Annotated in this window: 53 protein-coding genes, 1 tRNA gene and 1 pseudogene (2 of these 55 cut by a window edge); 25 read left to right on the forward strand and 30 right to left on the reverse strand. The window is 56.7% G+C overall.

What is annotated here, in order from left to right:
* Together dut and slmA are read left to right on the forward strand one after the other, a co-directional pair.
* On the forward strand, positions 1-34 hold the end of the coding sequence (gene dut / locus IYV58_RS26655) for a dUTP diphosphatase (RefSeq protein WP_004126662.1). 425 nt of this gene lie to the left of the window's left edge; 34 of the gene's 459 nt are visible here — the last part of the coding sequence; its start codon lies beyond the left edge, outside the window; its stop codon occupies positions 32-34.
* 177 nt (positions 35-211) lie between these two features.
* The gene (gene slmA / locus IYV58_RS26660; RefSeq protein WP_004137709.1) at positions 212-808 is read left to right on the forward strand and encodes a nucleoid occlusion factor SlmA; all 597 of its coding nucleotides are present in this window, start codon (positions 212-214) and stop codon (positions 806-808) included.
* Positions 809-932: 124 nt separating this feature from the next.
* Here slmA and pyrE read toward each other — a convergent pair whose 3' ends face one another.
* Both pyrE and rph read right to left on the reverse strand, forming a co-directional pair.
* Entirely contained in the window at positions 933-1574 is a 642-nt protein-coding gene (gene pyrE, locus IYV58_RS26665) for an orotate phosphoribosyltransferase (protein WP_004126666.1), read from the reverse strand.
* A gap of 65 nt (positions 1575-1639) precedes the next feature.
* On the reverse strand, positions 1640-2356 hold the full coding sequence (rph, locus tag IYV58_RS26670) for a ribonuclease PH (protein ID WP_004106921.1): 717 nt from the start codon (positions 2354-2356) through the stop codon (positions 1640-1642).
* 123 nt (positions 2357-2479) lie between these two features.
* Between rph and IYV58_RS26675 the strand changes: the two genes are divergently transcribed.
* On the forward strand, positions 2480-3343 hold the full coding sequence (locus IYV58_RS26675; protein ID WP_142474042.1) for a YicC/YloC family endoribonuclease: 864 nt from the start codon (positions 2480-2482) through the stop codon (positions 3341-3343).
* 73 nt (positions 3344-3416) lie between these two features.
* Here IYV58_RS26675 and IYV58_RS26680 read toward each other — a convergent pair whose 3' ends face one another.
* Complete coding sequence (locus IYV58_RS26680) at positions 3417-4676, reverse strand: chloride channel protein (RefSeq protein WP_195729342.1); 1260 nt, start codon at positions 4674-4676, stop codon at positions 3417-3419.
* Positions 4677-4950: 274 nt separating this feature from the next.
* Between IYV58_RS26680 and IYV58_RS26685 the strand changes: the two genes are divergently transcribed.
* Positions 4951-5568 carry a trimeric intracellular cation channel family protein gene (locus IYV58_RS26685; protein WP_004126674.1) on the forward strand — a complete coding sequence of 206 codons (618 nt, stop codon included), beginning with the start codon at positions 4951-4953 and terminating at the stop codon, positions 5566-5568.
* Positions 5569-5573: 5 nt separating this feature from the next.
* On the opposite strand, the gene ligB is transcribed toward IYV58_RS26685, so the two are convergent.
* Complete coding sequence (gene ligB, locus IYV58_RS26690; RefSeq protein WP_195729343.1) at positions 5574-7250, reverse strand: NAD-dependent DNA ligase LigB; 1677 nt, start codon at positions 7248-7250, stop codon at positions 5574-5576.
* A gap of 257 nt (positions 7251-7507) precedes the next feature.
* Here ligB and gmk point away from each other — a divergent pair, with 257 nt between their 5' ends.
* The 7 genes from gmk (at position 7508) to fpr (ending at position 15443) form a co-directional block, all read left to right on the forward strand.
* Positions 7508-8131 (forward strand): guanylate kinase, encoded by a 624-nt coding sequence (gene gmk / locus IYV58_RS26695; RefSeq protein WP_004126677.1) that lies wholly within the window; start codon positions 7508-7510, stop codon positions 8129-8131.
* A gap of 54 nt (positions 8132-8185) precedes the next feature.
* Positions 8186-8461 (forward strand): DNA-directed RNA polymerase subunit omega, encoded by a 276-nt coding sequence (rpoZ, locus tag IYV58_RS26700; RefSeq protein ID WP_004106927.1) that lies wholly within the window; start codon positions 8186-8188, stop codon positions 8459-8461.
* 18 nt (positions 8462-8479) lie between these two features.
* On the forward strand, positions 8480-10600 hold the full coding sequence (gene spoT, locus IYV58_RS26705) for a bifunctional GTP diphosphokinase/guanosine-3',5'-bis pyrophosphate 3'-pyrophosphohydrolase (protein ID WP_004126679.1): 2121 nt from the start codon (positions 8480-8482) through the stop codon (positions 10598-10600).
* Positions 10601-10763: 163 nt separating this feature from the next.
* Positions 10764-11453 (forward strand): tRNA (guanosine(18)-2'-O)-methyltransferase TrmH, encoded by a 690-nt coding sequence (gene trmH, locus IYV58_RS26710; protein WP_004126682.1) that lies wholly within the window; start codon positions 10764-10766, stop codon positions 11451-11453.
* A 2-nt stretch (positions 11454-11455) separates the two neighbouring features.
* Complete coding sequence (recG, locus tag IYV58_RS26715; protein WP_112166051.1) at positions 11456-13537, forward strand: ATP-dependent DNA helicase RecG; 2082 nt, start codon at positions 11456-11458, stop codon at positions 13535-13537.
* 53 nt (positions 13538-13590) lie between these two features.
* Complete coding sequence (gene glpX / locus IYV58_RS26720; RefSeq protein ID WP_195729344.1) at positions 13591-14601, forward strand: class II fructose-bisphosphatase; 1011 nt, start codon at positions 13591-13593, stop codon at positions 14599-14601.
* A 95-nt stretch (positions 14602-14696) separates the two neighbouring features.
* A complete protein-coding gene (fpr, locus tag IYV58_RS26725; RefSeq protein WP_004126692.1) occupies positions 14697-15443 on the forward strand; it encodes a ferredoxin--NADP(+) reductase in 747 nt (248 codons plus the stop codon).
* Here fpr and IYV58_RS26730 read toward each other — a convergent pair whose 3' ends face one another.
* Positions 15444-15872 carry a DUF805 domain-containing protein gene (locus IYV58_RS26730; RefSeq protein ID WP_004126694.1) on the reverse strand — a complete coding sequence of 143 codons (429 nt, stop codon included), beginning with the start codon at positions 15870-15872 and terminating at the stop codon, positions 15444-15446. It lies immediately after the preceding gene.
* A gap of 112 nt (positions 15873-15984) precedes the next feature.
* Between IYV58_RS26730 and IYV58_RS26735 the strand changes: the two genes are divergently transcribed.
* Positions 15985-16584: a DUF1454 family protein gene (locus tag IYV58_RS26735; protein ID WP_004126697.1), complete on the forward strand. Its 600-nt coding sequence runs from the start codon at positions 15985-15987 to the stop codon at positions 16582-16584.
* A gap of 108 nt (positions 16585-16692) precedes the next feature.
* Complete coding sequence (gene tpiA, locus IYV58_RS26740) at positions 16693-17460, forward strand: triose-phosphate isomerase (RefSeq protein ID WP_004126701.1); 768 nt, start codon at positions 16693-16695, stop codon at positions 17458-17460.
* Between the two features lie 109 nt (positions 17461-17569).
* Here the strand turns inward: tpiA and IYV58_RS26745 are convergent, their stop codons facing one another.
* The 8 genes from IYV58_RS26745 to zapB all read right to left on the reverse strand — a co-directional run bounded on the left by IYV58_RS26745 (position 17570) and on the right by zapB (position 25727).
* Positions 17570-18874 carry an SLC13 family permease gene (locus IYV58_RS26745; RefSeq protein ID WP_142469264.1) on the reverse strand — a complete coding sequence of 435 codons (1305 nt, stop codon included), beginning with the start codon at positions 18872-18874 and terminating at the stop codon, positions 17570-17572.
* Between the two features lie 98 nt (positions 18875-18972).
* Positions 18973-19695 (reverse strand): GntR family transcriptional regulator, encoded by a 723-nt coding sequence (locus IYV58_RS26750; RefSeq protein ID WP_004126705.1) that lies wholly within the window; start codon positions 19693-19695, stop codon positions 18973-18975.
* A 62-nt stretch (positions 19696-19757) separates the two neighbouring features.
* Positions 19758-20798, reverse strand: a complete 1041-nt coding sequence (locus IYV58_RS26755; protein ID WP_142445868.1) for an ADP-ribosylglycohydrolase family protein — start codon at positions 20796-20798, stop codon at positions 19758-19760.
* Positions 20799-20807: 9 nt separating this feature from the next.
* Entirely contained in the window at positions 20808-21767 is a 960-nt protein-coding gene (locus IYV58_RS26760; RefSeq protein ID WP_195729345.1) for an aminoimidazole riboside kinase, read from the reverse strand.
* Between the two features lie 10 nt (positions 21768-21777).
* Positions 21778-23112 (reverse strand): MFS transporter, encoded by a 1335-nt coding sequence (locus tag IYV58_RS26765; RefSeq protein WP_195729346.1) that lies wholly within the window; start codon positions 23110-23112, stop codon positions 21778-21780.
* Between the two features lie 264 nt (positions 23113-23376).
* The gene (locus tag IYV58_RS26770; RefSeq protein ID WP_142474045.1) at positions 23377-24138 is read right to left on the reverse strand and encodes a CDP-diacylglycerol diphosphatase; all 762 of its coding nucleotides are present in this window, start codon (positions 24136-24138) and stop codon (positions 23377-23379) included.
* A gap of 202 nt (positions 24139-24340) precedes the next feature.
* On the reverse strand, positions 24341-25330 hold the full coding sequence (locus IYV58_RS26775; protein WP_004126718.1) for a sulfate ABC transporter substrate-binding protein: 990 nt from the start codon (positions 25328-25330) through the stop codon (positions 24341-24343).
* A 151-nt stretch (positions 25331-25481) separates the two neighbouring features.
* On the reverse strand, positions 25482-25727 hold the full coding sequence (gene zapB / locus IYV58_RS26780; RefSeq protein ID WP_009652751.1) for a septal ring assembly protein ZapB: 246 nt from the start codon (positions 25725-25727) through the stop codon (positions 25482-25484).
* Positions 25728-26169: 442 nt separating this feature from the next.
* On the opposite strand from zapB, the gene IYV58_RS26785 reads away from it, so the two are divergent.
* Positions 26170-27021, forward strand: coding sequence for an MIP/aquaporin family protein (locus IYV58_RS26785; protein WP_004106970.1), 852 nt, complete (start codon positions 26170-26172; stop codon positions 27019-27021).
* Between the two features lie 21 nt (positions 27022-27042).
* Positions 27043-28554, forward strand: coding sequence for a glycerol kinase GlpK (glpK, locus tag IYV58_RS26790; RefSeq protein ID WP_004126722.1), 1512 nt, complete (start codon positions 27043-27045; stop codon positions 28552-28554).
* A gap of 216 nt (positions 28555-28770) precedes the next feature.
* Here the strand turns inward: glpK and gltS are convergent, their stop codons facing one another.
* On the reverse strand, positions 28771-29973 hold the full coding sequence (gene gltS, locus IYV58_RS26795) for a sodium/glutamate symporter (protein WP_004126725.1): 1203 nt from the start codon (positions 29971-29973) through the stop codon (positions 28771-28773).
* Positions 29974-30259: 286 nt separating this feature from the next.
* On the opposite strand from gltS, the gene IYV58_RS26800 reads away from it, so the two are divergent.
* From IYV58_RS26800 to IYV58_RS26815, 4 genes are all read left to right on the forward strand, one after another.
* Complete coding sequence (locus IYV58_RS26800; protein ID WP_004126728.1) at positions 30260-31651, forward strand: nucleobase:cation symporter-2 family protein; 1392 nt, start codon at positions 30260-30262, stop codon at positions 31649-31651.
* Between the two features lie 145 nt (positions 31652-31796).
* On the forward strand, positions 31797-33512 hold the full coding sequence (locus IYV58_RS26805) for an AsmA family protein (RefSeq protein ID WP_049113011.1): 1716 nt from the start codon (positions 31797-31799) through the stop codon (positions 33510-33512).
* A 194-nt stretch (positions 33513-33706) separates the two neighbouring features.
* Positions 33707-35266, forward strand: a complete 1560-nt coding sequence (locus IYV58_RS26810) for a PTS transporter subunit EIIC (RefSeq protein ID WP_087828389.1) — start codon at positions 33707-33709, stop codon at positions 35264-35266.
* Positions 35267-35279: 13 nt separating this feature from the next.
* Complete coding sequence (locus IYV58_RS26815; protein ID WP_004126731.1) at positions 35280-36659, forward strand: family 4 glycosyl hydrolase; 1380 nt, start codon at positions 35280-35282, stop codon at positions 36657-36659.
* A gap of 91 nt (positions 36660-36750) precedes the next feature.
* Here IYV58_RS26815 and IYV58_RS26820 read toward each other — a convergent pair whose 3' ends face one another.
* The 11 genes from IYV58_RS26820 to IYV58_RS26870 form a co-directional block, all read right to left on the reverse strand.
* Positions 36751-37482 (reverse strand): MurR/RpiR family transcriptional regulator, encoded by a 732-nt coding sequence (locus IYV58_RS26820; RefSeq protein WP_004126732.1) that lies wholly within the window; start codon positions 37480-37482, stop codon positions 36751-36753.
* Positions 37483-37641: 159 nt separating this feature from the next.
* A complete protein-coding gene (locus tag IYV58_RS26825; RefSeq protein ID WP_087828388.1) occupies positions 37642-38316 on the reverse strand; it encodes a D-lyxose/D-mannose family sugar isomerase in 675 nt (224 codons plus the stop codon).
* Positions 38297-39229 carry an ROK family protein gene (locus IYV58_RS26830; protein ID WP_123828643.1) on the reverse strand — a complete coding sequence of 311 codons (933 nt, stop codon included), beginning with the start codon at positions 39227-39229 and terminating at the stop codon, positions 38297-38299. The genes IYV58_RS26825 and IYV58_RS26830 overlap by 20 nt, the downstream gene beginning before the upstream one ends.
* A 50-nt stretch (positions 39230-39279) precedes the next feature.
* Positions 39280-40140, reverse strand: coding sequence for a ketose-bisphosphate aldolase (locus IYV58_RS26835; RefSeq protein WP_004126736.1), 861 nt, complete (start codon positions 40138-40140; stop codon positions 39280-39282).
* Between the two features lie 80 nt (positions 40141-40220).
* Complete coding sequence (locus IYV58_RS26840; protein ID WP_004126737.1) at positions 40221-41072, reverse strand: class II fructose-bisphosphate aldolase; 852 nt, start codon at positions 41070-41072, stop codon at positions 40221-40223.
* A gap of 11 nt (positions 41073-41083) precedes the next feature.
* The gene (locus tag IYV58_RS26845; protein WP_004126739.1) at positions 41084-42175 is read right to left on the reverse strand and encodes a PTS fructose transporter subunit IIC; all 1092 of its coding nucleotides are present in this window, start codon (positions 42173-42175) and stop codon (positions 41084-41086) included.
* A 23-nt stretch (positions 42176-42198) separates the two neighbouring features.
* Positions 42199-42513 (reverse strand): PTS fructose transporter subunit IIB, encoded by a 315-nt coding sequence (locus tag IYV58_RS26850; RefSeq protein ID WP_004126741.1) that lies wholly within the window; start codon positions 42511-42513, stop codon positions 42199-42201.
* 21 nt (positions 42514-42534) lie between these two features.
* Positions 42535-43005 (reverse strand): PTS sugar transporter subunit IIA, encoded by a 471-nt coding sequence (locus tag IYV58_RS26855; protein ID WP_049113013.1) that lies wholly within the window; start codon positions 43003-43005, stop codon positions 42535-42537.
* Between the two features lie 10 nt (positions 43006-43015).
* Positions 43016-44587, reverse strand: coding sequence for a BglG family transcription antiterminator (locus tag IYV58_RS26860; protein WP_049113015.1), 1572 nt, complete (start codon positions 44585-44587; stop codon positions 43016-43018).
* A 917-nt stretch (positions 44588-45504) separates the two neighbouring features.
* Complete coding sequence (gene yicI / locus IYV58_RS26865; RefSeq protein WP_049113155.1) at positions 45505-47823, reverse strand: alpha-xylosidase; 2319 nt, start codon at positions 47821-47823, stop codon at positions 45505-45507.
* Between the two features lie 13 nt (positions 47824-47836).
* Positions 47837-49231, reverse strand: a complete 1395-nt coding sequence (locus tag IYV58_RS26870) for a glycoside-pentoside-hexuronide family transporter (protein WP_004126747.1) — start codon at positions 49229-49231, stop codon at positions 47837-47839.
* Positions 49232-49522: 291 nt separating this feature from the next.
* Here IYV58_RS26870 and IYV58_RS26875 point away from each other — a divergent pair.
* Positions 49523-49617 (forward strand) — tRNA-Sec (locus IYV58_RS26875).
* A gap of 406 nt (positions 49618-50023) precedes the next feature.
* Here IYV58_RS26875 and IYV58_RS26880 read toward each other — a convergent pair.
* A complete protein-coding gene (locus tag IYV58_RS26880) occupies positions 50024-50629 on the reverse strand; it encodes a shikimate kinase (RefSeq protein ID WP_123828639.1) in 606 nt (201 codons plus the stop codon).
* A 57-nt stretch (positions 50630-50686) separates the two neighbouring features.
* On the opposite strand from IYV58_RS26880, the pseudogene IYV58_RS26885 reads away from it, so the two are divergent.
* From IYV58_RS26885 to IYV58_RS26900, 4 genes and pseudogenes are all read left to right on the forward strand, one after another.
* Positions 50687-50773: pseudogene (locus IYV58_RS26885) on the forward strand (DUF3237 domain-containing protein); the annotation flags it as partial.
* 112 nt (positions 50774-50885) lie between these two features.
* Positions 50886-51893, forward strand: a complete 1008-nt coding sequence (locus tag IYV58_RS26890; RefSeq protein ID WP_142469257.1) for a zinc-binding alcohol dehydrogenase family protein — start codon at positions 50886-50888, stop codon at positions 51891-51893.
* Between the two features lies 1 nt (position 51894).
* Positions 51895-52197, forward strand: coding sequence for a putative quinol monooxygenase (locus IYV58_RS26895; protein ID WP_004126750.1), 303 nt, complete (start codon positions 51895-51897; stop codon positions 52195-52197).
* 160 nt (positions 52198-52357) lie between these two features.
* Complete coding sequence (locus IYV58_RS26900; RefSeq protein WP_195729347.1) at positions 52358-53407, forward strand: NAD(P)-dependent alcohol dehydrogenase; 1050 nt, start codon at positions 52358-52360, stop codon at positions 53405-53407.
* On the opposite strand, the gene IYV58_RS26905 is transcribed toward IYV58_RS26900, so the two are convergent.
* Positions 53404-54357: a GlxA family transcriptional regulator gene (locus tag IYV58_RS26905; protein WP_004126752.1), complete on the reverse strand. Its 954-nt coding sequence runs from the start codon at positions 54355-54357 to the stop codon at positions 53404-53406. The genes IYV58_RS26900 and IYV58_RS26905 overlap by 4 nt on opposite strands.
* A 14-nt stretch (positions 54358-54371) precedes the next feature.
* Positions 54372-55151 (reverse strand): MBL fold metallo-hydrolase, encoded by a 780-nt coding sequence (locus IYV58_RS26910; RefSeq protein WP_049113161.1) that lies wholly within the window; start codon positions 55149-55151, stop codon positions 54372-54374.
* Positions 55152-55320: 169 nt separating this feature from the next.
* Here IYV58_RS26910 and IYV58_RS26915 point away from each other — a divergent pair, with 169 nt between their 5' ends.
* The gene (locus IYV58_RS26915; RefSeq protein WP_112166073.1) at positions 55321-55875 is read left to right on the forward strand and encodes an NUDIX hydrolase; all 555 of its coding nucleotides are present in this window, start codon (positions 55321-55323) and stop codon (positions 55873-55875) included.
* Here the strand turns inward: IYV58_RS26915 and IYV58_RS26920 are convergent.
* Together IYV58_RS26920 and nlpA are read right to left on the reverse strand one after the other, a co-directional pair.
* Positions 55867-56727: a DMT family transporter gene (locus IYV58_RS26920; protein ID WP_142481836.1), complete on the reverse strand. Its 861-nt coding sequence runs from the start codon at positions 56725-56727 to the stop codon at positions 55867-55869. The genes IYV58_RS26915 and IYV58_RS26920 overlap by 9 nt on opposite strands.
* Before the next feature lie 24 nt (positions 56728-56751).
* On the reverse strand, positions 56752-57376 hold the 3' portion of the coding sequence (nlpA, locus tag IYV58_RS26925) for a lipoprotein NlpA (RefSeq protein ID WP_142481837.1). The gene runs 185 nt beyond the window's last position; the window shows 625 of its 810 coding nt (coding positions 186-810); the start codon falls outside the window, past its right edge — the gene reads right to left on this strand; its stop codon occupies positions 56752-56754.

Consider the following 57376-nt stretch of genomic DNA (forward strand, 5'->3'; position numbering starts at 1 on the left):
CGAAGGCGGCTTCGGCCACTCAGGGCGTCAATAAGCCCGGCGTTAGACAAAAACCTTTCGGGGCGTCGCCGGCAAAAAGGCAGCCTGAAGGATGAAGTGGAACCAGCATCGCAAAGCGCACTAATGCAATAACATCACCGCAGGCCACAGCTTGCGGTCGCTTTGTGGGTGCCTGCCTGACAAGTGCTTTTTTTCAGGGGTATTTTAAAACATGGCAGAAAAACAAACTGCGAAAAGGAATCGTCGCGAAGAAATACTTCAATCTCTGGCGCTAATGCTTGAATCCAGCGATGGAAGTCAGCGCATTACCACAGCGAAACTGGCGGCGTCCGTTGGCGTATCCGAAGCGGCTCTGTATCGGCATTTCCCGAGCAAGACCCGCATGTTTGATAGCCTGATTGAATTTATTGAAGACAGCCTGATTACGCGCATCAATTTGATTTTAAAAGATGAAAAAGACACTTCAGCGCGCCTGCGGCTGATTGTTCTGTTGATTCTTGGGTTTGGCGAGCGTAATCCTGGGCTGACACGAATTCTGACCGGCCATGCGCTGATGTTTGAACAGGACCGGCTTCAGGGCCGTATCAATCAGCTGTTCGAGCGTATTGAAGTTCAGCTGCGTCAGGTGATGCGGGAAAAGAAAATGCGCGAAGGCGAAGGCTTTACCGTCGATGAGGCCCTGCTGGCCAGCCAGCTATTGGCCTTCTGCGAAGGGATGCTGTCGCGCTTTGTGCGCAGCGAATTTAAATATCGCCCGACGGACGATTTTGACGCCCGCTGGCCGCTGGTCGCCGCCCAGCTGAAGTAATTATCGCCTGTCTCTATGCAGCCAGAAAGGCTGCATCTCTTCCCACAGGAACGTGATCCGCGTTGATATCCTGCAGCTCTCAGCGTAGCGGCTTGAATCAGCCCGGCGCCTGCCGGGCTGCGGTTTATACGCCGTACGCTTCGCGATAGGCGCGAACGGACGCCAGGTGTTCAGCCATTTCCGGTTTCTCTTCCAGATAGCTAATCAGGTCTTTCAGCGTCACGATGGAAATCACTTTACAGCCGTAGTCGCGCTCAACTTCCTGAATCGCGGAGATTTCGCCGCGTCCGCGTTCCTGACGATCCAGAGAGATCAGTACGCCGGCCAGCTCAGCACCGTTGGCCTGAATAATTTCCATCGATTCCCGAATCGCGGTGCCTGCGGTAATCACATCATCCACCAGCATCACGCGGCCCTGCAGCGCGCTCCCCACCAGGTTTCCACCCTCGCCGTGAGTCTTCGCCTCTTTGCGGTTAAAGCAGTAAGGCAGATCGCGGTCATGGTGTTCCGCCAGCGCGACCGCCGTGGTCGTGGCAATCGGAATGCCTTTATAGGCCGGGCCAAACAGCAGGTCAAAATCAATCCCGGAATCCACCAGCGCTTCGGCATAAAAACGGCCTAACAGAGCCAGATCGCGCCCGGTATTAAACAGGCCGGCGTTGAAGAAATAGGGGCTCTTGCGCCCGGATTTCAGCGTAAATTCGCCAAACTTAAGTACCTGCTTGTTAAGCGCAAACTCAATAAACTGGCGCTGATACGGTTTCATGGATTCGCTCCTCATCTTACTTTTCTACGGACAAAAAAAAGGCGACTTCTCAGTCGCCTTAAAAACTAGTTTTGCAACGCCGCTTTCTGCGTCGTGACAATGGATTCGATACCCCCCCGGGCCAATGCCAGCAGGGTGAGGAGTTCTTCATGGGTGAACGGCTCGCCTTCCGCCGTTCCCTGCACCTCAATGATGCGGCCATCTTCGGTCATCACCACGTTCATATCGGTTTCCGCCGCGGAATCTTCAACGTATTCCAGATCGCAAATCGCTTCGCCATTCACGATACCCACGGAGACCGCCGCCACCATTCCCTTCATCGGGTTGGTTTTCAGCTTACCGGCCGCGACCAGCTTATTCAGCGCATCGGCCAGCGCCACGCAGGCTCCGGTGATAGACGCGGTACGGGTGCCGCCGTCTGCCTGCAGCACGTCGCAGTCCAGCGTGATGGTGAACTCACCCAGCGCTTTCAGGTCAACTGCAGCGCGTAGCGCACGCGCGATCAGGCGCTGGATTTCCATGGTGCGTCCGCCCTGCTTACCTTTTGCGGCTTCACGCGCGTTACGCGTGTGGGTAGAACGCGGCAGCATGCCGTATTCAGCGGTGATCCACCCCTGGCCCTGGCCTTTCAGAAAGCGCGGCACGCCTTCGTCAATAGAAGCGGTGCACAATACTTTCGTGTCACCAAATTCGACCAGCACGGAGCCTTCTGCGTGTTTTGTGTAGTTACGGGTCAGGGTTACTGGGCGCACTTGATTAGCGCTACGGCCTGCTGGACGCATGGTGTTCTCCGGCTTGAAACGAATGTGGCTGCGCATTATACGGATAATGCGCGCTTATTCCTATCCTGATAAGGCCTCGAAAGCTATAATCCACCCCACTCTCCTTTAAAAACAGGAACGTCTATGATCCGCAGTATGACCGCCTACGCCCGGCGTGAAATCAAGGGTGAATGGGGTAGCGCCGCGTGGGAACTGCGCTCGGTAAACCAACGATATCTGGAAACCTACTTCCGCCTGCCGGAGCAGTTCCGTAGCCTGGAGCCCGTGGTGCGTGAACGTATTCGTTCCCGTCTGACCCGCGGTAAAGTCGAATGTACCCTGCGTTTTGAGCAGGACCCGAGCGCGCAGGGCGAGCTGATCCTCAACGAGAAACTGGCAAAGCAGCTGGTTAACGCCGCCAACTGGGTCAAAATGCAGAGCGACGAAGGCGAAATCAATCCAGTCGATATTCTGCGCTGGCCGGGCGTAATGTCAGCTCATGAGCAGGATCTGGACGCCATTGCCGCCGAAATCCTGGGCGCGTTAAACGGCGCGCTGGATGACTTTATCGTCGCCCGCGAAACCGAAGGCCAGGCGCTGAAAGCGCTGATCGAACAGCGTCTCGACGGCGTGACGGCCGAAGTGGCTAAAGTTCGCGCCCATATGCCGGAAATTTTACAGTGGCAACGCGACCGTCTGGTTGCCAAGCTGGAAGATGCGGAAGTGCAGCTGGAAAACAACCGCCTCGAGCAGGAACTGGTGCTGATGGCGCAGCGTATAGACGTCGCCGAAGAGCTGGATCGTCTGGAAGCACACGTGAAAGAAACGTGGAATATCCTGAAGAAGAAAGAAGCGGTCGGTCGCCGTCTCGACTTTATGATGCAAGAGTTCAACCGCGAGTCGAACACCCTGGCGTCTAAATCAATCAATGCCGAAGTGACGAACTCCGCCATTGAGCTGAAAGTGCTGATCGAACAAATGCGCGAGCAGATCCAGAACATCGAGTAACGGTTCCCCGCCCGCCACATCACGCTCAGACAAAAGGCCATGGTAAATCATGGCCTTTTATTTTCGCTGCGTTTCAGAAGCCGTAGTTTTTGTCCAATATCCGGCAGGTTAAAAATGCCCCTGCGGCGCACAGCAGCGTAGGTGCCAGATAGCTGTGATCCATGTGGGTGAACTCCATCACCAGCGCGACCGCTGTGAGCGGCATCTGCATGGATGCGGCGAGAAACGCCGCCGCGCCGACGAGAGCAAAACTGCCGTAATCTCCGCCGGGAAGCAGCTGTTGCCAGAGCATACACAGCAGCAGGCTGGTCAGGCCGCCGACCGCCAGCCCCGGCGTCAGCAGGCCGCCTTCCGCGCCGCCGCGCAGCACCGCCAGAATCACCACCATTTTTAGCGCCAGCAGCATCGCCGCCCCGGGGAAACCCAGCTCATCGTTGAGAGCCAGCTGCATAGGTCCTTTACCGTTTCCCGGAAGCTGGGGGAAATAGAGGCTGAGGACGGCGAGCAGAGAAAACGCCAGTAGACAGAAAACCGGCATCTGCCAGTTGCTTCGGACCCGCGAGCGCGCCGTGCTGGTCGCTTTGCGGAAGAGCCAGGCCCCGGCGCCAAGAATGGGGCCGGCGATAATTGCCCACCAGAGAAATGAATGCGGCAGGATGTCGGAAGCAAAATGGTATTGCGATTCCTCGCCTAACCCGAGCGTTGCCGTCCACGCGGCAATCGCCGAGGTAATCATCGCCGCCAGCGTTTTTTCCCAGCTAAACGACAGCAGCATGACCTCAAGGCTGAATAACGCACCGGCCAGCGGGACGTTATACACCGCCGCCAGGCCCGCACCGGCGCCGCAGGCAACCAGCGTTCGGGTTTCATCCGCCGTCAGCCCCAGCTTACGCGCCACCATCCCCGCTCCCAGCGCGCCCATTTCCCGGGGAGCCACTTCGCGACCAAGCGGAGAACCCAGCGCCACGGTGACAATCTGCAACAGGGCATGAATCGTTGTGGTACCCGCAGGCATTGGCACGGAAGGATTCGCCACCGCTGACGCTATTGAGACTCGCTTCTGCCCATAGCGCCCAAGGAGCCACCAGCCAAATCCTGCGATGGCTCCCCCCGCCACAATGGCCGAGATGCGACGAGGCCAGGATGAATCCGTGACGCCCTCTAAAAATGACTCCGCGCTCACGATCTGCCCGGGGCTGTAGCCAAAGGCCAGGTGCTGAATCGCGTGTAAAATCAGCGCCAGAACCATGCCTGATAGACCGGCAAGCAGCCCCGTCAGCACAACAGCAATCAGGCGGGTGAGATAGTTTTTATTGCCAGCTGCTACAGTCATTTTCTCAGGCCTTGAAGGAGGAAAATAAAAGGATAAAGGTTGGGAGTTAAACAACAGGTATTCATCGCGTTTTCAATACCGATACGCATCGACGGCTTTCACATTACTTTTTATAATCAATAAAAATGAATAAATGACAAATAAACCGTTAAATTCAGCCAATTTAAACCTATCGTGCATTAGTTTAATCAGGTTAAATGCATTCACTTTAGAAAATCTCAATCGTGATCCTGAGCACAAATCGTTAACCTTCCGCCATCACCGTGGGGGATTTATGCTGCTTCATATTCTTTATCTGATTGGGATTACGGCGGAAGCCATGACCGGCGCGCTGGCTGCCGGACGCCGCCGTATGGATACGTTTGGCGTCATTATTATTGCCACCGCGACGGCTCTCGGAGGCGGTTCAGTGCGCGATATTTTGCTTGGCCACTACCCGCTGGGCTGGGTGCAGCACCCTGAATACGTGATTATTGTCGCCGTCGCCGCGGTCCTGACCACGATTGCCGCGCCGGTGATGCCGCATCTGCGCCGTCTGTTTCTGGTGCTTGATGCGCTCGGCCTGATCGTGTTTTCTATCATTGGCGCCCAGATCGCGCTGGATATGGGCCAGGGCCCGGTCATCGCCTCCATTGCCGCCGTGATCACCGGCGTCTTTGGCGGCGTGCTGCGCGATATGTTCTGCAAGCGCATCCCGCTGGTGTTCCAGAAAGAGCTGTACGCTGGGGTATCATTCGCCGCCGCGGTGCTTTATATCGCGCTCCAGCATTACGTCAGCAATCACGATGTGGTGGTTATCTCCACCCTGCTGTTCGGCTTTACCGCCCGCATGCTGGCGCTGCGCTGGAAGCTGGGCCTGCCGGTGTTTAATTACAACCATAGCGCACATTAGTGCTTTCAGAATCCCGGAACGTGTTGCCCGCTTAGCCACTTCGCTAGCGCGGCGACATCCGGATGATGCAAGAACGTCACCAGCTGCCGCGCCCGTTCTTCCCCGATGCCCGGCAGGCGTCGCCACTGCTCTTCGTTGCGATCCTGCATCTGTCGCCAGTCATCCTCCTTCAGCCCGGCAAATGCCGTCTTCGGTATGGGCACGCCGATTGCCTGTATCCAGCGCAGGAAAGGCCGTTCGCGCGCAAGATTGAACTGATGCCACAGCCGCTGCCCGCGCTGCGCAGAGATGCCCGGGATGGATTGCAGCCGCTCCGGCGTAAACGCCAGCCATGAGAAGAGATGCTCCATGCCGCGCGCATCATGCAGGGACCGCCACAGCGTTTCCCCCGCGCCGTCAATATCGAGAACCGATCGGGATGAGAGCCAGACCAGCCGCGAGAGAAACTGCTCCGCGCACTCTGGGGTGGCGAAATAGCAGGTTAAGGCATTGAAACGCGCCGCCGGTGGCTGGGGTTTATTACGCTGAGCCGTGCGCCAGACGACCGAATCGATGCGCGGTATCCCCTGCCCGGCAAGGCTGATTAGCAGCTGATCGCCAATACCGATGTCCAGATTGTGCCAGCGGGATACCGAGCCGATGTTCACCCGCTGCACGCGCTTATCGTCCAGCAGCTGCGGCTCCAGGAGCGCCACCACGGCTATTTTACCGCTACGACCGGTGCTGAAGCTGATACCGCGAACCTCCATAACCCGCGAGGCAGGCGGATATTTCCAGGCGATAACCCAATCGCCCTGACCCGGCGCCCAGAAACGCCCGGAGGACTCTTTCGCCCGCCGCACCACAACGCCATCGGTGGCAAAAGGCAGCGGTGAAGTGAACCAACGCTGGCGCCACCGTTCAACCTGCTGCGCATCCGCGACAGGATGCGAAAAAAGCGCGCTGTAAAGAAAGCCGCCCTGCCGCAGCAGCGCCAGCCGCTGTTCCATATCCTCTGGACCATCTGGCCACGCCCAGATAAAGATGCCCAGCCTATCAAGCTCCGCTTGCGCCTCCTGTCGCATCATCATGCCGGCTACTTTTGCCCGCGCGTTCATGCCGCCCATTCGCTTTTGCACATGCCCCTCGCGGAGCAGGAACAGCTCGCCTTGCAGCACGCTATTCGCGAGTAAGCCATCAGAAGTTTTAGGAACGGAGGGGATCTGCAAGACCCTGGCCGTCCAGTCTTCTCCGGTCAAGCCGTTACCCCGGCTTATCGCCTGCGTCAAACGCCCTTGCCGATATACGAGCGTGACCGCGACGCCATCGACTTTCGGCTGTACCCACAGGCTGGACTGGCCGCGCATCCAGCGCGCCACGTCGGCTTGATTCGCCAGTTTACGCACGCCGGTGTGCGCTACCGGATGTCTGATATCTCCCCTTAGCGACGGAAGCGCAAAGCGAGCGGGGGTCTCGCTGGCGAAGCAGCGCTGCCAGTATGCCAGCCGCGCCGCAAGCTGGTCATAGACTTCATCGCTTACCGTACTGCTCCCCTGCTGCCAGTAGGCGTTATTCCATTCCGTTATCCGCTGACCAAGACGTTCGATTTCCTGTTCAGCCCTGGCCTGCGGCCACGCGGGGCAGGCTGCCTGCCCGTATCCCACCAGCATCCACAGCACCAGCGCCCAGACTCCTTTTTGCATCGCGATGCCCTCCTGTTTTCTCACCGGGGATTGTGCCGCAGGCTTATTTTCATCGGCGAGAGGGGATTTTTAACGCTGCGAGCATGCTTCCGGCTTTTCTGCGTTGTTTCTGCAACGCACGGAGAAATCAGGAAAACAGCAAGCAAAATGAAAGAAAGAACGCAAAAAGTGTGACAGGGACTGCGTCACGCTGCGCCGCCGTGTATAATAGGCTCGTATGTAAGCTCTATTTCGACCATCACATACAAAAGACACTCATGGCTCAAGGCACGCTTTATATTGTTTCCGCCCCTAGCGGCGCGGGTAAATCCAGCCTGATTCAGGCTTTATTAAAAACCCAACCGTTGTACGACTCTCAGGTTTCTGTTTCGCATACCACACGCGCTCCGCGTCCGGGTGAAGTGCACGGTGAACACTATTTCTTTGTGAATCACGACGAATTCAGAACGATGATTGGCAGAGACGCTTTTCTTGAACATGCAGAAGTCTTTGGCAACTATTACGGCACCTCGCGCGAAGCTATCGAGCAGGTACTGGCGACCGGCGTCGACGTCTTCCTTGATATCGACTGGCAGGGCGCGCAGCAAATCCGCAACAGAATGCCCGGCGCGCGCAGTATTTTTATTCTGCCGCCGTCAAAAGATGAGCTTGATCGTCGCCTGCGCGGCCGCGGTCAGGATAGCGAAGAGGTTATCGCGAAACGTATGGCGCAGGCAGTTGCAGAAATGAGCCATTACGCGGAATATGATTACCTGATTGTGAATGATGATTTTGATACCGCGCTGAGCGATCTGAAAATTATTATTCGCGCCGAACGTCTGCGCATGAGCCGCCAAAAGCAGCGACATGGCGCTTTAATCACCAAACTGTTGGCAGACTGAACCCACATTCAGTATTATGCCCAGTCATTTCTTCACCTGTGGAGCATTTTAAGTATGGCACGCGTAACTGTTCAGGACGCTGTAGAGAAAATTGGTAACCGTTTTGACCTGGTGCTGGTCGCCGCGCGTCGCGCTCGTCAGATGCAGGTAGGCGGAAAGGATCCGCTGGTACCGGAAGAAAACGATAAAACTACCGTTATCGCACTGCGCGAAATCGAAGAGGGTTTGATCAACAATAAGATCCTCGACGTTCGTGAGCGCCAGGAACAGCAAGAGCAGGAAGCCGCTGAATTACAAGCCGTTACCGCTATTGCTGAAGGTCGTCGTTAATCACACTGCGGGTCGCCCTTGTATCTGTTTGAAAGCCTGAATCAGCTGATTCAAAACTACCTGCCCGAAGAGCAAATTAAACGTCTTCGGCAGGCTTATCTCGTTGCACGTGACGCTCACGAGGGCCAGACACGTTCAAGCGGTGAACCCTATATCACGCACCCGGTAGCGGTAGCCTGTATCCTGGCCGAGATGAAACTCGACCACGAAACGCTGATGGCCGCTCTGCTGCACGACGTGATAGAAGATACCCCCGCCACCTACCAGGACATGGAACAGCTTTTTGGTAAAAGCGTTGCTGAACTGGTAGAGGGGGTATCAAAACTTGATAAGCTTAAGTTTCGCGACAAAAAAGAGGCCCAGGCCGAAAACTTTCGCAAAATGATTATGGCGATGGTGCAGGATATCCGCGTCATCCTTATCAAGCTTGCTGACCGCACCCATAACATGCGTACGCTGGGCTCATTGCGCCCGGATAAGCGTCGCCGCATCGCCCGCGAAACGCTGGAAATCTACAGCCCTCTGGCGCACCGTTTAGGTATTCATCACATCAAAACCGAGCTCGAAGAGCTGGGCTTTGAGGCGCTGTATCCTAACCGCTACCGCGTCATTAAAGAGGTGGTCAAAGCGGCGCGCGGTAACCGTAAAGAGATGATTCAAAAGATCCTCTCCGAAATCGAAGGGCGCCTGCAGGAAGCGGGAATTCCCTGTCGCGTAAGCGGTCGTGAAAAGCATTTGTACTCCATCTACTGCAAGATGGTGCTCAAAGAGCAGCGTTTTCACTCGATTATGGATATCTACGCCTTCCGCGTGATTGTCCATGATTCTGACACCTGCTATCGCGTGCTAGGCCAGATGCACAGCCTTTACAAGCCGCGTCCGGGTCGCGTCAAAGACTACATTGCCATTCCAAAGGCGAACGGCTATCAATCTTTGCACACCTCGATGATCGGCCCGCACGGCGTCCCGGTTGAGGTACAAATTCGTACCGAAGACATGGACCAGATGGCGGAAATGGGGGTTGCGGCGCACTGGGCTTATAAAGAGCACGGCGGCGAGAGCAGCACCACGGCGCAAATCCGCGCCCAGCGCTGGATGCAGAGCCTGCTGGAGCTTCAGCAGAGCGCCGGTAGTTCATTTGAATTCATTGAGAGCGTGAAATCCGATCTGTTCCCGGATGAGATTTACGTTTTCACCCCGGAAGGGCGCATTGTCGAACTGCCCGCTGGCGCGACGCCGGTGGACTTCGCCTACGCGGTGCATACCGATATCGGCCATGCCTGCGTCGGCGCGCGCGTCGACCGCCAGCCCTATCCGCTATCGCAGTCGCTCTCCAGCGGCCAAACGGTGGAAATCATCACCGCGCCGGGCGCACGCCCGAACGCCGCGTGGCTGAACTTTGTCGTCAGCTCGAAAGCGCGCGCCAAAATTCGCCAGCTGCTGAAAAACCTCAAGCGCGACGATTCCGTTAGCCTCGGACGCCGCCTGCTCAACCACGCCCTCGGCGGTAGCCGTAAGCTGGCGGAGATTCCGCCAGAGAATATTCAGCGTGAAATTGAGCGCATGAAGCTGACCACGCTTGACGATCTGCTGGCCGAAATCGGCCTCGGCAACGCCATGAGCGTCGTGGTGGCCAAAAACCTACAGCAGGGTGAAACTACCGCCGTGCCTGTACAGCCGGCGCCTGTCGGCCATAACCATCTGCCGATTAAAGGCGCGGATGGCGTGCTGATCACCTTTGCCAAATGCTGCCGTCCGATCCCCGGCGACCCGATTATTGCGCACGTTAGTCCGGGCAAAGGCCTGGTCATCCACCATGAGTCCTGTCGTAACATTCGCGGCTATCAGAAAGAGCCGGAGAAATTTATGGCGGTCGAGTGGGACAAAGAGACGGCGCAGGAATTTATCACCGAAATCAAGGTGGACATGTTCAACCATCAGGGTGCCCTGGCGAATCTTACCGCCGCGATCAACACCGCCTCTTCCAATATCCAAAGCCTGAATACGGAAGAGAAAGATGGCCGCGTTTACAGCGCCTTTATTCGCCTCACCGCGCGCGACCGCGTGCATCTGGCGAATATTATGCGCAAAATTCGCGTCATGCCGGATGTGATAAAAGTCACCCGTAACCGAAACTAGCTCTGACACAAAATCATTCGAATTGCATCAAGGCGGCAAGCGAATGACAAATCTGCCGGGAGCGGATTTGAACGCTGCTTACAGCAGCCCCGCAAGGGGCGAGGCCCAGGGATGGGCCGAGTAATCTGCGGCGATTAAAGAGTCATTCGAAGGATGAAGTGTAATGAATTTACAGCGTTATGCGCGTATCTGCGAGATGCTCGCCAGGCGTCAGCCTGACCTGACGGTCTGCATGGAGCAGGTCCACAAACCTCATAACGTCTCTGCGGTCATTCGTACGGCTGACGCCGTTGGCGTGCATGAAGTGCACGCCATCTGGCCGGGCAGCCGTATGCGTACCATGGCCTCTGCGGCGGCCGGCAGCAATAGCTGGGTGCAGGTTAAAACCCACCGTACTATTGGCGAGGCCGTCACGCATTTAAAAGGCCAGGGAATGCAGATCCTGGCGACCCATCTCTCTGATAAAGCCGTTGATTTCCGTGAAATCGACTATACCCGCCCTACCTGTATCCTGATGGGGCAGGAGAAAACCGGCATTACGCAGGAAGCGTTAGACCTGGCGGACCAGGACATCATCATTCCAATGATTGGCATGGTGCAGTCGCTGAACGTTTCCGTCGCCTCAGCGCTTATCCTCTATGAAGCCCAGCGCCAGCGGCAGAACGCCGGCATGTACCAGCGCGAGAACAGCATGCTGCCGGAAGAAGACCAGCAGCGCCTGCTGTTTGAGGGCGGCTATCCGGTGCTGGCGAGGGTCGCAAAACGCAAAGGTCTCCCCTACCCCCACATCAACGAGCAGGGTGAAGTCGAAGCCGATGCCGCGTGGTGGGCCACCATGCAGGCGGCGAAGTAATCATGCAGGGCCGTCTGCTGGATGCGGTGCCGCTCAACTCCCTGACGGGCGTTGGCGCGGCCCAGAGTAGTAAACTGGCAAAGATTGGCCTGCATACGGTACAGGATCTGCTCCTGCACCTGCCGCTACGCTACGAAGACCGCACCCATCTGTATCAAATCGGCGAACTGCTGCCCGGCGTTTACGCCACCGTTGAAGGCGAAGTTCTCAACTGCAATATCACTTTCGGCGGCCGCCGGATGATGACCTGCCAGATAAGCGACGGTTCCGGCATCCTCACCATGCGCTTTTTTAACTTCAGCGCGGCAATGAAAAACAGCCTGGCAACCGGGCGCCGCGTACTGGCCTACGGCGAAGCGAAGCGCGGTAAGCACGGAGCGGAGATGATCCACCCGGAATATCGGGTTCAGGGCGACATGAGTACGCCTGATTTACAGGAAACGCTGACCCCGGTTTATCCCACCACCGAAGGCATCAAGCAGGCTACGCTGCGCAAGCTCACTGACCAGGCGCTTGAGCTGCTTGAAACCTGCGCTATCGCCGAGCTGCTGCCGCCGGAGTTGGCCCAGGGGATGATGAGCCTGCCGGACGCCTTACGCACCCTGCATCGCCCGCCGCCCACGTTACAGCTTGGCGAGCTGGAAAGCGGTAAACATCCAGCCCAGCGGCGCTTAATTCTGGAAGAGCTGCTGGCGCATAACCTCAGCATGCTGGCGCTGCGGGCAGGCGCCCAGCGCTATCACGCCCTCGCGCTTAGCGCTAACGACACGTTAAAAGACAAGCTGCTGGCCTCCCTCCCCTTTACGCCGACCGGCGCGCAGGCGCGCGTGACGGCTGAAATCGAGCGCGATATGGCGCTGGACGTGCCGATGATGCGTCTGGTGCAGGGTGACGTGGGTTCCGGTAAAACCCTGGTTGCCGCGCTTGCCGCCCTGCGCGCCATCGCCCACGGCAAACAGGTGGCGCTGATGGCACCGACCGAGCTGCTGGCTGAACAGCACGCCAATAATTTCCGCAACTGGTTCGAACCGCTGGGCGTTGAGGTTGGCTGGCTGGCGGGCAAACAAAAAGGTAAAGCGCGCCTGGCGCAGCAGGAGGCTATCGCCAGCGGACAGGTGCAGATGATTGTCGGGACCCACGCTATCTTTCAGGAGCAGGTCCAGTTTAACGGCCTCGCGTTGGTGATTATCGACGAACAGCACCGTTTTGGCGTCCATCAGCGGCTGGCGCTGTGGGAAAAAGGCCAACAGCAGGGTTTTCACCCGCACCAGCTGATTATGACCGCCACGCCGATTCCACGAACCCTGGCGATGACCGCTTATGCCGATCTCGACACCTCGGTCATCGATGAACTGCCGCCGGGCCGTACGCCGGTCACTACGGTGGCTATTCCGGATACCCGCCGCAGCGATATTATTGACCGCGTGCGCAACGCCTGCACCCACGAAGGTCGTCAGGCCTACTGGGTCTGTACGCTGATTGAAGAGTCGGATCTGCTGGAAGCCCAGGCGGCGGAAGCCACCTGGGAAGAGCTGAAGCTCGCGCTGCCGGAGCTGAATATCGGCCTGGTGCACGGGCGCATGAAGTCCGCCGAGAAGCAGGCGGTGATGAGCGCGTTCAAGCAGGGCGAGCTGCATCTGCTGGTCGCCACCACGGTGATTGAAGTCGGTGTGGACGTGCCCAACTCCAGTCTGATGATCATCGAAAACCCGGAGCGTCTGGGCCTGGCTCAACTGCACCAGCTCAGAGGCCGCGTCGGGCGCGGCGCGGTAGCTTCCCACTGCGTGCTACTCTACAAATCGCCGCTTTCAAAAACCGCCCAGAAGCGCCTGCAGGTTCTGCGCGATAGCAACGACGGTTTCGTCATCGCCCAAAAAGACCTGGAAATTCGCGGTCCCGGCGAGCTGCTTGGCACCCGTCAGACCGGCAATGCTGAATTTAAAGTTGCGGACTTATTGCGCGATCAGGCCATGATCCCGGAAGTTCAGCGCATCGCCCGCCATATTCACGAACGCTATCCCCAGCAGGCCCAGGCCCTGATTGAGCGCTGGATGCCGGAAACCGAACGCTATTCCAACGCGTAGCGCGAACGTCATCTCGCCACGCTGCGCATAATTTTTATTCAGATGAGTGGATTATGAAACGAGAACTGGCCATCGAATTTTCGCGCGTCACCGAAGCCGCCGCGCTGGCAGGCTACAAGTGGTTAGGCCGTGGTGATAAAAACACCGCCGACGGCGCCGCCGTCAACGCCATGCGTATTATGCTCAACCTGATCAACATCGACGGCACCATCGTGATTGGCGAAGGCGAAATCGACGAAGCGCCGATGCTGTACATCGGCGAGCGCGTCGGTACCGGCCACGGCGATGCGGTAGATATCGCTGTCGATCCCATCGAAGGCACCCGCATGACGGCGATGGGCCAGGCGAACGCGTTGGCGGTTATGGCGGTAGGCGATAAGGGCTGCTTCCTGAACGCGCCGGATATGTACATGGAAAAGCTGATCGTCGGCCCAGGGGCGAAAGGCACCATCGATATGAACCTGCCGCTGGCGGAGAACCTGCATAATATCACCCGCGCGCTGAATAAGCCGCTGAGCGAATTAACGGTCACCATCTTAGCCAAGCCGCGCCATGATAAGGTCATTGTTGAGCTGCAAAAGTTGGGCGTGCGCGTGTTTGCTATCCCCGACGGCGACGTTGCCGCCTCTATTCTGACCTGTATGCCGGACAGCGAAGTTGACGTTATGTACGGTATCGGCGGCGCGCCGGAGGGCGTCGTTTCCGCAGCGGTGATCCGCGCGCTGGACGGCGATATGAACGGCCGTCTGCTGGCGCGTCACCACGTGAAGGGCGACAGCGAAGAGAACCGCCACATCGGCGAAAACGAGCTGGAACGCTGCAAAGCAATGGGCATTGAAGCAGGCAAAGTGCTGCGCCTGGACGATATGGCGCGCAGCGACAACGTCGTTTTCTCAGCGACCGGCATCACCAAAGGCGATCTGCTGGACGGTATCACCCGTAAAGGCAATATGGCCACCACCGAAACTCTGCTGATCCGCGGCAAATCCCGCACAATTCGCCGTATTCAGTCGATTCATTATCTCGATCGCAAAGATCCGGATATCCAGCTGCACATCCTGTAAAACATTTGATCAATAGAGCTTTCCAGCCTTTTCGGGCTGGAAATCTGCTCTCGTCGCGGTGAAGATACGCTAACAGGATTGAGAGGAGAGACGCTATGGCCAACTGGGTTACAGGTAAAGTGGTAAAAGTACAAAACTGGACTGATGCACTGTTTAGCCTCACCGTTCACGCACCGGTTGCGCCGTTTACCGCAGGTCAGTTTGCCAAGCTAGGCCTGGACATTGACGGTGAACGCGTGCAGCGCGCCTATTCCTACGTCAACGCCCCCGGTAATCCCGATCTTGAGTTCTACCTGGTGACGGTTCCGGAGGGCAAGCTCAGCCCGCGGCTGGCGGCACTGAAGCCGGGCGACGAAGTGCAGATTGTCAGCGAAGCCGCTGGTTTCTTTGTCCTGGAAGAGGTACCCGATTGCGACACGCTATGGATGCTCGCCACCGGCACAGCCATTGGCCCGTACCTGTCGATTCTCGAAGAAGGGAAAGACCTGGATCGTTTTAAAAACCTGGTACTGGTGCACGCCGCGCGTTATGCCGCCGATCTCAGCTATCTGCCGCAGATGCAGGCGCTGGAAGCGCGCTATGCGGGCAAGCTGCGCATCCAGTCAGTCGTCAGCCGGGAAACCGCGCCGGGCATGCTCACGGGGCGCATCCCGTTCCTGATTGAGACCGGCGCGCTGGAAGAGGCCGTCGGCCTGCCGATGAACGCCGAGAGCAGCCACGTTATGCTGTGCGGTAACCCGCAGATGGTGCGCGACACCCAGCAGCTACTGAAAGAGACCCGGCAGATGAGCAAGCACCTGCGTCGCCGACCGGGTCATATGACAGCCGAACACTATTGGTAATCAGGATTCCGCTTTCCAGCGTACGTCCAGCGTCTCTTTACCAAACTTATTCGCGCCCTGGGTGCCGACAAACGCGCCCAGGTCGATCAGCATCATGACGATAATCAGCGTCGGTATAAACCGCCCGACGCCCCACTGCCAGACCCCAGGCAGCATTGACCAGTTGCCCGCCAGCAGCATCCACGCCAGAATCATTAGCAGCGCCCAGAGACCGGATTTACCCCGATCGTGCAGGCGTTTAATGGTCACCGCCGCCGTCGGCCACAGCAAGCACACCAGAATAAAAGCCGCCGTCTGTAAATTAAGAAGATTACTGCCAGCCAGCGTGAACAGCGCGCTCATGGTCATTATCCAGATAGCGATCCAGATCCAGAAGTCGCGACGTCCAATCCGCCCTTTAATTGAGAATAGCCACTGCTGTAGGGTCATATTTTATTCCTTATCATCATCACCGACGTAGTTTACCCTGAAGGCGTGACTTTTTGACAAGCGTGACGGTTCTCGTTTTAATCGTCAGCAGATAAAAAAAGGGAAGATGGGCATGAAGAAGTGGGCAACCTTATGTTTGATTGGGCTGGCGGCGTTATCCGTTGGCCAAAAGGCGTTGTCCGCCGAGTCAGACGCCGGTGCTACGGCACCCTATCTTCTCTCCGGCGCGCCGGTCTTTGATATTTCCATCAGCGAGTTTCGGGAAAAATTCAATCGCGATAACCCGAAGCTAACGCTCAATGAATTTCGCGCCGTCGCCGCCAGCAAAGACCAGGCGAACCTGACCCGCGCCGCCACCAAGATCAATGAGAACCTCTACGCGTCGACCGCGCTTGAACGTGGAACCCTCAAAATTAAATCGATGCAAATAACCTGGCTACCGATTCAGGGGCCGCAGCAGAAAGCGGCGAAAGCCAGGGCTCAGGAGTATATGAGCGCCGTGATGCGCGCTTTTGTGCCCACCCTGAGCCAGACGCAAAGCCAGCAAAAATTGCAAAAATTGCTGACCGCCGGAAAAGGTAAACGTTACTTCAGCGAAACCGAAGGCGCGGTACGCTATGTGGTGGCGGACAACGGCGAAAAGGGGCTGACCTTCGCTGTTGAACCGATTAAGCTGGCGCTATCTGAAACGCTGGAAAACAACAATAAATGACAAAAAGCAAAGCCTTTCCAGTGATGAATCTCTATACTGTTTCACAGACCATGCTGCCCTCGGGGGCGGCTATATTCCTTAATTCGCTTTGAAGCGTGGAGAATAAAAATGCGACATCCTTTAGTGATGGGTAACTGGAAACTGAACGGCAGCCGCCACATGGTAAACGAACTGGTCGCGAACCTGCGTACCGAACTGGCTGGCGTGACCGGCTGTGCAGTTGCAATTGCTCCGCCTGAAATGTACATCGACCTGGCGAAACAAGCCGCTGCCGGCAGCCACATTCACCTGGGCGCGCAGAACGTTGACCTGAACCTGTCCGGCGCATTCACCGGCGAAACCTCTGCTGAAATGCTGAAAGACATCGGCGCTCAGTACATCATCATCGGCCACTCCGAGCGTCGTACCTACCATAAAGAGTCCGACGAGCTCATCGCTAAAAAATTCGCGGTACTGAAAGAGCAGGGTCTGATCCCGGTTCTGTGCATCGGTGAAACCGAAGCGGAAAACGAAGCGGGCAAAACGGAAGAAGTGTGCGCCCGTCAAATCGACGCCGTTCTGAAAACTCAGGGCGCGGCGGCCTTCGAAGGCGTGGTTATCGCTTACGAACCCGTATGGGCGATCGGTACCGGCAAATCCGCTACCCCGGCTCAGGCTCAGGCAGTACACAAATTTATTCGCGACCACATCGCGAAAGCCGATGCGAAAGTGGCTGAACAAGTGATCATCCAGTACGGCGGTTCCGTTAACGCGGGCAACGCAGCAGAGCTGTTTACCCAGCCGGACATCGACGGCGCGCTGGTTGGCGGCGCATCCCTGAAAGCTGACGCTTTCGCGGTGATCGTTAAAGCAGCAGAAGCCGCGAAAAAAGCGTAATTCGCTTTAAAGGCTATCCCGGTCGCGCTTCGCAACCGGGGCTACTGACCAGAAATCTGCAATATTTGTAGCCCGGCTCAGCGCAGCGCAAGCCGGGTTTTTTACACCGCTACAGTTTCCCCAGCGCCTGATACCACAGATAGTCCAGCGGCAGCAGAATCAAATAGCTCACCGCCGCTAGCGCGATACACAGCAGCATTCCCGCCCGCGCAGGCACTTTCCCTAGCCCCATCGCCACGACAATCGGTGACGCCTGATACGGCAGCAGCGGCGTGGAGTACCCCAGCACCTGAATCATAATCACGCTCAGCAGCGGGAAGCCGGTGGCATCGGAGAAGCTCTGCGCGAAGGTGGTATACAGCGCCGGTACGCCGTTAGCGGTCATGATAAAGTTCAGCGCGCTGGTAATGCCGGTCAATGCGAGAAAGCTGGTAAACGGGCTCTCTTTATCCAGCGGCATAATCTGCAGCAGGGCATTCCCCACCACGCCGCCGATACCGGTTTGCGTCACGGTGATAGCCAGTCCCAAAATTCCGGCGACGTAAATACAGGTGCGGATATTCACGCCGCTGGAAAACTCCTCGCCGCTGATAAAACCGACCCGCGGCAGCAGCGTTATCACCGCCGCCGCCAGCCCCGTCCAGGCTGGCCCCACGCCGTGCCAGCTCTCCGTCACCCAGAGCGTCAGCACCACCACCAGCAGCCACGCCAGGCGCTTCTCATCGCGGCTCATCGGCGGCAGCGGCGTCATGTCGCGCGGCGGGTGCGGTTTTCCGGGAAATAGCCAGCATATCAAGGCGATCAGCACAGCCCCTTTGAGCCAGCCGAGTACCGGCGTATGCAGCAGTAAATAGGGAAGATAATTCAAATGGATACCATACGATCCCTCCGCCGCGCCGCTCATCACCAGATTCGGGACGTTAGCGGGCAGGATGGTGGCAGACAGCTGGAAGGTCCCGAACCCTACCGCCAGCGCCAGGCCAAACCACGGGCGCGTCCCCTCTTCAATACCGGCACACCTGGCCATTGCCGCCACAATCGGCATCAGCAGCGCGATACGTCCCATATTGGACGGCATCACAAACGCCAGCGCATAGCTGAGCAGCACCACGCTGCCGACCATCAGCGGCCAGGAGTCGGTTAGCCGCGACGAGAGCGACCGGGCCGCCCTGTCCGCCAGCCCGGTTTTGCGTATAGCGATCCCCAGCACAAAGCCGCTGAACACCAGCCAGAACGCCGATGAGGCAAAGCCGCCGAAAATCACCTCCGGCGGCGCGATTTTGGCGATCATCGCCGCGGCAAAAAACAGCAGCGCGGTCATAAACTCCGGCAGTAGCGAGGTCGCCCAGAGGAGAATAGTGATGCCGACGATGATAGAGGGAAGGAACAGAGGGTGGGAAAACCAGAGCGACATACCTGTCTCCTGTCGTTTTTTTCAGCAAGAATACGACGGACAACAAGACAGGTAAACGCCAGATATGGTGGGGTTATTACGGGATGGATACAGGCAGTTTAGTGATAATGGATCTCACCAAAGTATTCAGACAGCACGTAATAACGGCAATATTCAAAAGGACTATCGTGTCCGGCCTGAAACGTCTGTCTGGCGACGGATAGCAGCGGTTTATTCTCAGCAATCTGCAGTTTTTCACATAACTCGGGGGAAGGTAAAATCGCCTCAACTTTTTCAATCGCCGAGTCGCTTGTAACGTTTAATAACGAATAAAGCGACGTATGTTCCAGCGACCGCGGGGTCAATTCCAGGCCGGGAAAGAAGCTAAGATCGAGATATATTTTTTCATGGTTGAACGGGCGGTTATTCAGGCAACGAATACGCGAGATATAAAGATAATGATGATGGGCAGGAAGGCTCAAGCCATCTGCCTGAGCATCGCGCGCGCGGCGCGGAGCGATTTCCAGAATACGGTTCTCTATCTCGACGCTGGCATCCTGAAGATCGCTGGTAATTCCGCGAAAGGTATGGCCATAGCTCACGCCTTCCGGCACGGAACATACTACCGAGCCGCTTCCGCGCTGGGACGAAATAATGCCGGCATTGATTAATTCGCTCCAGGCCTGCTTAACCACAATCAACGAGACGTTGTAGGCTCTGGCGACCTCTTTTTGCGTCGGCAGCTGGCTGCCTAAAGGCAAAGACCCGTTTTGGATCTGCTGACAGATGATAAAAAATAGTTGCTTATAAAGCGGAGTAAAGCTCGTTTTATCAACCTGCAAACTGCGCACCTCACGTCTTCGCCAGCAGGGGACGTTTCACCGTCCCCGGCAGGGTGAATTCGCTACCCTGCGATTTGCCTGGCCAGTTCTGCCAAATCGAAATGATTCATACGATCCACGGTCGTTAAATAATCGGCGGGGAAAGCATCCGCACCATGAAATGCGCCGGAGATCGCCCCAACCATGGTGGCGACAGTATCAGTATCATTGCCGATATTAACGCCGGAGATAATAGCATCTACGGCAGAATTCGGACAACACGCGAACAGACCGAAGGCCGCAGGCACTGCTTCACTTACGTGCAGCCCGGAACCAATAATATCGGCGATTTCCACTACCGCGGTTTCCCAATGGCGATGACGTTTACCGATCTCCACCGCCAGCTCAATGCGCCGGGCAACGGAAGGGCCTGCAACCATCATCGCTCCTTGCTCCTGCGCCAGCAGATAGCCCTTTTGAGCGCCGTAAACACCGGCGGCAATAATGCTGTCTGCATTGGTCTGCGATCTTAACGCCTCGCTGGTTGCCGCGGCCATCGCCGCCGCGCCGGACATCGCCAGCACATTGTTGTGCGTAAAGCGGCAAATCTGCAGCGCACATTCAATTGCCGCGTCGATATTGCCGGGGTGCAGCACCGCCGCTGGCCAAATCTTCATCGCCGCGCCGTTCGTGGCTTCCGCGTTTCCTTTATTAATAATCTGTACCGACTGTTTTTCACCTTCCAGCTCGCCCTGCAAAGAGGCGCGGTTGTCATTGAAGATCGCTTTCATCGCCGCGCGCGTCGTCGGACCGGTAAAGTTGGCGTAGTAAGGATAATCCAGCCACTGCTGGAACGCCTCGCGCATCGCTTCGTCGCTGACCTGGCGCTGATGGCGCAGCAGCGCGTCCATAATGTACTTAGCCTGAATAAAATCATCGGTGCACATGCCCGCTTCATTGCAGCGGCCAAACGTATCCGCCGGCGGTTTTTGAAAGGTTGTCACCCAGCCGCCAAAATAGTCCTTAATTTGCTGCTGAGTCCGAACTTCCGTTGCCGCTCCCATCGCGTCCGCGGCGGCGGCGCCAACCAGGCATCCCAGTATTTTGTTTTGATCAACGTGCATGATGACTCCTTATTTCATGGTCATAGCTTGTGCCAGCGAATGGCTGGCCAGAAAAGTGTTTAGCTGGTCGGGAAACGGCAGGGCCGTCATCGCGCCTTTTGCCGTCACCGCCATCGCACCACAGGCGTTGGCATTACCGATAGCCTCCGCCAGCAGGGCATGAGACCAGCCGTTTGCACGGGAAAGCGTGAACAGCAGGCCGCCAACAAAGGCATCGCCTGCTCCGGTGGTATCGACGACGTCAACGCGCGGAGCAGGAAAAAGGAACTCCCCCTCGGCGGTAATGAGCAGCGCGCCATCGGCACCCAGAGAAATAATGGTGGTCTCACAGCCCAGATCGCGCAGGTAATAACGCGCATCCTGCCAGCGGCTGGCGCCGCTCAGCTGACAAAGCTCATCTACTGAGACTTTGCAGATAGAGGCAAGCGCGGCAGATCGGGCGATCAGATCAGGGATCTCCGTAGCATCGCGCCACATCTTGCTGCGTAAGTTGACGTCAAAAAGAACGTAGCCGCCGGCCTCACGCATACGTCTCGCCCCCTCAAGGCACGCCTCGCGGGCGGGGCTGTTGGTGAGGCCTATCGAACTAAAGTAAAACCATTCGTGTTTCCTGAACGGCGGCAGATCCTGCGGCGAAACGTAGGTGTCGGCTCCTGGATGCACCAGATAGGTAAAGCTGCGCTCGCCGTCAGCCGTCAGATTGACGATCAGCACCGCGCTGGTCAGGCTCGCGTCCAGCCTAAGAAATGAGACATCTACGCCATTGTCCTGGAATACCTGGCGCAGAAAACGCCCGGCATCATCGTCGCCAAGACAGCCGATAAAACCGCATTCTCCGCCCAGCCTGGCCACGCACACTCCCACGTTGGCCGATGCTCCACCGGGACATTTCAGGTAGCTATTTTGTTTTTCCGGCACCAGGTCAACGGAGGCGTCACCGATAACCCAAACTTTATTGATGGTGTCCATTTGCGCCTCCTTATGCCTTTTTCTGCGCGAGGGCGAGCTGAATATCACGGTAATATTCGTTATTAATCAGATATTTTTTCATAAGCAGCCCCACCGCAAGGTGGAACAGGGCAGGAATGAGCGTCATCATCAGCGCAATGCCGGTGAGAGAACGTGCGCTCTGTTCAACATCGGCCTGATAGCCGAAGTGGCTCAGCAGAAATCCAAGAATGCCTCCCGCAATGCCCATACCAAACTTCTGGAAGAAGAGGATGCCGCCAAACGCGAGTCCGGAAACGCGCAGCCCGGTTTTCTTTTCTCCGTAATCTACCGCTTCAGCGATAGAGGACCAGAACACCGGCATTTGCATATCGCAGAAGAAATTAATAAGAAAATAGAACGCAAACGCCAGGACAAGGTTTTCGCGCCCGACGGAGAAATACATCAGCGCGCTCAGGATAAAAGTAATAATCTGGGTGTAGCGGAACATCTTAATTTTATCCCAGAACTTGGTTATCCATGTGGTGGCGATCATCGCCAAAATAGAAGCGATGACGCCGGTGGTCAGGAAGGGTGAAATCAGGCTATCGCCACCGTTCAGATAATACTTAGCATAATAAGCCGCGACGGAACCACGAATAACATAGCCGCACATCAGCAGTAAAATAACAACGCCGAGAATAATCCACTGATCGTTACGTAACAGATACTTAAACTGCTTCCCCACCGAGAGCGAGGTAATTTCCGGCTCGCTGCGTTCACGCGTAGTGAGAAAACAGAAGATAAACAGCACGGCGCCCATCGCGCCCATCAGCCCCATTGAAAACTGATAGCCCAGCGCCTTGTTGCCCTGCCCCAGCCAGACGGCGAGCATCGGCACAACGATAGTTACCAGAAAAGCGGCAATCTTAGTCATCACAAAGCGATAGCCGTTTGCGCTTAAGCGTTCGACAGGGTCGCTGGTGATTACGCCAATCATCGAAATATAAGGAATGGTTATGGCGGTATAGACCAGAGTCATCAGAATATAGGTGCCGTAGGCCCATGCCAGCTTGGCCATATAGGCCATATCAGGCGTGATAAACATCAAATAAACGGCGAAGCCAAAAGGGATTGCAAACCACAACAGCCACGGGCGATAACGTCCCCAGCGCGTATTCAGCTTATCGGTAAGAACCCCCATGACGGGATCGATAATCGCATCGATCATCCGTACAACCACGAACAGTACGCCAACATCAGCGGCGCTCAGGCCATAGATATCGGTATAGAAATAGGCGAGCAGCAGCTGCATGGCGATAATCACAACGTTTATCGCCATGTCTCCTGCGCCGAAGCCGATCTTTTCCACAATAGAAAGTTTCATGTTGATATTCCTTTACGCTTAACAGCGCAAATAGGGTGAGCAATTAATGATGTCACTACATGAAATAAAAACGTTTTTATATATAAGCCGCCGCCAGAAATTTATGGAGGCGATGAAGAGAGTGTAACCATACTCAAAAAGATATAAAGGTATACCTTTATATCTTTTGATCGGTTTCACATATTTTTATGCACCCGATCCTACCCCGGCGTTAAACCGGGATAAGAATCAAGGAGATAATGAATGGCGGGAACGTAAAGAAAATTAACGGGATTCCAGAATGGCGCAGCTATGGTCCTGAATCTCTTCCGACGATGCGCGATTCAGCGTCAACAGGTTACGCTCGGTCGCCAGCAGCACCAGCGAACCATCGCTCTGCTTCGCCATCGCCAGCGCAAAACGGCCCATATGTTCACGTGCTTCCGGTACCTCTTCGGCCAGCATCAGGAACGGGCTGCGCTGCGCCAGCTCCGTTTCGGTGACCCGGCGCGCCAGATATTCGTGGCCCAGTAGTCCACCGGGCAGCGGCAACCAGCGACTGCTGATAGCGGGCGCTTCCTTGTCCAGCTGAGTACGGACATCGGGACGCAGGCAGGAGATATGGATATGGAAATGATTTTGCGTGCGTCCGCTGCGCGAGTTGATGGTCAAGGAGACCGCGTCATCCGATACAGCGGAACCACGATGCTGGCTCATGATTTCGCGCCCCTGCCAGGCCTGCCAGAAGAAGTTCGGCGTCAGGGGATTGAGCAGCAGCGGGCTTTCGGTGCCGTTAATACGGTAGGTCGGCATCAGCAGATACTGCAGCGGGCCATTGCGGTCTTTAAACAGCACATAGCCGCCCTTCAGGTTCACTTCCGCACAGGGTGCGGGATCCTGATTCTGCTGTTGGTTGGGGACGCACTGCTGCAGAACAATTTTGCGCAACGCGTCAGGGTTGCCGGAATGGAGCCAGTAGTAGCCGCCGGCCATCGCCGCCACAACCGCCACCAGCAGCGCTAATAAAAGGTATCGTACTCTTCGCATTCTATTTTCCTGTCTCAGCCAGAAACGGAAGAGTAACGCAGTTTGATGACTAAATGAAAACGGGAGGTGGTGCATTGAGTTTTGCCCGAGGCGGCGCTTAACGCGCCTGACCGGGCTACTCTGCCCCGGGTCGCGGCTTACCCTGGCTACAAGAGTTGTAGCCCCGCTACGCGCAGCGCGAGCGGGGATAAGGAGAGGCTATTTAACGCTGGTTAATCTGGTCGAAGGTGCCGCCGTTGGAGAAGTGCTCTTTCTGCGCTTTCGTCCAGCCGCCAAACACATCATCAATGGTGAACAGCTTCAGTTTCGGGAACTCATTCGCGTATTTTTTCGCAATTTCAGGATCGCGCGGGCGATAGAAGTTCTTCGCCGCAATCTCCTGGCCTTCCGGCGAGTAGAGATACTTCAGATACGCTTCCGCCACCTGGCGAGTGCCCTTCTTGTCGACCACTTTATCCACCACGGAAACCGTCGGCTCGGCGAGAATCGATTCGCTCGGGGTCACGATCTCAAATTTGTCTTTACCCAGTTCGTTGGTCGCCAGCAGGGCTTCGTTTTCCCAGGCAATCAGCACATCGCCGATCCCGCGCTCTACGAAGGTGTTAGTCGCGCCCCGGGCGCCGGAATCCAGCACTTCGACGTTCTTAAACAGCGCTTTTACGAACTCTTGCGCCTTCGCCTGGTCCCCATTGTTCTGGTGCAGGGCGTAGCCCCATGCCGCCAGATAGTTCCAGCGCGCGCCGCCGGAGCTTTTCGGGTTCGGGGTAATCACCGACACGCCCGGTTTAATCAGGTCGTTCCAGTCGTGAATCTGCTTCGGGTTGCCTTTACGTACGAGGAACACGATGGTGGAGGTATACGGCGCAGAGTTATCCGGCAGACGTTTCAGCCAGTTTTTGTCGATTCGGCCGCGTTCGGCAATCGCATCGACGTCATAGGCCAGCGCAAGGGTTACCACGTCGGCTTCAATGCCGTTGATCACCGAGGTCGCCTGTTTGCCGGAGCCGCCGTGGGATTGACGAATCACCACGTTGTCGCCGGTTTCTTGCTTCCAGTGGGCGCTAAAGGCTTTATTGTACTGTTCGTACAGCTCGCGCGTCGGATCGTAAGAAACGTTTAATAGTTGAATGTCTTTTGCCAGAACGCTGGCGGATGCCAGCAACAGAGTTAACCCTACGCCCCACTTATTCATCGCACCGCTCTCTTTATGTCGTGTTGTGATGGATTAAGCGTGCCAGAAAGCGGACTGATGATTAAAGAATAAAAAAAGATTGGCTATAACTTGCGAGTATATAGAACGGGGGAGAGTTTGCCCCCTCCCAAACGGGAGGGAGCGGGAAGCATCAGACTTCTTCCATGCGGCCCAGCAGCGCCTGCAGACGATCCTGCCAGCCCTGCTGCTGTTCTTTCAGCTGACCGTTTTCACGCTCAAGCTCTTCACGGCTGTGCTGTGCGCTCTGTACTTCCTGCGCCAGCGTGTTGTTCTTCTCTTTCAGCTCTTCGATTTCCATCTGTAACAGAGTGATGGTATCAATCGCCTGCTGAACTTTAGATTCTAATTTCTCAAACACTTCTAATGACATCGTCATACCTCTCCTGAACTTGCAAGGCGTTGATAGAAACCGTCCGTTTCGTATACGCGTTGACGCCTTAACGAAAATTAGCGCACTACAGTGGTGATGTAGTCGATTGTATGAAGCCCCGCCTCCCCTGTCCAGCGACAACCCGCGTAGATTGCGGTTTGCAACACTTTTCAGCCTTTACCTGGTCCGTTCGCCGCTTTTACCCGTTACTTTTTCGTAATTGTTAATCAAGACGTAAAAAAATGAGCGGTGAAACGCTCCCGCAAACGGCCGAATACGCGTTTATGGCGCGAAAACGCTCATTTTCTTGACGTGGTACACACATTTGAATTTCGATATTTCTCGTTTTTGTTCGTTAACGATAAATTAACACTATGCCTACATGGCAGCATGGTCGCCTGCGACCTTCACACTTACAATAATCATCACTACGCTTCAGGATTCGATTATGAGCCAAACATCAACACTAAAAGGCCAGTGCATCGCAGAGTTCCTCGGTACCGGGTTGTTGATCTTTTTCGGCGTTGGGTGCGTCGCTGCGCTTAAGGTCGCGGGAGCCAGCTTCGGTCAATGGGAAATCAGCATCATCTGGGGTCTGGGCGTCGCCATGGCGATTTACCTGACCGCAGGGGTTTCCGGTGCGCATCTTAACCCAGCGGTCACCATCGCGCTGTGGCTATTCGCCTGCTTTGACGGTCGTAAAGTTGTTCCTTTTATCATTGCGCAATTCGCTGGCGCCTTTTGCGCTGCGGCTTTAGTTTACGGGCTTTATTACAATCTTTTCTTCGATTTCGAACATACCCACAATATGGTGCGCGGTAGCGTCGAAAGTCTCGAGCTGGCTGGCATTTTCTCTACTTACCCGAACCCGCATATCAATTTTGTGCAGGCCTTCGCGGTAGAAATGGTGATTACCGCTATCCTGATGGGCGTCATTCTGGCGCTGACCGACGATGGCAACGGCGTGCCGCGTGGCCCGCTGGCGCCGCTGCTGATTGGTCTGCTGATCGCCGTCATTGGCGCATCCATGGGCCCGCTGACCGGCTTCGCCATGAACCCGGCGCGTGATATCGGACCGAAAGCCTTCGCCTGGCTGGCAGGCTGGGGCAACGTCGCCTTCACCGGCGGCAAAGATATTCCTTATTTCCTGGTGCCGCTGTGTGCGCCAATCGTCGGTGCTGCGCTGGGCGCATTCTGCTACCGCAAGCTGATTGGCCGCCACCTGCCTTGCGACACCTGCGTTGTTGAAGAGAAAGAAGCCGCATCTCCCTCTACGACGCAACACAAAGCTTCGCTGTAATCTGACTACGGGACTCATACTATGACCGACAAAAAATATATCGTAGCGCTCGACCAGGGCACCACCAGCTCCCGCGCCGTGGTAATGGATCACGATGCCAATATCGTCAGCGTCTCTCAGCGAGAATTCGAACAAATTTATCCGCGCCCAGGCTGGGTTGAACACGACCCGATGGAGATCTGGGCATCGCAAAGCTCTACGCTGGTCGAAGTGCTGGCAAAAGCCGATATCAGCTCCGATGAAATCGCGGCGATCGGTATTACCAACCAGCGTGAAACCGCCATCGTCTGGGAGCGTGAAACCGGCAAGCCGATTTATAACGCTATCGTCTGGCAGTGCCGCCGTACCGCCGAGATCTGCGAGCAGCTCAAGCGCGACGGCATGGAAGAGTACATCCGCAAGGCCACCGGCCTGGTGGTTGACCCGTACTTCTCCGGCACCAAAGTGAAGTGGATCCTCGACCACGTCGAAGGCGCGCGCGAACGCGCTAAACGCGGCGAGCTGCTGTTCGGCACCGTAGACACCTGGCTTATCTGGAAAATGACCCAGGGACGCGTTCACGTGACTGACTACACCAACGCCTCGCGTACCATGCTGTTTAATATCCACGAGCTGGACTGGGACGACAAAATGCTCGATGCGCTGGATATCCCGCGCGCCATGCTGCCGGAAGTGCGCAAGTCGTCCGAAGTGTACGGCCAGACCAACATCGGCGGTAAAGGCGGGACGCGTATTCCGATCGCCGGTATCGCCGGCGACCAGCAGGCTGCGCTGTTCGGCCAGCTGTGCGTTAAAGAGGGGATGGCGAAAAACACCTACGGTACCGGCTGCTTTATGCTGATGAATACCGGCGAGAAAGCGGTGACATCAACGCACGGCCTGTTGACGACTATCGCCTGCGGCCCGCGCGGTGAGGTGAACTATGCGCTGGAAGGCGCGGTGTTTATGGCGGGCGCTTCCATCCAGTGGCTGCGCGATGAGATGAAGCTGATTAGCGACGCGTTCGATTCCGAATATTTCGCCACCAAAGTGAAGGATACCAACGGCGTGTACGTCGTTCCGGCCTTTACCGGCCTCGGCGCACCGTATTGGGATCCCTATGCCCGCGGCGCAATTTTTGGCCTGACCCGCGGCGTGAACTCCAACCATATTATTCGCGCCACGCTAGAGTCGATCGCCTATCAGACCCGCGACGTACTGGAAGCGATGCAGGCTGACTCCGGGATCCGTCTGCACGCCCTGCGCGTTGACGGCGGCGCGGTCGCCAACAACTTCCTGATGCAGTTCCAGTCGGATATTCTCGGCACCCGCGTGGAGCGCCCGGAAGTCCGTGAAGTCACCGCTTTGGGCGCAGCTTATCTGGCCGGTCTGGCGGTCGGTTTCTGGCAGAATCTGGATGAGCTGCAGGAGAAAGCCGTTATCGAGCGCGAGTTCCGTCCAGGAATTGAAACCACCGAGCGTAACTATCGCTACAGCGGCTGGAAGAAAGCGGTAAAACGCGCGCTGGCGTGGGAAGAACACGACGAAGCGTAAGATTGTTGAGGTATTCCCGGCTGACGGCGTAAACGCCTTAGCCGGGCTACAACCCGCAGACCGCCCCCCGTAGCCCGGCTAAGCGCAGCGCGAGCCGGGGAGAAACCGCGCCGATGTATAAAACCCGGGGTATCCCCGGGTTGCGGCGTAAACGCCTTACCCGGGCTACTGCCCGCAGACCGCACAACCCCGTAGCGCAGCGCCGCCGGGTTTTAATCAGCCAAATACCGGCAGCAGCAGATAGAGCTTAATCACCAGCGCGTTAACGATATCAATAAAGAACGCACCCACCATCGGCACCACCAGAAACGCCATGTGCGACGGACCGAAACGGTCGGTAATCGCCTGCATATTGGCAATCGCCGTCGGCGTCGCGCCGAGGCCGAAACCACAGTGGCCGGCGGCCAGCACCGCGGCATCGTAGTTTTTGCCCATCATCCGGTAGGTCACAAACACTGCATACAGCGCCATGGCCACTGCCTGAACCGCCAGAATAATAATCATCGGCAGCGCCAGCGACGCCAGCTCCCACAGCTTCAGGCTCATCAGCGCCATCGCCAGGAACAGCGACAGGCTGACGTTACCCAGCACCGACACCGCGCGGTCGAACACGCGGTACAGCCCCAGCGCCGACAGGCTGTTGCTCAGGATCACGCCGATAAACAATACGCAAACGAAGGTGGGCAGTTCAAATATGGTTCCCGCCAGCAGTTGCGCAACGATCTTCCCTACCGTCAAACAGATGGCGATCAGCGCGATGCTCTCAATCAGCACCAACGAGGTGATCATGCGCCCCATATCCGGCTTTTCAAACGCGGTCGGCGCGAGCTGATCGTCCGGCGTACCGTCCGGGGAGGAAGAGTGCTTAACCAGATAGCGCGCCACCGGTCCGCCGATCAGGCCGCCAAGGACAAGACCGAAGGTTGCGCAAGCCATCGCCACTTCGGTGGCGTTGGCAAAACCATAGCGCTCAACAAACAATTTACTCCACGCCGCGCCGGTGCCGTGGCCGCCGGAAAGGGTAATCGAACCGGCCAGCAGCCCCATCAGCGGGTCGAGGCCCAGCAGCTTCGCCATGCCGATTCCGAGCGCGTTTTGCAGCAGCAGCAGTCCCACCACCACAATCAGGAACGTCCCCACCACTTTGCCGCCGGAGCGCAGGCTGGCGAGGTTGGCGTTGAGGCCGATAGTCGCAAAGAAAGCCAGCATCAGCGGATCTTTCAGGCTCATATCGAAATCGATTTCGATATCCATGCTTTTCTTTAATACCAGCAGCGCCAGCGCGACCAGCAGGCCGCCCGCAACGGGTTCAGGAATGGTGTATTTCTTGAGGAAAGGGACGATTTGAACGAGTTTTCTACCCAGTAGCAACACGAGTGTTGCGGCAACGAGCGTCGATAAGGTATCGAGATGAAACATAAAAAGAGCTCCTTATAGGCGCATGATCCATTCACACGCGACGGTATTCCCGGTGTCGATTGCTTCTCATCATGAGTAATCGGGAAGGGATTTTAAGCAGAAATACGGAAAAAAGGACAGGAAAAGATATTTTGTAGGGATAATGATGCGATCAAGCATACAAAATGTTAATAAATATTTGACACTTATTCCATGCTTAAATATTTGCCGCTAAAGAGTGGCAAACGTTTGCTTTTGGTCTACAGTCCGATAAAATCCCCGCTTTGCCACCTTTGGGATTGTTGTGATGTCCGTTAACACCGCAGAGTCAGAAAATGCGCAACCGGTTGCGCACATGCAAACCAGCGAATTAATCTACCGCCTCGAAGACCGCCCGCCGCTACCGCAAACCTTGTTCGCCGCTTTCCAGCACCTGCTGGCGATGTTTGTCGCGGTTATCACTCCGGCGCTGTTAATTTGCCAGGCGCTGGGCCTTCCGGCTCAGGATACGCAACACATCATCAGCATGTCCCTTTTCGCCTCCGGCGTGGCCTCCATCATTCAAATTAAAGCCTGGGGCCCGGTGGGATCTGGTCTGCTCTCGATTCAGGGCACCAGCTTTAACTTCGTCGCACCGCTGATTATGGGCGGCACCGCGCTGAAAACCGGCGGCGCCGATGTTCCGACCATGATGGCCGCGCTGTTCGGCACCCTGATGTTGGCCAGCTGCACGGAGATGGTTCTCTCCCGCGTCCTGCATCTCGCCCGCCGCATTATTACCCCGCTGGTCTCCGGCGTGGTGGTGATGATTATCGGCCTGTCGCTGATCCAGGTTGGCCTGACCTCCATCGGCGGCGGCTATGCGGCCATGGCCGATCACACCTTCGGCGCGCCGAAAAACCTGCTGCTGGCAGGGATCGTGCTGGCGCTGATTATTATCCTTAACCGCCAGCGTAACCCGTACCTGCGCATCGCTTCGCTGGTAATCGCGATGGCGGCCGGCTATCTGGCGGCATGGTTGCTCGATATGCTGCCGGCCAATACCACGCCGACGGAAAGCAGCCTGATTATGGTGCCTACGCCGCTTTACTACGGGCTGGGCATCGACTGGAACCTGCTGCTGCCGCTGATGCTAGTGTTTATGATTACCTCGCTGGAAACCATCGGCGATATTACCGCCACCTCTGACGTCTCCGAGCAGCCGGTTTCCGGCCCGGTATATATGAAGCGTCTGAAGGGCGGCGTGCTGGCTAACGGCCTGAACTCCTTTGTTTCGGCGGTATTCAATACCTTTCCGAACTCCTGCTTTGGTCAGAACAACGGCGTGATCCAGCTGACCGGCGTCGCCAGCCGCTATGTCGGTTTCGTGGTCGCGCTGATGCTGATCGTGCTCGGCCTGTTCCCGGCGGTGAGCGGCTTTGTGCAGCATATTCCTGAGCCGGTGCTCGGCGGCGCGACGCTGGTCATGTTCGGCACCATTGCCGCTTCCGGCGTGCGCATCGTCTCCCGCGAGCCGCTGAACCGCCGGGCTATCCTGATTATCGCCCTGTCGCTGGCCGTCGGCCTTGGCGTCTCCCAGCAGCCGCTGATCCTGCAGTTCGCCCCTGACTGGCTGAAGAACCTGCTCTCCTCGGGTATCGCTGCCGGCGGTATCACGGCGATTGTTCTGAATCTGATTTTCCCGCCAGAGAAAAACTGATCCTCTGTGACGCTCCGGCCGCGCAATGCTGGCCGGGGCGTCTGCATCATCAACCTCACATCATCTCATTACACAATTCCTGTCTTGAGGATTGCGCATAATTCGGGCATAACAGCCTTATGTGCCTCGCTCAGGATCGAAGACCATGAAATTTCTCAGAAAGCTGATTCTCTGGCTGCTGATTGCCCTGCTGGTGGTGATTATTGCCGCTTACTTCCTGTTGCAAACCCAGTGGGGTGGGCGCCAGGCCAGCGCCTGGCTAAGCGACGGCACCGGTTGGAAGGTCTCTTTCAACAAGATGAACCATAATTTCTCCTCGCCGATGCACCTGCAGCTGCAAAACGTCACCCTCGGCCGCGACGGCAAACCCGCCACGCTGGTGGCGCAAACGGTGGATATTGGTTTTAGCAGCCGCCAGTTTAGCGACCCGCTGCATGCCGACGAAATCGTCCTCAGCGACGGCACGCTAAACTTTTCCCCTTCCTCTGCGGCGCTGCCATTCGCCGCCGACCGTCTGCAGCTGCGCAATATGGCGTTCAACAGCCCGGAGAGCGACTGGGATCTGAGCGCGCAGCGCGTCACCGGCGGCGTCAGCCCGTGGGCGCCGGAAGCGGGCAACGTGCTAGGTAAGAAAACGCAGATTCAGATCAGCGCCGGGTCGATGACGCTCAACGGTATTGAAGCCAGCAACGTGCTGATTCAGGGGAATATTGATAACGGCGAAGTGTCCCTCTCGACCATTGGAGCGGACGTCGCCCGCGGTACGCTCACCGGCACGGCGAAACGCAGCGCCGACGGCGGCTGGCAGGTCGATAATTTGCGCCTCAGCGAAATCCGCCTGCAAAGCGATAAATCCCTCGCCGACTTTTTCGCGCCGCTGACTACCCTGCCTTCGCTAGAGATTGGCCGCCTTGATGTCACCGACGCCAGCCTGCAGGGGCCTGACTGGGCGATCGCCGGTCTCGACCTTAATCTGCGCAACCTCACCCTGAGCCACGGCGACTGGCAAAGCCAGGAGGGTACGCTGTCGATGAACGCCAACGAGTTCATTTACGGCTCGCTGCATTTCCTCGACCCGATCCTTAACGCCGGGTTCTCACCGCAGGGCATCGCGCTGCGCCAGTTCACCTCACGCTGGGAGGGCGGCATGGTGCGCACGTCCGGTAACTGGCTGCGTGCCGGTCACGCCCTGGTGCTGGATGACGCGGCGTTTGCCGGGCTGGAATACACCCTGCCGGACAACTGGAAGCAGCTGTGGATGGCTCCGCTGCCCGACTGGCTGCAAAGCCTGACGCTGAGAAAGTTCAGCGCCAGCCGCAACCTGATTATCGATATTGAACCGGCGTTCCCGTGGCAAATCACCGCGCTCGACGGCTACGGCGGCGAGCTGCAGCTGGTGAAAAACCGCAGTTGGGGCGTGTGGAGCGGTAGCGCGACGCTGAACGCCGCCGCCGCGACGTTTAACCGGATTGACGTCCGCCGCCCGTCGCTGAAGCTGAGCGCCAACGCCTCAACGGTGAACGTTAACGAGCTCAGCGCCTTTACCGAACGAGGGATCCTGCAAGCCACCGCAGCGGTGTCGCAGCTCCCGCAGCGCCTGGTCAACCTGAGTCTCAACGGTCGCGGCGTGCCGCTGAATATTTTGCAGGCGTGGGGCTGGCCCGCGCTGCCGGTTTCCGGCGATGGTAACCTTCAGCTGACGGCGACCGGCAGCATGCTGGCGGATGCGCCGCTGAAGCCGACCGTCAACGGGCAGCTTAGCGCGATAAATATGGAAAAACAGCAGGTGGCGCAGGTGATGCGCAACGGGGAGATCATCAACGCCCCGACCCCTTCAGCGCCGGCGACAACGACTCCCTGACTTTCCCTCACCCTCTCCCCTCTCCCCACGGGAGAGGGGCCTGTTCCATTCGCGAAACCTGTTGCCATTAAGCGGCTGTTTGTACCTATTTCCCGCAACCTGTTCCTTTCAAATAGCGGACTTGCTATAACAAAAATACTGGAAGTTAAAAAAATAATTAAAGTCCCTGAACCTACAAAAATAAAGGAACGACCATGTCTGTAATACGTCGGCGTATTCTGGAGAATATGCAAAAATTCTCCAGAGCAATGATCGGTGCAGTATTGTTCTTGCCGGTCATTGGCTTAATTTTGGCACTCAGTTCAGTCTTAACTAACCCAACATTAATTTCGGAGACCAGTTTTTTACACCAGCTCGGACAGCTCCTCGGCGATACCTTCTGGCCATTATTTGGCAATCTGGGATTACTCTTTTGCGTCGGTATCAGCTATGGCCTGGCAAAAGATAAAAAAACCGAAGTGGCGCTGGTTTCGGTAATGTGTTTTATCATGTTTCTTGGCGCTAACCACTCGTGGCTGGAACATACCCACGGACTCGCGGAAAAAATTAACGGCGAATATTACGGTACCGGGCAGACTCAGCTGCTGGGGTTTGTGGTAGTCGATATGGGGGTCTTCCTCGGGATTATTCTCGGCTGCACCATCGCCTGGGTGCATAACAAAGTCTCGACGATTGAACTGCCCGGCGCGCTCTCCATGTACGGCGGAGCCAAGCTGACGCTGGTGGCGATGACGCCGATCGTCATTCTCTACGCTATCGCCTTTACCTGGATCTGGCCGTTTATGACCCACGGCATCGCGGCGCTGACCGGCTTTATGAAAAACGCCGGCGTGGCGGGGGTCTTCGTCTATGGCTTCTTTGAAAAATTCCTCATCCCCACCGGCCTGCACCACTTCGTCTGGTCACCGTTCCAGCTCACCCAAATCGGCGGGACGCTGAGCGTCGACGGCCAGGTCGTCTCCGGCACCCAGGCGATTTTCCTCGCCTATATGCGCCACCCGGATTTAACCCCGGTGATGAACGAGGCGCTGCGTTTCTCGCAGCAGGGAATGACCACCATCTTCGGCCTGGCCGGCGCCTCACTGGCGTTCTACCACACGGCGAAACCGGAGAAAAAAATGATGGCCAAAGCGATTCTGCTGCCGGCCATTATCACCTCCATGCTCACCGGCATCACCGAGCCGATTGAGTTTACCTTCCTGTTCGTTTCGCCGCTGCTGTGGGTGATCCACGCCACCTTAACCGCGGCCTCGCAGGCGATTTGCGACATCTTCACCGTGCGTCCCTGGGGCGCTTCCGGGCTGATTGAGTTCCTGATTTACAACCTGCCGCTGCCGGTCTCCCTGACGCGCTGGCCCGGCTACGTGCTTATCGGGCTCGGTCAGTTCGCCGTCTACTACGTTATCTTCCGCACCCTTGTCATTAAGTTGAATCTCAAAACACCGGGTCGTGAAGACGATGAAAACGTGAAGTTATATAGCAAGGCGGATTATCGTAAAAAAATGGGCGAACCGCAGTCGGTGACTAACGAAATTATCAATGGCTTGGGCGGTAAAGAAAACATTATTTCCGTCGATAACTGTTTCACCCGCCTGCGCGTCGCTATTCATAATATGGATCTGGTTGACGATACGATATTAAAAAGCACCGGCGCAAATGGCGTAGTACGAAATCGAAATGAAGTTCAGGTTATTTACGGCGTCAAAGTGGGACAGGTTCGTTCCCGGGTTGATAGCTGGCTAGCAGAAAATTAATTAGGAGTGATTTATGAAATTAACCGTATTAGGCGGGGGCGGCGTTCGCTCTGCGTTTTTGGCAAAATCTCTGGCATATAACGCGCACCGCATTGGGTTAACGGAAGTGGTATTTCTCGACAGCTCCGCTGAGAACCTGGCGATATTCGGCGAGATTGCCCGCTATGTGTTTAATGCTATTCGCCCGGATATTCACTTCAGCGTTACCAGCGACCCGGTGCCCGCGCTGAAAAATAGCCACTATGTGATCACCACCCTGCGGGTCGGCGGCGATGAGAGCCGGATCCGCGACGAGCGTATCGCCCTGGAGCACAATACGCTGGGCCAGGAGACCACCGGGGCGGGCGGATTCGCCATGGCGATGCGCTCCATTCCGGCGATTCTCAACTACTGCCGCCTGATTGAAGAGCATGCCGCCGAAGATGCCATTCTATTTAACTTCACCAACCCGTCGGGCCTGGTCACCGAGGCGATTATCAAATCCGGCTTTAAGCGTCGGGTGTATGGCATCTGCGACGCGCCGTCGGAGCTGATTCGCGAGCTGCCCGAGATCCTCGGCTGCGACGAGCGCGATCTCGGCGTCGAGTGCTACGGGCTGAACCACTTCTCCTGGTTTACCCACTTCACCGTGCGCGGCGAGGATGTCACCGAGCGTCTGATCGCCAGCCCGGACCTGTATCGCAAGACGGCAATGCAGTACTTTTCACCGGAGCTGGTACAGCTGTGCGATAAGCAGCTGCTGAACGAATATCTTTATTACTACTATTATCGCGAAGTGGCCTTAAAAGCGATTCAGAACGCGCCGGAAACCCGCGGCGAGCAGATTGCCCGTATCAATCACGATATGCGCGAAGAGCTGCGGACTGTGGATGTGAAAGCCAACCCGGAAGCGGCGTTTACCCTCTGGATGAAGCACTATCTGCGCCGGGAAAATAGCTATATGCAGAACGAGTCGCAGCAGGAAAAATTCCATACCCGCGAGCCGTTGACCTTAAAGCAGTTTATCGAGGAGCCGGATACCGGCGGTTACGCTGGCGTGGCGCTGGATATTCTGGAAGCGGTCAACAGCACCACCACCAAGCGTATCGTGGTGTCGATGTCGAACAACGGCACGCTGGACTTCCTGCGCCCGGATGATGTGATTGAGATCAGCTGCGACCTGAGTAAAGACGGCCTGAAGCCGGTGACGCCGAAGCATGTGCCGACGGCGCAGAAAAACATGATCGCCAGCGTGAAGGAGTATGAGCGGCTGGCGGTGGCGGCGATTCTGCAGCGCGATAAATCGCTGGCGATACGGGCCCTGATGGCGCATCCGTTGGTCGGCTCGTATTCGCTGGCGAAAACGTTGGTTGAAGCCTATCTCGACGATAAGCAGTTCGCCGACTGGCGATAAACGCCCGGAGAAATCCCCCGGATAGCGGCTAACGCCTTATCCGGGCTACAGGTTCATCGCCAACTGCGGGCCGGTAGCCCGGACAGGCGCCTCAGGCGCCGCCTCCGGGAAGGCCCGCCTGCATAAACCACATCTTCAGTAGCCGCTCAAAGCCGAGTATGCAGTAGCCGAAGAATGGATTGCTCCAGTAAATATCGTCATCAAACTTCTGCGGGTCATGAATGATAAACGCCGTATCCGCCGCCTGCGCCAGCGGGCTTTGATAATCGCCGGTAAAGCAGACCAGGTTAATCTCCTTGCCTTCCAGCGCTTTCACCCAGTTCAGCGCCGAACTGCTGCGTCCGGATTTGGAAATAATCCAGATCGAATCAAATTTGGCGGCGTTCTTCTGCTCGAGGATTTCGTAATCCGGCCACAGCGCCAGGCTGGCATTCACCCCGGTTACCAAAAATTTATTGTAAATATACTGGGCGATCAGCTGCGAAAAGCCGCTGCCGTGAATCAAAATGCGGTGATGTTGCAGGCTTTCCAGCAGCGGAGCTATCCGCTCCGCCGGCTGAATGCTCATATAATCGATGTCGTTGGTCACATCGAGTTTGGGCATAGTGATATTGAATTTAATAAAATAGACCAGCTCCAGCCAGCCGCTGAATTTCAGCTTCTTCGCCAGGCGTACCAGCGAAGAGGGATTACTATAACAGTGCTCCGCCACGGCGCGGATCCCCTCACGAACGCATTGCTCAGGATCGTTCTGAATAAAACGCAGCACGGTCATTTCCGTTTTGCTTAGCTTAACGTCACGAAAGATGTTTTCTAAATCCATACCGGGCTCCTCTCAGCGCTAAACTACGCTATCACCCGGCGGCGCTGGCGTCTGTGGCATTAATCACCAGAATGAAATGAACATTACTTTTTTAGACAAAATGGAATAAAAAAACCCTCCGGTAAAGAGGGTGATGGATTCAGCAACGTCTATCTCTTTTCAGCACTCGTACTCACTGCACAATAACCATTTTTTCGGTTCATCTTCCTGAATCATCGGGAAACGGCCGCTATCTTCCAGAAAACGATTATCGCGCTTATCATCATTCACCATCGAAATTTCCCAGCCCATCACCAGCGCGTTTTCAGCCCAAAAACGGTGGTACAGCGTAGGCGGCAAGCAAACACCTTGCCCGGGGTTAAGAACCAGGGTTTCTGTCGGTTTCAGCGTGCGCTGGCGGCCATCAACCGCGACGCTCACGCTGCGCTGCATATCCAGCCGTTCATCCTCTGTCGCCCATGCCAGCTGCAGACAGAGCCGGCCGCCGCCGCGGTTCAGAATATCTTCCATTTTGTGATAATGAAAATGCCAGGGGGTTTGCTGATCTTGCTGAATCTGCAACATTTTCTCGGCGTAGGGTTTGGGATAGCGCGAATCGCCCAGCGCGCCATTACGCAGGGTCAACAGCGTCAGTCCGGTTTCCTGAAAACGGCCGCTGCCAAAATCGGTAATATCCCAGCCAAGCTGTAGATCCCGAACTTCTCGCCACTCTTCAATCCGCTTTTTCGCCCAGATATCGGCGGTAAAGCAGGCAAACTCGGGTAAACAAATGCGAAAGGACTCGGCGATAGCGTGCGCTTTATCAATCGCGTAGTTAATCTGTGAACGTTTCATTTTCGACTCCGCTTCGGACGGCCAGCCAGGCTGCGCCGCGCATACCGCTACTGTCGCCATGTCGGGCAGGCACGATGGGGGTGATGAAATGGTCGGTAAACACCAGCGGGGCAACATCCGCCGCCAGGTCGTTCACCAGCAGCGCCACGTTAGACAGACCGCCGCCGAGAACAATCACGCCGGGATCGATAAGATTCACCACCGTCGCTAACGTCCGCGCCAGCTGCTGGCGAAAGCGCAGCACCTGCTCGCAGGCGGCATGCTCGCCCTCCAGCGCCCGGGCGATAATAGCCTGACTGCTGAGCGCCTCCCGGGTCAGCAAACGATAGCGCGCGCTCAGCCCGGTGCCGGAAATAAAGGACTCGACGCAATTATATTTTCCGCAATAACAGCGCGCGGGCGGCCCATCGTTGACCTCCTGATATCCCGGCAGCGTGATATGCCCGCACTCCGCCGCAATCCCTGACGCGCCGGAGAAAATCTGGCGATTAAGCGCAATACCGCCCCCGCATCCGGTCCCCAGCGTCATGCCAAATACCAGCGAATAATCGGCACCTGCGCCATCGCAGGCCTCTGATAAAGCGAAACAGTTGCCATCGTTCGCCAGCACAACCGGCTGGCCCAGGCGCTGCTCAAGCTCATCCTGTAAGCGGCAGCCGTTGATGACCTGAATATTGGCATTGCGGATCTTGCCGGTCTGCGGGGAGATACTTCCCGGCAGGGCGATACCGATAGCCAAAGGCTGAGCCAGCTCATCACCAATCGCGGTGATTAACGCCACCAGCGTTGCAATAAACTGCTGCCGGGTCTGTTTTCGCGTTTCAACGCGAAAACGCCTCCATTCATGGCCTTGTTCATCCATCACCACGGCGGCGATTTTGCTCCCGCCGATATCCAGCCCCAAATACTTCATACCGGCCTCCTTATTGATAGCGAGGCAGGTTTCCCCGCCCCGCCGGGGGATTAGTACAGGCTGGCCTTGCCGGTGGAGCCAAAGAGCTTCATTTTGTGGCGAATCACCTTCCGCGCGGCGTCAATCGGTTCCGGATAAATGACATTCGGATCCCACCATGTCTCTTTTGTCAGAATTTCGCGCACTTTCTGGAAATAGGCATATTTCATATCGCTGGAAATATTGATTTTGCCAACGCCAAGCGTAACGGATTCCGCAATTTCCGCATCCGGATTAGCCGAGCCGCCGTGCAGCACCAGCGGAATCGACAGACGCCCGGCGATATCGCGCAGAATGTGCATCTGCAGCTCCGGCTGCATCCCCTTCGGATAGATACCGTGTGCGGTGCCAATCGCTACCGCCAGCGTATCTACGCCGGTACGGGCGACGAAATCTTCCGCCTGTGCCGGGTCGGTATAGGTGACTTCTGACACGCCGCCTTCCACGGAAGTCCCGGTCTGGCCGATGGTTCCCAGCTCACCTTCCACCGACACGCCCACCGCGTGCGCCAGCTGCACCACTTCGTGGGTCAGGGCGACGTTTTCTTCATAAGGCAGTAACGAACCATCGATCATGACCGAGGTGAAGCCACACTGAATGGCGCGCAGAACATGTTCCACCGATGCACCATGATCCAGATGCAGGGTGAAAGGCACGCGGCTGCGCTGGGTGATATCCCGCACGTAGCTAAAAAACGCGTCGCCAACAAAATCGTGCTCGCTGGGGTGAATGGAAATAATCGCCGGCGTATTTGTCGCTTCCGCCTCTTCCACCACGGCGCGAATAAAACAGCTATCCGCCACGTTAAATGCGCCGATAGCAAAACCATGTTCACGGGTGGGTTTAAGTAATTCGTGCATTGAAACTAACATCGTTATTCTCCAGTTTCAGGGTGTGGTAAGCCCTGCCAGGGCATACGGGCGCCGGCATGGAAGGCCTTACTGAGATTTAATCAGGCTTTGTTGATTGAGCCGGATGCGCGTAAATAGGGAACGATGGCGTCAGCGCTGGCCTGCTCCATCACCGATAGCGCATCGGCCAGCTCAATGGTGCTGTCGTGGCACAGGGTGTGCAGCAGCGCCGCTTTCCCCGCTTCAAATACCGCCGCCCCAACGTTGATTTTTGCGACCCCGAACTCCGGGCAACGTTGCAGCTGCTCGAACGGCGTACCGCTCCCGCCGTGCAGCGCCAGTGGCACGGATGACGCGCGCTGTATCTGCGCCAGGCGGTCGAAATCGAGCATTGGTTTTACACCGGGAGCGTACATACCGTGGGCGGTTCCCACGGAGACCGCCAGCAGGTCAATCCCGGTCTGTTCGATAAAGGGAGGGACGTCCTCCGGCTGAGTCATTAAATCGGCATTGCTGGCCTGGTCGTAGCGCGGCGCATCCGCCAGGTGCCCCAGTTCGCCCTCCACGCACAGCCCGACGCTGGCGGCCAGTTCAACGACCTCTCGGGTCTGGCGGATGTTCTCCGCCAGCGCGAACGCCGAAGCATCGATCATTAACCCGCTAAATCCGGCGCGGAAAGCCTGACGTATTTTTATCGGGTCTTTGCCGTGATCGAGACTTAACGTCACGGGTACGCTCGCCTCCTCCGCCAGTACCCTGACTACCGCCGCCGCCGTGGTCGCCGGAAAGTGCGACAGATGCCCCTGATACAGGTTGAGAATAATCGGCGCGCGATGTTTTTCCGCCACGCGCACCGCCGCGCGTGCGCTTTCCAGGTTCATGCAGTTAATCGCCAGCAGGGCATACCGTTCACGCCAGGCTTTGATCACCATACTTTTCATATCGGCAAACATAGGGCCTCCGTTTATTCGAGGGTAAAGGTGATTTCGTCGTCTTTGACCTTTTGGTCGTTCAGCTCATCAAACTCTTCATCACGCTCGGTAACCGGCTTTTTCCACAGCGAGAGCATCACACCGCAAATCACGGTGCCAATCGCCAGAGAGAGGCAGAACAGCAGGGGATGCGTAAAGAGCGGCACCACGAACATCCCACCGTGCGGCACCGGACTCTCCACGCCCCAGGTCATGATCAGGCCACCGGCCACCGCTGACGCCACCACGCAGGATCCCACGACGCGCAGCAGATCGCGGGCGGCGATGGGGATCACCCCTTCGGTGATCATGCAGATCCCCATCGGGAACGCGGCCTTCAGAGCTTCGCGTTCGGCACGGGTATATTTATGGCGGGTCAGCAGGAACGAGAGGGTGATGCCGAACGGCGGGATGATCGAACCCACAAACTTCACCGCTTCCGGGCCATAAACGCCGCTGACCAGCAGACCATCGGCAAACAGCGACATGGTTTTATTCACCGGGCCGCCAAAGTCGAAGGTCGCCATGGCGCCAAGGATGGCGCCCAGCAGGAAACGCGAGCCGCCCTGCATCGACTCCAGCAGGTGAATCAGCGCTTCTTGCAGCCAGGCAATGGGCTTGCCGATCAGGGTCATCATCAGCAAACCGCTAATGATGGTACTTAATACCGGCAGCACCATAATCGGCATCAGCCCCTGCATCGACTTCGGCAGCCGGATATAGTGCTTCAGCGCCAGTACCGTGTAGCCCACGAGGAAGCCGCCCAGCATGCCGCCAATAAAACCGGTATGAATTTGCCCGCAGACAAAGCCCACGATCAAACCCGGAGCAAATCCAGGACGATCGGCAATGGAGTAAGCGATAGCGGCGCAGATCAAGGGCACAATCAGCCCCATTCCCCAGCCGCCGATTTGGTTTAACATCCACGGAATGGTGCCGGTTTTCTCGCCTACGTTCGTCCCGCCAAGGACTTGTCCCAGCGCGATACAGATCCCGGCGGCGACGATCAGCGGTATCATCCATGAAATACCGGTTAATAGATGCTTCTTAATTTCCTGTGAGACGGGAGTTTTATTCTCACTCATGGTAGATCCCTCCAGATTAAGGATCAGGCATTCGCTAAGGATTTTTCGACCTTTTCGATAAACTGAATCGGCGACTTAATCACGACTTCCGTTTTTACTCTGACAATCCGTTTATTTTTAAAACGCTCTTCGCCTTTGATTTTCACATCAATGGCAAGAATAACGACATCCGCAGCGTCAATATCTTCCGCCGCCAGTTCATTTTCAGTTCCAATGGTTCCCTGAGTTTCGACTTTGACATTATGGCCCAGCGCTTTCGCGCCTTTAATCAGCTTCTCACGTGCAATATAAGTATGAGCAATACCTGCGGTACAGGCAGCAACACAGACAATATTCATCTCGGACTCCGCTAGTTATTGTTAGTAAATGTCCGACTCGGCATATTGGTTAAACAGATCAATAATCCTCTGCGGACTGGTTTCTTTGAGCAGTTGTTCAATAATGTCATCATCCGCCAGCGCTCCAGCGACCTGGGACAACAGGCGAATATGGGTGGTATTTTGATCTTCCAGACGAACGGCAAATAAAATAATGCAGCGTACCTGGCTGCCGTCCAGCGTTTCCCAGGCGATATCCTGCCGGGTGCGGCCAATGGCAAGGGTAGTATTAACAACGGCGGAAGACTTTCCATGCGGGATCGCAATATGATTTTCAAACCCCGTTGAGCCTTCCGACTCACGCTGCCAGACATCCTGAATAAAGGTTTCACGACAGCTTATCGCCCCATCTTTTTGTAATAAGTCGGTTAACTCCTCGATGGCTTCCGCTTTATTCGTAGCGTGCATATCTAACAAAACGCGTTTGGTGTTTAAAATCTTGGTTATGTCCATATTCTTTACCTCATGGATATAAAACTTCATTATCTACAGCAGATATTGCCGCACGATGTAATTTGTCGGTAACGATTTTTTCCGTAACCCGTCGGATATCGGCATCATTAAAAAAAGCGCTAACATAGACTACCGGCAAAGCTATTTCCGGCAGATTAATCGTCGAAATAACCAGTTCAATCTTGTCCTGCGGTTGAAGGGTATGCAGACTGCTTGCCGAAACTACGCCGACGATGGTCCAGTCTGGAAACGCTCTCAACACTCTACTTTTCAACAGGTGAGATGTGCCGATTCCGGTAGAACAAACCAGCAGAACGCGCTTGCTGGCGACCTGTCTTTCCATCGCCGCCTGGAAATGAACGGTGAGATAGCCAATCTCGTCGTCGGAAACCGCATGCTCGCCCCAGCAGCTAAAAACCTGATTGACCGCCCGTTGGGTGAGCGGCCACACGTCCGTCAGCTCGCCCTTGATATCCTCCAGCAGAGGGTTACGAATATAAATCCGAAAATTTAGGCGATTAATGAGCGGCTTAATATGAATGAGCAGACCATCGTATAACGCGCGATCGGCGGTTAAATCGAGATCAATCATGGTGGAAAAAGCGCTAATCAGGCGATCGGTAATTTGTCGGGCCTCATCGCTAGAATGCATATAGCGCGCCATACTGACGTCATCACGCTCTTCCACCACAACGCCAGATGAGATGATGTACTGATAAATAAACCAGACTTCATCTTCCGGCAGCGAATGATCAATACGGTGTTCAATTTTTCGCAGCATATTCTGGGCAACGCTAAATATCGTCTCATCAAAAATCTGCTGCCCCTGTTCACGCCGCGGTAAGGCATTCCCACGGGTAATGCGATACATCATAATCAGGATATGGGTAAAAATATTCACATAATACGGTTCGCCTAATGACCAGCACAGCTTGCGCTCCATTTCCTGTAATAATGACTGAACAAATAAAACGTCATCCTCACCAAAATAATGCACCAGCGCTTTATAGCTTCCTGAGTCCAGTCGGGAATGGATAATACAACCGGGCTCATTATGATTAATCACCCCATTAATTAATGACGCCATCGCCTGGCGGACGCTGTTTTCGCTGCCTTCAATATGCGTCCCGCTCTGGCTACGAATCAGCGCTAAGCCGAGCGGAGCAATCCATGATTCAATAATTTTCAGGTCATTAACGATAGAAGCGCTACTGATAAAATAACGCTCAGAGAGCTTATTTATTGATGTCTCCCGCGGCGTCTCACTTAACAGCTGCGAAGCAATTTTCACGCGCCGGGAGTTATTCATCATGACATCGCTGTCCTCCCCCTCGTTACCGAGTAATTGGTCTAATTGCAGCAGGTCCGCGACATTATCAGCGATCAGCATCACGCCGGTACCTGAGCGTTTATCGATAGTCATTTTCCACTCAGATAACCACTGTTCTAAAAAGCGTAAATCACGCTGAACCGTTTTTTCTGAAACATTTAAATATTCAGCAATTTTCATCAGCGTAACGTATTCTCTGCGGGGCAGGAGAAATTTCAATAATCTGTTCTGTCGTGAGGTAATCATTTGCATTATTTACCCTTTTTGCATACCAGATTAATGCCTGGAGGCCAGCGCGATACCACGCGAGCGCTACATAAATCATTGAGGATAAATATAAGTAGCTGAGGCGTAAACAACAATACTAAATTTTGTCCAGACATCCGGACAGAAATAAAACGAAGAAAGGGATTAGGGAATAATTATAATTCAGATCACATTTCAGGAAGAAATATACGTGATAGCGATCTCAATTCATCATAAGAATATATCCGGACCGCCTTTAGCCTGACAGCATTCCCGGAGCCGGTGCTTGACGCGCCTTGTCCGGGCTACCGGCGTGCAGACGATGGGGAGCCTGTAAACCCGCTAAGCGCTGCGCGAGCCGGGGAAAAGCGGAGGTTACATTGCGCGTTGTTTCCCCGGAGGCGGCGCTTGACGCGCCTTGTCCGGGCTACTGGCCCGCAGACGATGGGGGGCCTGTAGCCCGGCTAAGCGTAGCGCGAGCCGGGGAAAAGTGGAGGCTGCATTGCGCGTTGTTTCCCCGGAGGCGGCGCTTGACGCGCCTTGTCCGGGCTACCGGCGTGCAGACGATGGGGAGCCTGTAAACCCGCTAAGCGCTGCGCGAGCCGGGGAAAAGCGGAGGTTAGATTGCGCGTTGTTTCCCCGGAGGCGGCGCTTGACGCGCCTTGTCCGGGCTACTGGCCCGCAGACGATGGGGAGCCTGTAAACCCGCTAAGCGCTGCGCGAGCCGGGGAAAAGCGGAGGTTACATTGCGCGTTGTTTCCCCGGAGGCGGCGCTTGACGCGCCTTGTCCGGGCTACTGGCCCGCAGACGATGGGGAGCCTGTAGCCCGGCTAAGCGTAGCGCGAGCCGGGGAAAAGCGGAGGCTGCATTGCGCCTCTAACCCCGGAGGCGGCGCCTGATGCGCCTGTCCGGCTACAAAGCGCTTACAGCGTAATCGTCAACGCATTGTCCTGCGCGGTCACCACCACGCCCAGCTCGCTACCCGCCTGCGCGCCGCCCTGCACGCCGGCAACGTGCTGGATATTGCGCAGGCATAGCGTCCAGCCGCCGGCCTCGCCGTCACCGCTGACGGTGATGACATTGCCCTGGCGTTTTGCCGTCAGGGTAAAGACCACCGACCCGTCCGCGGCTGGCACCTGGCAGACGGCTTCGCGACCATCGTCGAGGCTAAACAGTTGGAAGGCGGTACCTTCGTTCCACGCGTAGTCTGGCTTCTGGTCATTGTTACCCAATGCCAGCAGAGTGTTATCACGCACGTACACCGGCAGGCTCAGCACATCGTGATTCTGCTTATGCCAGCGGCTACCCTGTGCTTCATCATTACGCCACAGATGAGTCCAGCGGCCTTCCGGCAGCCAGAACTGCACGTCTCCCGCTTCGCTAAACACCGGCGCCACCAGCACGGAATCCCCCAGCATGTACTGCCGATCCAGATAGTCGCAGGCCGGGTCGTGCGGGAACTCCAGCATCATCGAACGCAGCATCGGCGTACCGAACTCATTGGCCAGCGCCGCCTGCCGGTACAGATACGGCATCATGCGGCATTTCAGCTGCGTGAAGTGGCGCACCACGTCGCAGGACTCGTCATCGTAGGCCCACGGCACGCGATAGGATTTGCTGCCGTGCAGCCGGCTGTGGCTCGACAGCAGGCCGAAGGCGCACCAGCGCTTGTAGACGTGGGCGGGCGCGGTGTTTTCGAAGCCGCCGATATCGTGGCTCCAGAACCCAAAGCCGGACATGCCGATCGACAGGCCGCCGCGCAGGCTTTCCGCCATCGATTCATAGTTGGCGTAGCAGTCGCCGCCCCAGTGCACCGGGAACTGCTGTGCGCCCACCGAGGCGGAACGCGCGAACAGCACCGCTTCTTTCTCGCCGACGGTCTCTTTCAGCACGTTCCACACCAGCTCGTTATAGATGAAGGCGTAGTGGTTGTGCATTTTTTGCGGATCGGAACCATCAAACCACTGCACGTCGGTCGGGATACGCTCGCCGAAGTCGGTCTTGAAGCAGTCAACGCCCATCGCCACCAGGCCTTTCAGCTTGTCAGCATACCACTGGCAAGCTTGCGGATTAGTGAAATCATAAATCGCCAGCCCCGGCTGCCATTTATCCCACTGCCACAGCGAACCGTCCGGACGTTTCAGCAGATAGCCTTTCTCCTGCAGCTCTTTAAACACCGGCGAACGCTGGCCGATATAGGGGTTAATCCACACGCAGACCTTCAGCCCTTTCTCTTTCAGGCGCTTAATCATGCCTTCCGGGTCCGGGAAGGTCACCGGATCCCATTCAAAATCGCACCACTGGAAAGCCTTCATCCAGAAGCAGTCAAAGTGGAACACGTGCAGCGGCAGGTTGCGCTCCGCCATGCCGTCGATAAAGCGGTTAACCGTCGCTTCATCGTAGTTGGTCGTGAATGAGGTGGTCAGCCACAGGCCGAAAGACCAGGCCGGCGGCAGCGCCGGACGCCCGGTAAACCGGGTATAGCGGTTCAGCACCTCTTTCGGGGTCGGGCCGTCGATCACGAAGTACTCCAGGTATTCACCTTCGACGCTGAACTGCACCTTAGAGACTTTCTCGGAGCCGATTTCGAAAGAGACGCGCTCCGGATGATTAACCAGCACGCCGTAGCCGCGGTTAGTCAGATAGAACGGGATATTTTTGTACGACTGTTCGGTGCTGGTGCCGCCGTCTTCGTTCCAGGTGTCGACTGTCTGACCGTTGCGCACCAGCGCGGTAAAGCGCTCGCCGAGGCCGTAAACGGTGTCGCCGACGCCGAGATCCAGGCGCTCGAACATATAGTTGCGGTTGGTTTTCGTATCCTGCACGTAGCCGTCGTTTTTCAGCTGGCTACCGGTAATCCGCACGCCGTCGCGCAGGAAATCCAACGACCAGAAGTCGCCTTTCGTGACGCGTGCGGTCAAATTGCCGCTCTTCAGCTCGGCAAATTCAGCGCCGTTGTGAATCTCCACCTTCACATCTTTTACAACGTTCAGCGGATAATGCGGGCCGTTGTTCAGCGCGCCCTGAAAGTGCTCCATGCGTACGCCGATCACCCCTTCCTGCGGAGAGAAGAAGCGCACGGTAAAGAGCGGAACGTCCAGTTGGGCGGCGCGCTCGCGCACTTCGCGCGACGCGACATAGACCACCATGTCGTTACCCTGTTGCTCAACCTCGTATACTTGTACGGGTTGGATCAGATTGAGTCCGGGTTGGACAAGCCAGTTTCCATCACTGATTTTCATCAATATCTTCCTTTTAGTTTTGCCATTCTTTGCCGATCGGCGCTGAAGTGAAGTCGTGTTCGTTGCGCCGTGCCCCCTGAGCCAGCTCCGTCATCATCTTTTTCAGGAACGGCGTTTTCAGGGTGTAGTAGCGTTTAGCAATGACCGCGCTCAGCAGATAGCAGACCGCCGGAGCGAGGGTAAATAATGAGATAATGATGGTGATAGTGGCGCTGTTCTGGGTTTTGGCCGCAGCATCGTAACCGCCGCCTGCCAGCATCCAGCCAATCAGCGCGCCGCCCAGCGCCAGGCCCAGCTTGAGCACGAACAGGGTGCCCGCAAAGCTGATGCCGGTCAGGCGTTTGCCGTTACACCATTCGCCGTAGTCGACGGTGTCGGACATCATCACCCATTGAATCGGCGTCACCAGCTGGTGCAGCACGCCAATCACGAAGATAAAGGCGAACATGGTGATTTCGGCATCCATCGGCACGAAGAACATCGCCACGCTCAGCGCCGCAAGCAGAGCATTGGTCCACCAGAAGACGCTGACTTTGCATTTCCAGTCGGTGAGCGGCTTCGCCAGCGCCGAGCCAATCAGGTTGCCGACGCAGTAGGTGGTGAGGAAGGCGGTGAAGAGACCCGCGGACCCCATGATCCAGGTGGTGTAGTACATCATCGCGCCGCCGCGAACGCAGACCGCGAGGATGTTGAGGATGGTCAGCAGACCAACGACACGCCACTGATCGTTGCGCCAGATATCGCGCAGGTCTTCCCGCATTGAGGTTGAGCTCGGCGGCGCTTCGACGCGCTCTTTGGTGGTGAAGAAGCAAAACGCCAGCATCAGGAACGCGATCGCCGAGAGCACCGCGATGCCGCCCTGGAAACCAAAGGCTTTGTCTTCGCCACCGATAAAGTTCACCAGCGGCATCATCAGCACGGTGGAGAGCATGCCGCCCGCCGTCGCCAGCACAAAGCGCCAGGACTGCAGGGAGATGCGCTGCGTTGGGTTGTCGGTGATAACCCCGCCCAGCGCGCAGTACGGGATGTTAACAACGGTGTAGAGCAGGGTCAGCAGCGTGTAGGTGACCGCGGCGTAAATCAGCTTGCCGTTATGACTCAGGTCCGGCGAGCTGTAGGCCAGTACGCAGACGAGGCCGAACGGAATCGCGCCGAACAGGATCCACGGGCGGAATTTCCCCCAGCGACTGCGGGTACGGTCGGCCAGCAGCCCCATGCAGGGGTCGGATATCGCATCCAGCGCGCGGGCCAGCAGGAACATGGTGCCGACATAGCCGGCAGGAATACCAAAAATATCGGTATAGAAAAACATCATATACAACATGACGTTATCAAAAATGATGTGGCTTGCGGCATCGCCCATGCCGTAGCCAATCTTCTCTTTGACGGACAAAATATGATCTTTCATCGCACACTCTTCTCTCAGCGCTGCCGCGGGTTGGTACCGGTTACATGCTTTGTAAACCATCCGCGCAGTAAGATGAATTGCGATATCTCATATTCAAATTACGTTTCTTGTTTTATGTGATCCCGGTAGCCTGAAAGAGTGTTTAAAAGTGTAAGCCACGGATTTTGCAAGGAATTGTTTAAGAAGGTTCTGTAAAGTCCAGTTTTAACAGTAAAAAAGTGCGTTTGGGTATGTGGTTAATGCAGGAAAGTAGCTATAATGCGCCCCGCCTCCATGTAGCAATCGAGGCGCGGAAGATCGTCATCTCCGGTGAGGTGGCTGGACTTCAAATCCAGTTGGGGCCGCCAGCGGTCCCGGGCAGGTTCAACTCCTGTGATCTTCCGCCAGTTCAATCATTTTTATCCATGTGAACTTATCCAGAAAATCAGCCTTTCGGTTCAATACCTTTCGCTTTTAGCGCGCTTCTCGCCAGTTCTTTAAACCAGCTCGTAAAATTCCCCCCTTCTTCCGCTGCCACGGTATCCAGCTATTCCTTCAACGAGTTGATTTTGTTTTCTATGCAGATTTTGCATCCCTGACATCAGGCCGTATTACTGCAACTTCATCAATCCTCCCAAAGTGTAGGCAGAGCATTAAGTAACGTCTAAATTGCGCTATAAATTAAGTGACTGATATATTTCACTTTTTATGTGTTTTTCGCGCCTTTCTGCCGGACGGCGCCTTGCCCGGCCTACGCGATCCGGGATTATCTTTGGGCCTGTGTAATTCCCACAGGGCTGCGCTGCATGGCGTTTAGTTATACAGCCCCAGCTTCTGTGATAGTTCACTCAGCTCACGCATCGCCTCCAGGCTTTTTTGTTTCCGCTGTTCCGCAGCCACCTTCTCCCGCACCCGTTCCGCCACCCTCTCCGGCTCCTCAGACGAAACCACCCGGCAATCGTCTAACGTACAATACTCCCTAAAGCGCTGGCGGAACTTCATCTCTTCTTTTTCTCTGACCAGACCAAAGCCGCGCATCAGCTGGCGCGCGACCACGATGCGCGTTGCGATATCAATATCCTCTGACGGCAGTAGCAGTATGGAATACCCGACCTGCCGCACAAGCAGTCGGTTGCTGGCAACGATCTCCGGGCAGACATCGGTGGCAAGAAATCCCGAGGAGAGCACCACCACTCGTTTTTCATGCGGATTCTCCGCCAGCAGGCGAGAGCATAGCGCGGCGTTCTCACGCACATAGCGCTCGTATCCATCGCGCTGAATATATTGGCGAATATTTAAAATCTGCTCGCAAAATTCGCTATCGAGATCGATAAGCCGGTAGCTCATCGCCTGCGCCAGCAGCGCTCCAACCGTGCTTTTCCCCACCCCGCCAGGGCCAATCAGAAACAGCGTATTCATCTTTGATTTCCCGCATCCTTGTAAAAATGTCATTTCATCAGAATATGGCAAAGAACACTGTGCTGGATAACCACCTCGCTGTTTATCTGTTCCGGTGGCCGCACGCAGCACGGCGTGATGCTCGATTTTTATCGCGTCCGCTGATTTTCACTTTTTCAATATAACTGTTATCGCCGTCGGGCCATTTTTCCCCCGCCTGCCGCGGTCTATCCTCAGTACAGTCAAACGATGAACCTTATTCAAAACCGGAGAGTGTATGAAAGCGATCGCCATTACTCGCGCAGCGACCGAAGGCAGCAATATTCCTTTTTTAACCGACATTGAGCTGCCGCAGCCGGTTGCCGAGGGGCATGACCTGCTGGTTGAAGTGAAGGCCATTTCCGTCAACCCGGTGGATACCAAAGTCCGCGCCGGGTTTAACGCCGATACCCCGCGCGTGCTGGGCTGGGACGCGGTCGGCGTGGTGAAAGCCGTCGGCAGCGCGGTGACGCTGTTCGCCGCGGGAGATGAAGTATGGTACGCCGGCGCGCTGGGCCGTCCGGGCAGCAACAGCGAATTTCAGTTAGTGGATGAGCGCATCGTCGCCCGCAAACCCCGTTCGCTGGACAACGCCTCCGCCGCCGCGCTACCGCTCACCGCCATAACCGCCTGGGAGCTGCTGTTCCACCGCCTTGGCGTAAAGGAAGGCGGCAACGCGGGCGAAACGCTGCTGATCGTCGGCGCGGCAGGCGGCGTCGGTTCAATACTGACCCAGCTCGCCAGCAAGCTGACCGGCATGACGGTCATTGGCACCGCCTCGCGTCCGGAAAGCCAGAAATGGGTACGAGAAGCGGGCGCGCATCATGTTATCGATCACAGCAAACCGCTCGCCGACGAGCTGGCGCGGATTGGCGTTAAAGCAGTGACCCATGTCGCCAGCCTGACCAATACCGACCAGCACTATCCGCAGCTGATCGCCGCTCTCGCACCGCAGGGCAAGCTGGCGCTTATTGACGACCCGGAAACCCTCGATGTGGTGCCGCTGAAGGCGAAAAGCATCTCCCTGCACTGGGAATTTATGTTTACCCGCTCGATGTTCGCAACGCCGGATATGATCGCCCAGCATCAGCTGCTGACCCGCGTGGCGGCGTTGATAGACGACAACACCATTAAGACCACCCTCGGCGAGCACTACGGCGCCATCACCGCCGCCAACCTGCAAAAAGCGCACGCGCAGCTGGAAACCGGGCGTTCGGTGGGCAAAATCGTGCTGGAGGGCTTTTAAGATGAGCCACGAAGCGATCTCGATTATCGCGGTGCTGAAGGCAAAGCCGGGGCAGAAAGATGCGCTGCGGCAAGCCCTGCAGGCGCTGCTGCTGCCGACGCGTCAGGAGCCAGGCAACCTCGATTACGCCCTGTTTCAGTTGCGCGATGCGCCGGATACGTTCTATATGCGCGAATCCTGGCGTAGTCAGGAAGCGCTGGAAGCGCATGTCGCCCTGCCGCACTTCCAGAATTTTATCGCGCAGATGAATGACCTGCTTGCCGAACCGCTGCGGCTGGATTACCTGACGCCCGTCGCGCCCTGATATTTTCTGCACTCCGTTTACGGGGGTGAGCCCATCTTTGACCCTTTGAGCTCTCCCCCTCCCAACCCGCCTCAACCAGGCCAGGCTTGATCCTGCCGCTCAAAAAAACGCTCTCCCCCCTCCGTTTTATTCAACGCCGTTATGTAGAAGAGGTTTTACTATGCAGATCAACGCTATTGGAACGAACTCGGCCAGCCAGCCGCTGGGGTCAATGGCCATCACCCGCCGCGAACCGGGGCCGGACGATGTGCAGATCGCCATTGATTATTGCGGCGTCTGCCACTCGGATGTACATCAGGCCCGCGCCGAATGGGCCGGAACGCTCTATCCCTGCGTACCGGGCCATGAAATCGTCGGCCGGGTGACCGCCGTGGGCAGTCGGGTCTCCGGTCACGCCGTGGGCGATCTGGTGGGCGTCGGCTGTATGGTCGACAGCTGTAAAGAGTGCGAGGAGTGCCGGGATGGGCTGGAAAACTATTGCGACCATATGGTGCTCACCTATAACGGCCCGACGCAGGACGCGCCCGGCCACACTTTAGGCGGTTACTCCCAGCAGATCGTCGTTCATCAGCGCTACGTGCTGCGCGTCCGCCATCCCAAAGAGCAGTTGGCCGCCGTCGCGCCGCTGCTGTGCGCGGGCATCACGACGTACTCGCCGCTGCGCCACTGGAACGTCGGGCCGGGTAAGAAAGTCGGCATCGTTGGCATCGGCGGACTGGGGCATATGGGCATCAAGTTGGCCCACGCCATGGGCGCCGACGTGGTGGCCTTCACCACCTCGGAATCCAAGCGTGACGCGGCGCGCGAGCTGGGCGCGGACGAAGTGGTGGTCTCTCGCAACGAAAACGAAATGGCCGCCCACCTGAAAAGCTTCGACTTTATTCTCAACACCGTGGCGGCGCCGCATAACCTCGATGCCTTCACCACCCTGCTCAAGCGCGACGGCACCATGACGCTGGTGGGCGCCCCCGCCACGCCGCATCCCTCGCCGGAAGTGTTTAATCTAATCTTCCGCCGCCGGTCAATTGCCGGGTCGATGATCGGCGGCATTCCGGAAACCCAGGAGATGCTCGATTTCTGCGCCGAGCACGGCATCGTCGCCGATATAGAGCTGATTCGCGGCGACCAGATTAACGAGGCCTGGGAGCGGATGATTAAAGGCGACGTGAAATACCGCTTCGTCGTCGACAGCGCCACGCTCGGCGATTAAGCCCCGCGGCGAAAGGTGCGCCGCCACTCCGCCGGGCTGACGCCAAAGCGCGCTTTAAACTGCTGGCGCCAGGTTACGGCGGAGCGATAGCCCACTTCCTCCGCCACCTGTCCGACCGGTAAATCCCCCGCCTCCAGCAGGATCTGGCTGCGCCGCAGGCGCTCGGCGGCCAGCCAGTCGGCGATACCCATCCCGGTCGCTTTGGCGAAATGGCGGGTCAGGGTCCGGCGGCTCATCGCTGCAACCTGCGCCAGGGAGTCAAGATTATGCGGTTCGCGGATGTGCTGCTGGAGATACTCAAGCAGGCCGTTAATCCGCGCGTCGCGGGTGTTTTTCGGTACCGGCTGGGCGATAAACTGCGCCTGGCCGCCCTCACGGTGCGGTGGGACGATCATTCGCCGGGCGATCTGATTGGCGACAAGGCTGCCAAAACGCTGGCGAATGAGATACAGGCAGCAGTCGAGCGCCGCCGCGGTACCCGCCGAGGTGATTACCCCTTCATCGTCAACGTACAGCGCGTTGATATCCAGCCGCACCTGCGGAAACAGGCGCTGAAAATCCTGTTCGAACTCCCAGTGGGTCGCCGCGCGCCTGTTGTCCAGCAGCCCGGCGTAGCCGAGTACAAACGCCCCGAGGCACAGGCCGACGATCTGCGCGCCGTTATTGCGCGCGCGAACCAGACCGTCCAGCAGCGACTGCGGAGGACGCTGATTTACCGCCCCCCAGTAAGGCACCACCACGATATCCGCCTGCTCCAGAAGAGAAAAATCGCCGCTGGCGTTCAGCGCGAAGCCGTCGCGGGCGCTCAGCAGCCCGGGCCGTTCGGCGCAAATATGCAGGTTAAAGCGTTTGGTTTCCGAGACCGTATCGCCAAACAGCATACAGGGCACCGAGTAGTGGAACGGGCTAAACCCGTCCACCGCTACAATCGCCACTTCCGTGAGTTTCATCGCCCGCTCCGCTTTTAAAAGACCATACTTTCCCCATCCTGCGGGATGCTGACCGCCTCGGCAATCTGATTGTCAGCCACGTACTGGCGTAGCTCATCGCGGCTGAGCAGACAGTGGTTCACCGCCTCCAGATGGCTGGCGACAATTTTGGCTTCCGGTAGGGTGAAGTGCGCCTTCAGCACATCCTCTTTGCCCATGATGATCGGCCCAAAACCGATGACGTGCGCATACCCGGCATTCAACACCACTACGTCAGGGCGCAGCCTGAGCATGTCGGCTTCCACTTCATCGCGCCAGATGGTGTCCCCCACCAGCCACAGGGTTTTCTCCTGCGGATGGCGCAGCACCACGCCGCAGGCTTCGCCCAGGCGCTCGGCCATTGCCGGCACCGCATAGGTGCGATCGCTGCCGTGCTGGCCCGAGGTGGTTTTCACCAGCGCAACGTCAGCAAACGCGCTGCCCTCAGAGAGCAGACGAATATCGCGAAAGCCCTGGCCGCCCAGCAGCTGAGCGTCGGCGTCATGCTGGACGTAAACCGGCAGGGTTTTGGGGATCGCGGCGATCGCCGCCTCGTCCCAGTGATCATCATGGGTGTGGGTGACGATAACGGCATCCACGTCAACGATCGCTTCAATGGAAAAAGGTAATTCCACTAGTGGGTTACGCAACTCGCTGCGCGCGGTACCGGCGAAACCCGCCCAGGCGCCCCTGGCTGAAAGCATCGGGTCAATCAGAAACTTTTTACCCGCATATTCAATAAGCTGGGTAGCATTACGCACATGGGTGATTTTCATGATGTTCATTCCTCTTCGCGGTTATCTGGCGAACATCGTACGTCCCACAAGCCTGGCGCAATATGGGCGTTTGGGCAATGAACGATGAAATCGGGCCAATCTGCGACGGTTGCCATTGGCTCCCGGCTATGATGTGCTGAACGCTCAACGTTGAGGAACAGTAGCTACGATGAAAAAGAAACTCACCTCCGCCGATATGCACGATGTTGAAGTTCTGGCAGACACCCCATGGTTCAGCATGCGCAAGGTCGGAATTGATATGGCGCCCGGCGATCGGCGGGATTTTTACTCCATTCACTATCCTCGCCCGGCGGTGGGGATTGTGGCGATGCAGGATGACAAAGTGCTGCTGATTCGCCACTACCGTTACCTGATCGATCGGGTGGTGTGGGCCGTTCCTTCAGGCGGCGTTGATGAAGAGGAAGACCCGCGCGAGGCGGCCCTGCGCGAGCTGCGGGAAGAGACCGGCTGGCAGGCGCAGCGCGCCGACGAAATCATCCGCTATAACCCATCCTATGGCAGCAGCGACCAGCTGTTTATCACCTGGCTTGCCAGTGATTTAACCTGGGTGGGGATGGATGAAGATCAGGATGAGGTGATGGAAACGGGCTGGTTTACCCTCGAAGAGATTGGCCAGCTGATCGCCCGCGGCGAGATGCCGGACGGGCTATCGCTGGTGCCGCTGCTGCATCTGATGGCGCAACGGCGCACCGGTTTAGCGTAACGGTTTCAGCATCCGCCAGCGAAACCACAGCTGGGCGACGAGGATCAGCACACCGCCGATAATCTTCTGCAACGGCAGCTGTTCGCCGTACCACAGCGCGGCGGCAATCACCGTCAGCAGCGGTTCCAGCACCATTATAATCGCCGCGCTGGCGACCGCCGCGTACTTCTGCCCCTTCATTTGCAGGCCGAAGCGCAGGCTGGTGGCGATAACGATGCTGGCGAGCAGCCAGCCGAAGGTCGGCAGGGTAAACGGCTGAGTCCAGCTTTCAACGGCGGCGGAAATCCCCAGCCCGACAATCCCGGTGATGCCTAGCTGCACGGTAGTCAGCGGGATCAGCGGCACCTCGCGGGCGCTTTTGCTGGTGTAGCAAAACCAGATCGACTGCACCAGCGCGGTCAGCAGAAACCAGCCCTGGCTGGGGTGAAACGCAATCGGCATATGCAGACTGAGCAATCCGAGGCCGACAATGGCAATCGGCAGGCACTCCCAGTAGGCCCGCGCCGGCCGCGCCTTCATCATCACCCATGCGGTAAGCGGCACGAACAGCATCGACAGGCTCATGATAAACGCTCCTTCGCCCAGCGACGGGGTCGTCGATACCGAATAGATCCACAGGCACAGGTTTAGCGCAAACCACAGGCCGCTGATAATCATGCGCGGCCACTGCTGCCTCTCGACGCGCAGGCCGCGGCAGAAAGGTAGCAGCAGCAGCGCGGCGAAGAAAAAACGCAGGCCGAGGAAAGCGAAAACCGGCATGCCGGCAATCGCTTCCCGGGAAAAAATCCATCCGCAGGCGGCGATAACCGTCGCGGCTATGAGCAGCAAATCAGCCTGGCGTTGCCGGATCATCGCCACGTCTCCTTGTGTCAGTCATTACCAGCCGGGCACCGCGCCGCCGTTGAAGATGGTCTCCGCCGCCTTCGCCACTTCCGGCGACTGGTAGGAGTGGATAAACGCTTTGACGTTTTCCGCGTCTTTGTTGTCTTCACGGGTCACGATGATGTTCACATAGGGCGAGTTTTTATCTTCAATAAAGATACCGTCGCGCACCGGTGAAAGGCCGGTCTGCTGCAGGTAGGTGGTGCTGATGATCGCCACGTCAACTTTCGGGTCGTCGATGACGCGCGGCAGCTGCGCCCCTTCCAGCTCCATAATTTTCAGGTTATGCGGGTTATCGGTGATATCGACCGCCGTCGGCAGCAGGCCAGTGCCCGCTTTAAGGGTAATCAGCTTTTCCTGCTGCAGCAGAAGCAGCGCGCGGCCCAGGTTGGTCGGGTCGTTCGGAATAGCGATGGTCGCGCCGTCTTTCAGCTCGGCGACGGATTTTATTTTGCGCGAGTAGCCCGCCATCGGGAAGATGAAGGTGTTGCCCACCGCCACCAGACGATAGTTGTGGGCTTTATTATCCTGTTCGAGGAACGGGCGGTGCTGAAAGACGTTGGCGTCCAGATCGCCAGCGTTGGTGGACTCATTCGGCAGCAGCGAGCCGCTAAAGCCC

This window comes from Klebsiella sp. BDA134-6 (assembly GCF_015601345.1).
GTDB classification, from domain to species: domain Bacteria; phylum Pseudomonadota; class Gammaproteobacteria; order Enterobacterales; family Enterobacteriaceae; genus Klebsiella; species Klebsiella grimontii.

Bases quoted from the DNA above. Each gene is read 5' to 3' on its own strand.
- slmA (WP_004137709.1), top strand. From the start codon at position 212: ATGGCAGAAAAACAAACTGCGAAAAGGAATCGTCGCGAAGAAATACTT.
- pyrE (WP_004126666.1), bottom strand. From the start codon at position 1,574: ATGAAACCGTATCAGCGCCAGTTTATTGAGTTTGCGCTTAACAAGCAG.
- rph (WP_004106921.1), bottom strand. From the start codon at position 2,356: ATGCGTCCAGCAGGCCGTAGCGCTAATCAAGTGCGCCCAGTAACCCTG.
- IYV58_RS26675 (WP_142474042.1), top strand. From the start codon at position 2,480: ATGATCCGCAGTATGACCGCCTACGCCCGGCGTGAAATCAAGGGTGAA.
- IYV58_RS26680 (WP_195729342.1), bottom strand. From the start codon at position 4,676: ATGACTGTAGCAGCTGGCAATAAAAACTATCTCACCCGCCTGATTGCT.
- IYV58_RS26685 (WP_004126674.1), top strand. From the start codon at position 4,951: ATGCTGCTTCATATTCTTTATCTGATTGGGATTACGGCGGAAGCCATG.
- ligB (WP_195729343.1), bottom strand. From the start codon at position 7,250: ATGCAAAAAGGAGTCTGGGCGCTGGTGCTGTGGATGCTGGTGGGATAC.
- gmk (WP_004126677.1), top strand. From the start codon at position 7,508: ATGGCTCAAGGCACGCTTTATATTGTTTCCGCCCCTAGCGGCGCGGGT.
- rpoZ (WP_004106927.1), top strand. From the start codon at position 8,186: ATGGCACGCGTAACTGTTCAGGACGCTGTAGAGAAAATTGGTAACCGT.
- trmH (WP_004126682.1), top strand. From the start codon at position 10,764: ATGAATTTACAGCGTTATGCGCGTATCTGCGAGATGCTCGCCAGGCGT.
- recG (WP_112166051.1), top strand. From the start codon at position 11,456: ATGCAGGGCCGTCTGCTGGATGCGGTGCCGCTCAACTCCCTGACGGGC.
- glpX (WP_195729344.1), top strand. From the start codon at position 13,591: ATGAAACGAGAACTGGCCATCGAATTTTCGCGCGTCACCGAAGCCGCC.
- fpr (WP_004126692.1), top strand. From the start codon at position 14,697: ATGGCCAACTGGGTTACAGGTAAAGTGGTAAAAGTACAAAACTGGACT.
- IYV58_RS26730 (WP_004126694.1), bottom strand. From the start codon at position 15,872: ATGACCCTACAGCAGTGGCTATTCTCAATTAAAGGGCGGATTGGACGT.
- IYV58_RS26735 (WP_004126697.1), top strand. From the start codon at position 15,985: ATGAAGAAGTGGGCAACCTTATGTTTGATTGGGCTGGCGGCGTTATCC.
- tpiA (WP_004126701.1), top strand. From the start codon at position 16,693: ATGCGACATCCTTTAGTGATGGGTAACTGGAAACTGAACGGCAGCCGC.
- IYV58_RS26745 (WP_142469264.1), bottom strand. From the start codon at position 18,874: ATGTCGCTCTGGTTTTCCCACCCTCTGTTCCTTCCCTCTATCATCGTC.
- IYV58_RS26755 (WP_142445868.1), bottom strand. From the start codon at position 20,798: ATGCACGTTGATCAAAACAAAATACTGGGATGCCTGGTTGGCGCCGCC.
- IYV58_RS26760 (WP_195729345.1), bottom strand. From the start codon at position 21,767: ATGGACACCATCAATAAAGTTTGGGTTATCGGTGACGCCTCCGTTGAC.
- IYV58_RS26765 (WP_195729346.1), bottom strand. From the start codon at position 23,112: ATGAAACTTTCTATTGTGGAAAAGATCGGCTTCGGCGCAGGAGACATG.
- IYV58_RS26770 (WP_142474045.1), bottom strand. From the start codon at position 24,138: ATGCGAAGAGTACGATACCTTTTATTAGCGCTGCTGGTGGCGGTTGTG.
- IYV58_RS26775 (WP_004126718.1), bottom strand. From the start codon at position 25,330: ATGAATAAGTGGGGCGTAGGGTTAACTCTGTTGCTGGCATCCGCCAGC.
- zapB (WP_009652751.1), bottom strand. From the start codon at position 25,727: ATGACGATGTCATTAGAAGTGTTTGAGAAATTAGAATCTAAAGTTCAG.
- IYV58_RS26785 (WP_004106970.1), top strand. From the start codon at position 26,170: ATGAGCCAAACATCAACACTAAAAGGCCAGTGCATCGCAGAGTTCCTC.
- glpK (WP_004126722.1), top strand. From the start codon at position 27,043: ATGACCGACAAAAAATATATCGTAGCGCTCGACCAGGGCACCACCAGC.
- gltS (WP_004126725.1), bottom strand. From the start codon at position 29,973: ATGTTTCATCTCGATACCTTATCGACGCTCGTTGCCGCAACACTCGTG.
- IYV58_RS26800 (WP_004126728.1), top strand. From the start codon at position 30,260: ATGTCCGTTAACACCGCAGAGTCAGAAAATGCGCAACCGGTTGCGCAC.
- IYV58_RS26805 (WP_049113011.1), top strand. From the start codon at position 31,797: ATGAAATTTCTCAGAAAGCTGATTCTCTGGCTGCTGATTGCCCTGCTG.
- IYV58_RS26810 (WP_087828389.1), top strand. From the start codon at position 33,707: ATGTCTGTAATACGTCGGCGTATTCTGGAGAATATGCAAAAATTCTCC.
- IYV58_RS26815 (WP_004126731.1), top strand. From the start codon at position 35,280: ATGAAATTAACCGTATTAGGCGGGGGCGGCGTTCGCTCTGCGTTTTTG.
- IYV58_RS26820 (WP_004126732.1), bottom strand. From the start codon at position 37,482: ATGGATTTAGAAAACATCTTTCGTGACGTTAAGCTAAGCAAAACGGAA.
- IYV58_RS26825 (WP_087828388.1), bottom strand. From the start codon at position 38,316: ATGAAACGTTCACAGATTAACTACGCGATTGATAAAGCGCACGCTATC.
- IYV58_RS26830 (WP_123828643.1), bottom strand. From the start codon at position 39,229: ATGAAGTATTTGGGGCTGGATATCGGCGGGAGCAAAATCGCCGCCGTG.
- IYV58_RS26835 (WP_004126736.1), bottom strand. From the start codon at position 40,140: ATGTTAGTTTCAATGCACGAATTACTTAAACCCACCCGTGAACATGGT.
- IYV58_RS26840 (WP_004126737.1), bottom strand. From the start codon at position 41,072: ATGTTTGCCGATATGAAAAGTATGGTGATCAAAGCCTGGCGTGAACGG.
- IYV58_RS26845 (WP_004126739.1), bottom strand. From the start codon at position 42,175: ATGAGTGAGAATAAAACTCCCGTCTCACAGGAAATTAAGAAGCATCTA.
- IYV58_RS26850 (WP_004126741.1), bottom strand. From the start codon at position 42,513: ATGAATATTGTCTGTGTTGCTGCCTGTACCGCAGGTATTGCTCATACT.
- IYV58_RS26855 (WP_049113013.1), bottom strand. From the start codon at position 43,005: ATGGACATAACCAAGATTTTAAACACCAAACGCGTTTTGTTAGATATG.
- IYV58_RS26860 (WP_049113015.1), bottom strand. From the start codon at position 44,587: ATGCAAATGATTACCTCACGACAGAACAGATTATTGAAATTTCTCCTG.
- yicI (WP_049113155.1), bottom strand. From the start codon at position 47,823: ATGAAAATCAGTGATGGAAACTGGCTTGTCCAACCCGGACTCAATCTG.
- IYV58_RS26870 (WP_004126747.1), bottom strand. From the start codon at position 49,231: ATGAAAGATCATATTTTGTCCGTCAAAGAGAAGATTGGCTACGGCATG.
- IYV58_RS26880 (WP_123828639.1), bottom strand. From the start codon at position 50,629: ATGAATACGCTGTTTCTGATTGGCCCTGGCGGGGTGGGGAAAAGCACG.
- IYV58_RS26890 (WP_142469257.1), top strand. From the start codon at position 50,886: ATGAAAGCGATCGCCATTACTCGCGCAGCGACCGAAGGCAGCAATATT.
- IYV58_RS26895 (WP_004126750.1), top strand. From the start codon at position 51,895: ATGAGCCACGAAGCGATCTCGATTATCGCGGTGCTGAAGGCAAAGCCG.
- IYV58_RS26900 (WP_195729347.1), top strand. From the start codon at position 52,358: ATGCAGATCAACGCTATTGGAACGAACTCGGCCAGCCAGCCGCTGGGG.
- IYV58_RS26905 (WP_004126752.1), bottom strand. From the start codon at position 54,357: ATGAAACTCACGGAAGTGGCGATTGTAGCGGTGGACGGGTTTAGCCCG.
- IYV58_RS26910 (WP_049113161.1), bottom strand. From the start codon at position 55,151: ATGAAAATCACCCATGTGCGTAATGCTACCCAGCTTATTGAATATGCG.
- IYV58_RS26915 (WP_112166073.1), top strand. From the start codon at position 55,321: ATGAAAAAGAAACTCACCTCCGCCGATATGCACGATGTTGAAGTTCTG.
- IYV58_RS26920 (WP_142481836.1), bottom strand. From the start codon at position 56,727: ATGATCCGGCAACGCCAGGCTGATTTGCTGCTCATAGCCGCGACGGTT.